Origin of the sequence: Emticicia sp., assembly GCF_043780375.1 — a bacterium.
Classification (GTDB): domain Bacteria; phylum Bacteroidota; class Bacteroidia; order Cytophagales; family Spirosomataceae; genus Emticicia.
The window spans coordinates 1-43907 of sequence record NZ_JAYWCU010000057.1; the positions used below are offsets into that span (position 1 = coordinate 1).

Genomic DNA, 43907 nt, shown 5'->3' on the forward strand with positions numbered 1-43907 from the left:
ATGCGAGAAAGCTTTCGCCCAAAATCATTTGATTTTGTACTAAATCTTTTTACAAGTTTTGGTTATTTTGAAGATAATTATGACAATTTTCGAGCCATAAAAGCTGTTTCCGAAAATTTAAAATTTGGGGGGAAATTAGTGCTTGATTATATGAATAGTGTGAAAGCAGTTAAAAATCTGGTGAAATATTATGAAAAAGAAGTGGATGGAATAAAGTTCGTAATTACGAAAGAAATAGAAAACGGTTTTATTGTGAAAAACATTGATTTCGACTATGAAAATGAGCACTATCATTTCCAAGAGCGAGTGAAAGTACTTAATTTTGAGGATTTTAAATATTATTTCAAAGCCGCAGGAATGACTTGTAAGCTCTGTTTTGGCAGTTATCGCTTAGAACCTTTTGATGTTGAAAATTCTGATAGAATGATTTTTGTAGTTGAAAAGAATTGGCAGTAGTTATCAATGAAATAAACTGATTTCTCCCATATCAATACAATTTTCTAATAAATCAAGATTTGTCTTTTGTAATTTTGGGTGAATAAACTTGCCAGCAACTTCGCAGAGTGGTACTAAAACAAACCGTCGTTTTTGAATAAAAGGATGTGGGATTATCAGATTTTCGGTCGAAATTATTTTATTAGCATAATATAAGATATCAATATCAATAATTCTTGCCCCCCATTTTATCTCTCGCACACGCCCCATTTTTTTCTCAATTGCTAAAATCAAACTTAAAACTTTATCGGGAGTGTATGCTGTTTCAATTTCAATTACTTGATTCAAAAAAGCATTTTGTTCAGTAAGTCCCCAAGCAGCCGTTTCATAAATTCTGGACTGTGAAGTAATTAAGCCCATTTTTTTTTCAACAAATTGTCGAGCAATCGAGAGATTTTCTTCTCGATTGCCTAAGTTAGAACCTAAGCCGAAATAGGCTTTACTAAGTTTCAATTAAGCAATTGTTAAGTTAAAAGAATGAATAGCCTCTGCAATTTTAGGAAGCAAAGAAGGTTTTTTCTCGAAAGCATTACCTATAACAATGACATCGGCACCAGCTTCAAGGGCGGCTTGAGCTTTTTCAACAGAATTAATTCCTCCACCAACAATAATGGGAACTTCTATATTGTCTCGAACCCGACGAATCATTTTGGGTGAAACAGGATACATTGCCCCACTTCCACCGTCTAAATAAATAAGTTTTAGCCCTAACATTTCTCCAGCCATTGCTGTACAAGCTGCCACATCTGGTTTATCATGCGGAATCGGAGTCGTATTACTGATGTATGAAACGGTTGTTTGTCGTCCGCTATCAACCAAAATATAACCTGTTGGCAAAACTTCTAAACCACTTTTTTTCAGTAACGGAGCGGCAATGACGTGCTGACCGATAAGGAAGTCAGGATTTCGTCCAGAAATTAGAGAAAGTAACAAAATTGCATCGGCTGAAGGCTCAATGTGAAGGCTATTTCCTGGAAAAATAATAACGGGAATATTGGTTTTTTGACGAATGGTTTCAATCATTTCGCCCATGATATTTTTCGTAATTAGGCTTCCGCCAACCAAGAAAAAATCAACTTTATTTTCAACACAAACATACAAAAAGTCATCAAAGTTTTCATCCTCAACTTTATCTGGGTCGAGCAAAACAGCCAATGATTTTTTTTGCAATTGCCTGTTAATCAGTATTTTATTAAGAATTTGATTCGGCATTGTTGGTGGATCTGTTTTCCATTAACCCTAATAATTTATCTTTTGCAATAGTCAGTAAAAGCGACATTGCGGCACCTTTCAAGGTAGTCATTAAAACAGAATCTTGTTCGTCTTTCTCTTCCTCAATCACAATTGGGAGAGTGTTGCGTCGTTGTTTTGTAGCGGCGGGTAACAAAAGCTCTGTTATGGCATAAGCAGCCACAATAACCCCACCAATGACAAGGGTATTTTTGCCAATTTTTTTCAAGTCGCCAATCTGCGTTTCGATTGCTCCCAAATATTTATTAATTGACTCCTGCAAAAGCTCTTTGCGTTCGTCACGGCTTCCTTTTGGAGGCACAATCGGTATTTTCGTGGTTCTTTCCTTTGTTGTTTTCACTTTTATCACAGAATTTTAATCAAAAGTATTGAAAAAAGGTAAAAGATGAAAGGTAGATGATTGATTTATGAGTTTATTACAGGAAAATAGAATAATATTATATGAATTTAGTAATTTTGGTTGATTATTTTTAAACGATTAAATGTACTTGCATCAACAAAACGGATTAGCCGCCTTTTAAAATATTTTATCAGTATTATCAAAAACGATTTATTAAATTATGAAAAACCCTCTTTTAACATTACTTCTCTCCTTGCAATTGGGTATTGTACTTCTTTTTGCGTGCAATAAAAAGCAAATAGTTAGCAAATCTACTCACTCATCAACTATTGCACGTAAGGAAATTATAACAGCGGCCGACCAAGTAGCTGCTTATCTACCACTTTTGAAAGGAAAAAGAGTTGGAATGGTAGTAAATCAAACTTCAATTATTGGCAAAAAACCAAGCGTTGATAGCTTATTGAGCTTAGGAGTGAATATTGTAAAGGTGTTTGGTCCCGAACATGGTTTTCGTGGAAATGCCAGCAACGGAGCAAAGGTTAATAATGAAGTTGATACAAAAACAGGTATTCCGATTATTTCGCTTTACGGTAAATATAAAAAGCCAAGCAAAGAGCACTTAGCTGATGTTGATATTATGATTTTTGATATTCAGGATGTTGGGGCGAGATTTTATACTTATATCAATACTTTGTGTCACGTAATGGAGGCTTGTGCCGAAAATGGCAAAGAATTAGTAATTTTGGATAGACCAAACCCTAATGGATTTTGTGTGGATGGCCCAATTTTAGAAGACCATTTACATTCAGGTATTGGTATGTTTCCAATACCAATTTCGCACGGACTTACGATAGCCGAGTTTGCACAAATGATAAACGGTGAAGGTTGGATTCCAAATAAGTTGAAATGTAAACTTCGTATCATAAAGACTGCCAACTATAACCACGAAATGGCTTACGATTTGCCATTTTTCCCCTCGCCTAACCTAAATTCTCAGCAATCTATTTTGCTTTATCCGAGCATCTGTTGGTTTGAAGGTACAATTATAAGCCAAGGTCGTGGAACCTACATTCCGTTTACGGTTTTGGGAGCTCCCGCATTGAAAGGCAAATATGATTTTACTTTTAAGCCTTTAAGTATTCAAGGTATGAGCGAAACGCCTTTGCACCAAAATGAAGATTGTTATGGACTTGATTTAAGGAAATTTGATGCAGCTTCTTTTCACAAAACTAAGCAAATCAACCTTTCTTGGCTAATGGAACTTTACAAAGCGTATCCATACAAAGAGAAGTTTTTTGATATGAGTCAAAGCAAACAAATGGGAAATTTCAACAAATTGGCAGGAACCGAAAGCTTGAAACAACAAATAATTGACGGAAAATCAGAAACAGAAATCCGCAAAAGTTGGGAGCCAGGATTGAGCAATTTTAAGACATTGAGAAAAAAGTATTTATTGTATCCTTAATATCACAAATATTTTAGCGGTACATAAAAGCTTTAAAAACCTCTCCCTTTTTGAATAATTCCTGACTTAAAGGTAATTCCAGAAAAGCATCAGCTTCTACCAAATTGGCTAAATCTCCCGAACCGTGCCCTTCTACTGGTGTTGCCAAAATTTTGCCCGTTGGAGCATACGAAATTTTTACTTGTAAGAAAAAAGTTAGTTCGGGTTTGAACTTAAAATCTTCGGTCAGTTCGCCCATTAATTGATGATTTTCAAGACATTGCGAAACATCCAACCAATTTTTGAAATAACGATTTAAACACATAAATGTCGAAACTGGATTGCCAGGCAGAGCAAAAACCGTTGTTCCGTTGTGTGCTTTTCCAAACCAAAAAGGCTTCCCAGGGCGTTGCGAAACTTTATGAAAAAGTTTTTTAACGCCTTGATTTTCAAGAGCTTGTGGCACAAAATCAAATTTTCCTGCCGAAACACCACCACTCAAAATCAACACATCGAAAGTTTCGATAAATTCAGCAATTTTTTTTTCGATAATTGCTTGATTATCAGGTAATAACACATTTTCTGTTTCGAGTCCCCAGTTTTTGAGCGAAGCCTGTAAAGCAAAACCATTTGATGTTCGGATTTGGTGCGGTAATGGCTTTTCGGTAATCGGCACAATTTCTTCGCCTGTGGAAATAACTACTGCACGGAGTTTTCGTTGAACCAAAATTTCATTTTTACCTATCGTAGCTGCAACGCCAATTTCGGATGGAGAAAGTTTTCGACCTTTTGGCACAATTACCTCGCCTGTTTTTCGGTCTGAACTTTGTGGATGAATATTTTGTCCTTCCCGAAATTCTGAATAATCAGCCACCAATTGCACAGTTTTTCTCGAGATTGATAAATCTTCGTAACGAATAACCATATCTGTATTCAGTGGAATCATTGCTCCCGTCATTACTTCTATGCAATTTTGGGTATTTTGTAAGGTTTTTTGTGGATTTCCTGCGGCCGCTGTTGCTTCAATTTCAAAAGAAGTTTGACCAGCTTTGAGTTGGATAAACTGAATCGCAATGCCGTCCATTGTCACTCTATTGAAAGGTGGAAAATCTCGGTCAGCACATAAATCCTCGGCTAAAATTCGTCCCAAAGCATCATCAATTGATACTTTTTCAGTAGCGATATTGATGGTATTTTCTAAAATTATTCGTTCGGCTTCTTCGACAGTTATCATAAAATATTTTTATTGGGAGTAACAAATTACCAGATTTTTCACGAATTATTTGGCAAAAACTCTCAAAATTCACTTCATTCGTATACTAATCATCAAAATATAGCTTTTTGTGCTAAATTACAATTTTTATAACAATACCACTCTAAATCCTGTAATGCCAAAATCAATTCTCATAAATTGGCTTCTTACGTAATTTTAGGCGACATCCATTACGCCCAGAAAATGATGCTCTGATTTCGGCACAAACCGACAAGGCAATTTCTTCGGGAGTTGCCGCTCCAATATCTAAGCCAACGGGGCTATAAATGCGGGTTTCTTGCTCATTTGTCAATGGAATGCCTTCTTCGGTCATTCGGTCATACATTTTAATAGTACGTTTTTTAGGTCCTAAAAGCCCAATGTATGAAATATTGGTTTTTAACAGCATTTGAAGATTCTGATAATCACTTTCGTAATCATGACACATCGAAATGACTGCCGTGAAAGCATCAATTGTTGGAATATAGTCTTTCGGAACAACTTCATCGGCAAGTTCAAAAAGTGAAGCGTGCATCTTGGCAGGATTACAGATACAAATTACTCGCCAACCTAACTCTTTTGCAGCCCTCACCATCGGATAAATATCATAATTACTGCCAAATACATATAACTGAATGGCAGGAGGAATTACTTCAAGAAACAAGCTTATTTTAGTCCCATTCTGCATAATATACTCTTTTGAAACCGATTTTGTCGTAGCTAATGCTTCTTGAATTTCAGTAAAAAGATTTTCTTTTAATTCTGATAAAGGAAAAATTTCGTCGAAATGAGTTTCATTATCATATCTAAAAACATCGCCTAAGCTTATATTTGCTTGTTCTTTATTTAAACTCGTTATGGTTACAACCAAATTGGGTTTTCGTTGGTCTATGCAACTTTGAAGTTGCCGAACTGCATTGTTTGGTTTTTGTGGGTCGAGTGGAGTAATCAAAACATCAATAATACCGTTGCAGCCAAGTCCAACGCCTATTTGGTAAGGGTCGTCGTCGGTTGTGTCGTAAGTGATAAGCGTAGCTTTGTTTTGCGACATTGCTAAACGAGCTTTTTTCAAAGCATCTCCTTCCAAACAACCACCACTTATTCCGCCAATCCATTCGCCCGATTCCATGACCAACATTCTTGCTCCCGTACGTCTATACGACGAACCTACAACCCTCACTACGGTTGCTAAAGCGGCTTTGGTTTGACTAAAATCTATTTTTTGATAGGCTTCGGTTATTTGCTTAATTTCTTTCATGTATATTCTGTAAAAGGGCATTTTTTAGGGAACTGTTATCAAATATTCTATATTTTAAAACTGATTTCTTGCATCTTCTCCACCATTTTCGCTACGTGACTGATAGCAAAGTCAATATCATTTTCTTCTGTCATTCTTCCTAAACTAAATCTTACTGAACTGTACGCCGAATCATCGTCTAAACCCATTGCTTTCAAAACATAGCTTGGTTCGGTAGAAGCCGAATTACAAGCCGAACCATTAGAAACGGCTATTTCGTTGAGATTCATTAATAATTGTTCGCCGTCGATTTTGCCAAAACTTATATTTGTTGTATTAGGCAAACGGTACGTTATACTTCCATTTATTTTGGTGTTTGGAAGATTTTCTAAAATGCCTTGCTCTAATTTATTTCTTAAATCAGATAGGCGAATAGCTTCTTGATGCATCGTATTTTGGCAAATTTCGGATGCTGCCCCTAAACCTACAATGCCTGCTACATTAAGAGTGCCAGACCTCATGCCTCGTTCGTGTTTTCCACCATCTTGTTGGGCAATGATATTGAGCTTTTTTCGCACGTATAAAGCTCCTACACCTTTTGGTCCATAAATTTTGTGTCCTGAAAAACTCAATAAATCAATGTCATCTTTAAAAACATTAATTGGAACTTTTCCAACCGCTTGTGTTGCATCAGTATGGAATAATATATTGTACTGATGAGCGATTTTTGCTATTTCTTTTATGGGATAAATTATACCAATTTCATTATTAGCCGCCATCACCGAAATCAGAATTGTTTCTTTTCGAATAGCTTTTTCAAGATTTTCTAAAGAAATATTTCCTTCCGAATCAACGTCTAAATAAGTAATATCAGCACCTTTTTTTTCTAAATGCTGGCAAGTATCCAAAACAGCTTTATGCTCTGTTTTTACAGTGATAATATGATTTCCTTTATGTCGAAATGCCTCAAAAGTTCCTTTAATTGCCAGATTGACAGCCTCGGTAGCTCCGCTTGTAAAAATAATTTCCTTCTCACTGGCTGTTAGTAGGGTTGCTACTTGTTGCCGTGCCGTATCTACCGCTTCGGCAGCTCTCCAACCGTAGGCATGTGACCGACTGGCGGCATTACCAAAATGCTCGGTTAAGTAGGGCAATATTGCTTCCAAAACCTTTTTATCAAGAGGTGTGGTTGCATTATAGTCCATGTAGATGGGGTATTTCATTAAGTTTTGTATAAAATAAGCGAGTACTTATCTTGCTTAAGAACCTGTTTAAACTTTTTGTTTCTGACGAAAATAAGCTATTATTTTATCAGTAGATTCGATTTATTTTGTTCGTAGCAGAGCTACATATGGAATAAATTGAAGAAGTATAATGAAAAAAGAGTTTGTTTGCATTCGTAATTAAAAGTTTAAATAGGCTCTAAATCTGTACTCACAAAATTAACACTAAAAATTTACTAAAAATCGTATAGAGTAAACGTATTGGTTAAGATTATGGTTTGGATAAATGAAAAAAGACTTCGTTTTTGTTTTTTGTTTTGAAAAGTTTTAATTTTTTCAAGAAAATCCAAACTTTATTCGGCAAAACAACTAAAATGCAGTATGTTTTTGCGTATTTTGCTTACTCAAAACCATAAATGCTTGCAAAGAAATGCCAAAAAATTCAATTGAATCGGTTTTTACACAAGAGGTTCATAATAAATACCTTGTTTTTAATACACTTTTTTCAAGGCTTCCTTATGATAAAATGACTAAAATTGGTCAGTTAATGCCTTTTTTGCATGATTTATCAGAAACTGGGTTTGAACAAGGAAAAGAACCTAAAGAAATTATTAATAATTTCTTTAGTCAATATACCTCTATCAAAGACGAAAAAGAAAAAATAGACCTATTGTTTCGCTTCATTACTTATATTGAGAGACAAGTAGTTTTGTTTGATAGTATTGAAGATTCGGCTTTCGAAAAACTAACGCCACTCAATGGCAAAGGTACTTTGCAACATACGCTCGAGTTAGCTCAACAACAACATAAGTTGGCTGAAGTAGAAGAAAAGCTAAAAAATTTCAAGGTTCGTATCGTTTTTACTGCTCACCCTACGCAATTTTACCCCAATAGCGTACTTCGTATTATTCAAGATTTGGAAGAATTAATTCCTAAAAACGATATCAATGGTATTGACTCGTTGTTGCAACAATTGGGAAAAACGCCTTTTATCAACGACCAAAAACCAACACCTCTCGAAGAAGCTCAAAGTATTATATTTTATCTCCGCCATGTTTATTATCAAGTAATTGGCGAAATTCATGAAAAACTAAACAGCTATTTTCCAGCTAAAGAACATACTTTTAACCCTGTTTTAGAATTAGGTTTTTGGCCTGGTGGCGACCGTGATGGCAATCCGTTTGTAACAGCAGAAATTTCTAAAAAGGTTGCGATTGAGCTTCGCAGTAGTATTTTGAAGTGTTATTACAATGATTTTAAGGAAATTTGCCGACGTTTGACCTTCAAAGGTATAATGCCATTATTGACCCAAATCAGCAATCGCATTCATGCCAACATGAATGGTTTGAAAAATGATTTAACGCTTTATGAATTGCTTTCATCGCTTTACGAAGTACGAGAACTGCTCATTAACAAGCACAATTCAGTGTTTTTAGATATTTTTGATAGATTTATTCAGCAAGTAAAACTATTTGGATTGCACTTTGCCAGCTTGGATATTCGTCAAGATAGTAGCATCCATGAGATTGTAATGGAGCAAATAAACCAAAAATATGGCATTTCTACAAAAAACTATGCAGATTGGAGCAATGCCGAAAAATTGCATTTCTTAACCGAACAAGAAATCTCAATTAATGAAGATGATTTTGAAGATGCTTTAACGAAAGATACTTTCAAGACCGTTCGAGTGATTCAAGAAATACAAGCAATGAATGGCGAAAAAGCTTGCCATCGTTATATTATTAGTAATTCGACTTCAATATTTTCTGTTTTGGAAGTGCTGGCTTTATTTAGATTCTGTGGTTATAAAGATGCTGACGTAAATGTTGATGTGATGCCATTGTTTGAAACCATCGATGGGCTTGATAGTTCGCAAGCAACAATGACAAGCCTTTATCAGTTGCCTTATTACAAAAAGCACCTTGCCCAACGAAAAAACCAACAAACTATTATGCTCGGTTTTTCGGACGGTACAAAAGACGGCGGCTACGTAAAAGCCAATTGGGAAATTTATCAATCTAAAGAAAAATTGTCTCGTATATCGAAGAAAAACCAAATAGAAGTCATGTTTTTTGATGGTCGTGGCGGCCCACCTGCTCGTGGGGGTGGCAAAACACATCAGTTTTATGCTTCACAAGGGCCAACGATTGCCAATAACGAAATTCAGATTACGATTCAAGGACAAACGATTACGTCAATGTATGGTTCTCGTTCACAAGCGATGTTCAATTTTGAGCAATTGCTTTCGGCCGGAATTATCAATGATGTTTTCCATGACGACAAATCAATTATTGATAAAAAAGAGCGAAATTTGATTGATGATTTAGCAGAAGAGGGTGTGAAAAAATATTTTGAACTAAAAGAACATCCTTTGTTTGTTTCTTATCTTGAAAACAAAAGTCCTTTAAAATATTATGGTTTGACCAATATCGGGAGTCGTCCAAGTAAAAGAAGTTCGGGCAAAAAATTGATGTTATCAGATTTAAGAGCTATTCCGTTTGTAGGGTCGTGGAGTCAGTTGAAACAAAATGTTCCAGGATACTTTGGTTTCGGAACAGCTCTTCAAAAAGTAATCGAAGAGGGAAGATTAGAGGATTTAAAATCGCTTTATGAAAGTTCATTATACTTCAAAACTTTGATGGAAAATAGTATGATGGCCTTGACCAAAACCTATTTTCCGTTGACATATTACATGAAAAATGACCCAGAATATGGCGATTTTTGGAAGATTCTGTATGAAGAATACCTTTTGACCATAGAAACGATGCTCATAGTTTCTGGACAAAGTGAGTTGATGGAATCGGAGAAGTTAGGAAAATTATCAATCAATTATCGTGAAAACATTGTGTTGCCATTGCTTACGATTCAGCAATATGCTTTGCAGAAAATAGAAGAAACAGAAGACGAAAAATTGAGATTAGCCTACGAAAAAATGGTTACTCGTTCGTTGTTTGGAAATATCAACGCCAGTCGGAATTCGGCGTAAATATAAAAGTGTGACACGTTCTTAAAACGTGTCACACTTTTATCATTTGTTAGAAAATTACTTCACAATCGCCACAATATCTTTCACCAACTGCTTATGATTAAAGTCATCTTTAGGCGTGCAGCCAAGACGAACAATCACTAATTTTTTAGATGGGACTATCGCAACAACTTGACTTTCAAACCCAAGGCACATGAAAGCATCCTGCGGAAAGGCTTTGTCTTTGTGGTCAATCCAAAATTGAGCTGCATATTGCCCGTCAGAGTGTGGTGTTTCGGTTGAAGAATATTTTACCCAACCTTCGGGGAGCAATCTTTCATCATTCCAAACACCATCTTGGAGATAAAGTTGTCCAAATTTTGCCCAATCACGCCCAGTTGCATACATAAACGACGAGCCGATATAAGTACCAGAAGCATCGGGTTCAAGCACCGCACTTTTCATGCCTATTTTATGAAACAATCGCAAATGTGGAAATGCCAGATAATCGGCATGGTTCGCGAACTGTCGTCGTATAATTTCCTGCAAAATATTAGTTGTACCACTCGAATAAGACCAGACTTTGTTGGGTTCGGTGTAGGCTTTACTTTGTAAGGCATAAGCTCCTGCACCTTTCTTTCGGAAAAGCATTTGAGTGGCATCACTTGGTGAGCCATAATCTTCTACAAAACTAAGCCCGCTACTCATGCGAAGTAGGTGGTCAATCGTAATCTTTTGGCGATTATCATTTTTCCATTCATTTATTGGAGCAGCTTTTTTTATGTCAATTTTGCCATCTTTCACCATCATTCCTATCATGGCGTTGGTTACGCTTTTGGTCATTGACCAGCCTAAAAGTGGCGTTTGAGCAGTAATGTTTTGAGCATATTTTTCAGCAATTAGTTTACCATCGTGCAGTACAACAATTGCTCGTGAGCGAATAATATGTTCGGCACTTTTTTCATCAAAAGCTGCATTTAAGATTTTATCTAAGGCTACTTTATCAATTTCGGTTGATATACTCAATGAAAGTTTTTCAGTCAAAGTATCTGCCGAAGGAATACTGGGCTGCTTACGAATTTCTTCTTCCGAAAGTTCGTTTACCAAAGTGCAACCTAACCCTTTTCGATAAATAGCTTTTGTTTCGGCAAATCCATAAATATCAGCAGTTACCGTTTGTTTTTCTTTATCAACTATAATGTTAGCAAATGGTACTGCATATAAATCTTCAGACTTGATATTGTCAAGCTCTCGACCCGATACAAACATACATGAGCAAACAGTTTTTGCATCATACGAAGAACCAATGTAGGCGTATTTTATAGCAAAGTTTATAGTATAAGCCACACCTAAAGCAACAATAAGTAATACACCGTAGATGATTTTTTGTTTGTTTGACATGAAATAGATGGTTATGATTGAAAGAAACACCTATTTTTTTATAGGTATATAAGTGGCTATTTATAAAACTGATGATTGAAAATCGAAGAATATTTGGCTCTAATCTTCCAAGATATTACCAATAAAGGTATTTTTGAAAAAGAAAGCCGCCAGTAAAAATACAACCGCCCAATTGAGATAAATGTAGTAAAAATCTTCCACATCTCGATAAACATTATCTTTCACTTTCACTTTTTCTAAACGATTGATTTGCTCAAAAATATTCTTGAGTGTCTGATTATCTGTTGCTCGAAAAAACTGTCCATTACCTTCTATAGCTATTTCTCGAAGGGTATTTTCATCTACTTTCTCAGTTTCGCCATCTCTACCAACAGCTATTGTATAAACTTTTATTCCAAATGATTTTGCCAAATCGGTAGCCGTAAGTGGGTCGAGTATTCCTGCTGTATTATCGCCATCACTCAATAAAATAGCAACCTTACTCTTATTTGGTACTTCTCGCAAGCGATTGATACAAGTAGCTAAAGCACTACCGATGGCAGTTCCAGTAGTTTTTATAAGGTTACTATTGATTTCATTTAAGTATTGATTCAACATTTCGTAATCGGTCGTTAGAGGACAGATAGAGAAAGATTCTCCTGCAAAAACCACTAGACCAATGCGGTCTTGAAAGCGACCTTTGACAAATTCATGTGCAACATTTTTTGCAGCATCTAAGCGATTTGGACTCAAATCGGTTGCCAGCATCGACTCCGAAATGTCGATTGCCAACATGATGTCAATACCTTCTGAAAATTGCTCCTTGCTTTCACGCACTCGCTGAGGACGAGCGAGGGAAAGACATACACATACAATGCCCAGAGAGAATAGCAGAGGCGGAATGAAACGTAAATAGCTTATCCAGCTTGTTTTTAGTTGAGGTCTGGTGAGCGAAAGTCCTAATTTTTGTTGCCCACGGTTATAAAAAAGCCAACGAAGTAAAAATAATAAAGGAACTCCAGCAATACCATAAAGATATAGCCTTTCTGCCCAAACGAATGACCGTAAGGTTTGCCAACTAAGCCATTCTGTTGAAAACCAGTCCCACATTTTTTAGAGTTCTGACGGGGTCGCCCGTGCGATTTTGCGATTTAGAGTTCTGAATTCTGAGTTTTTCCTGAAAATTCAACTCAAAAATTAAGATTTTTGATAGCATTTCTTGCACTTCAATATTTATACAAGAGTTCGGTTTTTTTTCTGAGAAAATGAGTAATTTAGAATCGCACGGGCGAACCCGTCTAAACTCATAACTCAGAATTTAAAACAGCGTTTCTTACGCTGCCATATTTATGTAAAAGTTCGCTTGCTTTTTCATGCGAAATATTGAGTTCGTTCATCACCATTCTTACACCTCTTTCCACTAATTTGAGGTTAGTGAGTTGCATATCTACCATTTTGTTGCCTTTCACTCGACCCAGTTGAATCATTACGGCTGTTGAAATCATATTCAGAACCAATTTTTGAGCAGTTCCTGATTTCATACGTGTGCTTCCTGTAACGAATTCTGGTCCTACAACAGCCTCTACTGGAAATTCTGCTTCGGCAGCTACGGCACTTCCTGCATTACAAACAACGCAACCCGTCAAGATTCTATTTGCACGAGCAGTTTGTAAACCACCAACCACATAAGGTGTTCGACCCGAAGCGGCAATGCCAATAAGCGTATCATTGGTGTTTATGTCATATTCTTGCAAATCTTTCCATGCTTGTTCAATGTCATCTTCGGCATTTTCTACGGCTTTCCTTATGGCTTTGTCGCCACCTGCCATGACTCCTACGACCATTCCGAAAGGTACACCAAATGTTGGTGGACACTCGGAAGCATCAACTACGCCTAAGCGACCACTCGTGCCTGCTCCGATATAGAAAATTCTGCCGCCGTTCTTCATGCGTGGCACAATTTGACTAACTAAAGCCTCGATTTGTGGAATACATTTTTCGACAGCGTAAGGTACGGTTTTATCTTCGTTATTGATGCCTTCGAGCAATGCTCGAACGGACATTTTTTCGAGATTATCGTAGTGAGAAGTCGATTCAGTTGCTAATTTTTCTAAGCCAAGAGACATGGGTTCAATTATAGAATTTACGATTTTAGAATTACGATTAATAATCATAGTAATTCATTTATAATCAAGTACTTACGCTAAAAAAACACAGAAATTTCGTATTAAAATGAGACTGCTTGTTTTGGGAAACAGTCTCATTGAAAGGTCATTATACAAATCAATATTGCTCAGTTCCACCAAAGAAAAATGAACCTTCGATGGCGGCATTTTCGTCAGAATCTGAACCGTGAATTGCATTTTCGCCCATTGATACCGCATATTTTTTACGAATTGTTCCTTCTTCTGCATTTGCTGGATTTGTTGCACCAATCAAAGTACGGAAATCAGCTACGGCATTTTCTTTTTCTAAAATCATTGGAACAATTGTTCCCGAAGACATCATTTCGCACAATTCGCCATAAAAACCTCTTTCTTTGTGTACTTCATAAAATTTACCAGCTTGTGCTGCCGATAATTGTGTTTTTTTCATTGCTACGATTCTGAAACCTGCTGCTTCAATCATCGCCGTGATTCCACCGATGTTATTATCTGCCACTGCGTGTGGCTTAATCATCGTGAATGTTCTGTTGGTTGCCATTTTGCTTTTGTTTTTATTTTTTTTGCAAAACTACTTATTTTTCTTTGAAAGTAAGCATTTGGGCTGGTTTTGTGTTTTGTTAAAGTAAAGATAGATACTTTTGAAATTCTGCTCAAAGAACGAAATATTTTCACACGATTAGACCTGTGTTTGAAATAATTACCATAATTGTTCTAAACCTTAAAAATCATCTTCTTCCTATCAAACCAAACTAAAATCATAAACCAAATCAATAAATAAGTCAATGCTCCTGCCAAAGAAGCGTTTTTGGGTTCGCTAAAAAATGGCAAAATCCAATGGCTATAAAGCCATGAAACCAAACCAGTTTCTGGGTTTTCGAGATTTTCTGGTTGGGTAATTTTTATCATATTCAATACTCGTGGTATAATTCCTGAAAAGAAAAAAACCAGCATCGGGTTTACACCAAAAATGACAAAAGGTTTCGTCCAAACATCAAACCCAAGCACATCAATGATAAGATAAAGCACTCCAAGCACCAAAAGTGCAAGTCCTGCTGCATAAAATACATAAGAACTCGTCCAAAGTGCTTTGTTTATCGGAAAAAAGTCGTTCCAAAGTAAGCCAATCATTACACCCATTACTCCTGCTGATAGTAGATAAACAGTTTTTTTATTTTTTGGGAAGTTGTTAGTCAATAATTTCCCTGTAAAAACGCCTGCTAAGCCAGTTCCAATAGCAGGAAGTGTACTTAAAATACCTTCAGGGTCCCAAGTTTTTGATGTTACCCAAAGATGACCCGGTAATAAATAATTATCGAGCCAAGCGGCAAGATTTGTGCCTTTTTCAAAGTTAGCTGCCCCCACATTTGGCACAGGAACGAGCGTCATCAATGCCCAATAACCAAACAAACAAGCCAAACCTATAATAATTTGTACAGTCGTATTAGTTGTGGCATAAATAATAGAAACGATTAAATATACCACCGCAATTCGCTGCAAAACCCCAGGAATTCGGACTGAACTGAATTCCTCAAAGCCACCAAAACACAGAATCATCATCAAAGTAAATAGTCCAACGGCTACGTATAATTGTTTCTTACGGTCATACTCGCCTAATAATAAGACAGTTATAATGGCAGTGAAAAGCAAACGAATGAACATTAAAGGAATGCCTTCGAGCGAACCAAGATGTATTTTTGAAAAGAAATTGAGTGATAAACCCAATAAAAAAATTCGTAAAGCACGAGTCAGAATTTTCTCGAGAACCGATTGGTCAAACTTTTTCACTGGCATCGAAAGCACCGTAGAAATGCCAACAATGAATAAGAAAAATGGAAAAACCAAGTCGGTAGGCGTGCAACCGTGCCATTCGGCGTGTTCGAGTGGGGCGTAAATAGCTCCCCAGTCCCCAGGATTATTTACGATGGTCATGAGCATGATGGTCATGCCTCTAAAAACGTCAAGTGAAGTAAGGCGTTCTTTCATTAAAGTTTAGGGTTTGTTGATTGCTGCTGCAAGATAATCAATCCACTTGATTTTGTTGTAATTCGGCAATCAAATCAAATTCTTCGGCGAGTTTATGACTTAACCTTTCAAAAATTGAATAGAATTTCTGGTATTTTTGATGATTTACTTGATTTGGTTGATAGATTTTAGAAGATTGAATCGTTTTGGCAGCTTCTTCCAGCGAACCAAAAACACCCATTTCGGTCAAAGCTAACATAGCCGCTCCAACATTGGCACTGTCGTGGTTGTCATTGACATTTACTTGTTTTCCAAACATATCCGAAATGATTTGTGACCAAAGCGGAAGTGTCGCAAATGTGCCATTGACATACAAATTATCAATTTTTCGGTAAGTTTGAAGCAGTTTCCCGATGCTATAAATTTCGAACAAAATTCCTTCGATGGTTGCTCGCACAAAGTGTTGTTGCTCATGCGTAATGTTTATACCAAAATAAACGCCACGGGCATTGGCATTCCAAAGTGGAGCTCTTTCGCCTAATAAATAAGGTAAAAAAAGCAACCCATTTGCTCCTGCCGACACTTGGGCGGCATCTTTGAACAAATCATAGATGCTGTCTTCAAAATCAAGACCATTATTGAAATTGCCAAATTGTCGAGCAAACCACTCGAAAGCAACACCTCCATTATTAGTCGGACCACCCGAAATATAACGCCCTTTGTCGAGGAGATAATTAAAAAAACGTTGCTTTTCGTCTTGCAAAACCTCATTTCCTGCTACTCTTACTGCACCACTTGATGTTATTGAAATCGTTGCTTGCCCTTCTCCAACAACACCCGAACCCAGTGTTGCTAAACAACCATCGCTGCTACCAATAATCAATTTAGTTTTGTCCGAAAGTCGCAGCGATTTTGCCAAAGCAGGCCTAAGTCTCAGGTCAGAATTAAAAATAGAAGTGGGTTCGGAAAGATGTTCGCTCGAAATTCCAGCAAAATTCAAAGATTTTTGTTCCCACTTCAATTCATGGATATTGAAAAGCCCCGTTGCCGAAGCCAAGCTATAATCAATCAAATAATCGCCTGTGAATTGATGTAAAATGTATTCTTTCAGCGAAATAAATTTGCTGGTTTTAGCAAATCGTTCGGGGTCATGATTTTTAATCCATGTGATTTTTGCCAAAGGCGACATCGGGTGAATGGGCGTACCTGTAGCCCGATAAATTTCAACGCCCAAAGCTGAGCTTTTTAGTTCAGTTGCTTCTTTAATTGCCCGATTATCTGCCCAAATAATAGCATTGCCCAAAGGCACACCATTTTTATCAACAGGTAAAACGCTGTGCATCGATGAGCTAAAAGTGATTGACAAAACCTTGTTTTTTTTCATAAAAACAGGGTCGTTGAGCAAACCTTTCAGCACAAATAGCACCGTGATAAAAACCTGTTCGGGGTCTTGTTCGCTGATGTCTGGTTGGGCATGAAAAGTTGGATATGTGCCTTTTCGGGCAGCTACTTGCTTGCCTTTTAGGTCAAAAGCGATAACTCGTACCGCAGTTGTTTCGATGTCGATTGTGATGATTGTTTCCATATACTTAATGATAGAATGAATGAGCGAATGATAGAATGTTAAATGAATGACTATCGTTTAAAAATATTCACTCATTCATTCATTCATTCATTCATTCATTTTTCCTGTAATGCCCAGGTGTATAGCCAGTTAATTTTTTAAATGTTGTTGAAAAATGTTGTGATGAATAGAAACCCGTGTCTAAAGCAATATCGGTTAAGCTAATAGTTGATGATTTTAGGAGACGAATGGCTTCTGAAATTCTTAAATTTATCAAATAGTTGAGCGGCGAAAAACCCGAATAGGATTTTACTTTTTCGGTAAAAGCGGTTGTTCCAAGTCCCATAATGACTGCCATTTCTTCTACTGTCCACGGATAAGCAAGGTTTCCACGTAAAATCTGGTCTAACTTTTGGAAAGTCTGAGGGAAATCTCGTCGTTGGTTATCTTGCTTGCTGAGTTGTCGGGCGGTTGTAATCAGTAACTCATCAAGCAAATGATTAATACGAGTTTTGAAGCCTAATTCATTGGTAAATAGCTCATTTTCAATCTTTTGCAGAATTTCGCCTAATTGTTTGAAGTTTTGTAAAATAGGCTTTTTACTCAACAAAAAAAGTTTACCAATCAATCGTTGTTCGGATTCTGAGATACTACTCCATTCTCCCAAAATTAACTCTCCTTCCTCCGAAAAAAATCGAGGATTGATAGTAACTGAAGCCACGACACCGGCATCCCACATTTCTTTCAAACCACCAAAATTTTGTTTCGGAAAAATCAAAACGGCGTCATTAGGATAAACCGTAATCGCTTGATTATCAATAATCCACTCGAATTTTCCTTCCAAAACAAACATAATTTTCAAACCTATGCTTTCTTTCAAAGGCATAGAGTTAGGCTGCACTTGCTGAATTTTCTTGCGAAAAAATTCGACCAAGTGCGGAAATGCCTGCATTTCAGGCGATTTGCCTTTATGTAAAGAAAAATGGTTCATTTAACTGTGCTGAGTTCAGCTTCGCAATTAGTTTTTGAATTTTACTGCAGTATAGAGTTGCAAACTCGCCATAGCATATTGATGTTTTTTTTAATTTCTGTAAAAATATTGCAATTTTTTCATGTAATCATTATAAAATTCACCGCCGTAAGCATTTGGAAGTTTTTAAATCATTTGTTTTAGAGATTTGCTATTCAGAAATAAACCTATCATTATTACTCATGAAAAAACAATTCCTCTTATTTATGCTGTTGATGCCCTTGTCTGCGGCAATTTATGCACAAAAAATTTCAGGTAAAGTGTCCTCTGTCAAAGATGGTTCGATGCTTCCAGGAGTTTCTGTACAGGTGAAAGGTACAAATACTGGTACAAATACCAGTGGTGACGGCACTTTTAGTGTAAACGCTTCTTCCGATGCCACTTTGGTTTTTAGTTTTATTGGTTTCAAAAATCAAGAAATTAAAGTTGGAAATCAATCAATTATCAATGTTTCGCTTGACGAAGGTGCCCAAAATCTGGAAGAAGTAGTGGTAACTGCTTTGGGTATTAAGAAAGAAGCGAAAAAATTGGGTTATGCTACCACAACAGTTGGTAAAGAGCAATTGACCGAAAACCGTACACCAAACTTTGCCAATGCCCTACAAGGTAAAATTGCAGGTGTAAATATTTCGGGTTTAGGAACTGGACCAGCAGGAACTTCAAAAATTAGAATCAGAGGACAATCTTCAATTTCTGGTCAAAATAACCCTTTGATTGTTGTCAATGGTGTACCAATTGATAATACAAACTTTGGCACAAATCCTGGCAATGCAGGAGCCGATAATTCGATTGCGGTCCGTGGTGGCGGAAATACATCAGATGGCGGCGATGGTTTATCATCAATCAACCCTGATGATATTGAAAGTATGACGGTTTTGAAAGGTGCAACCGCCGCTGCTTTGTATGGCTCTCGTGCAAAAGATGGTGTAATTATGATTACGACCAAATCGAGGGGCGATAATAAAGGCATTGGCGTAACATTCAATACAAACTTTACTAACGAAACACCTTTAGATTTTACAGATTATCAATACGAGTATGGACAAGGCGAAAACGGCATTCGACCAACTTTACCGAATCCAACTTCTGGTCAATGGTCGTTTGGAGAGAAATTTGCTCCTGGCATGACTCAGGTTTTGTTTGATGGTGTAAGCGTTCCTTATGAGCCTCAATTTGACCGAATTCGTAAATTTTACCGTAATGGACAAAACTTCACAAATACCATTTCATTGGCAACTTCAGGAGAAAAGGGAGGTATGAATCTTTCTTTTGCTAATATGGATAGCAAAGGAATTGTTCCGAATAATACCTACAATCGCAAAACTATCAATTTTGGTTTTTCTTATGATTTATCAAAAAAACTGAGTTTTGCAGGAAATATCAATTATTCCAACGAGTTCAATAATAACCCGCCAAACGTTGCCAATCAAGATAACTCAATTCCTACGGTTCTATCAAATTTAGCCAATTCAATGCCTCTGAGCTTAATGGATGAAAAGAAATATAATGCTGCAGGAAATGAATTTATCTATTCAAGATTTATGAATCGTACCAATCCTTATTGGGTTTTGGCAGAGCAATTTCAAAGAATTCGTCGTGATAGGATATTCGGCAATGTTTCTGTAAAATATAATATTACGCCGTGGTTGTACATTCAAGGTCGAGTAGGACAAGATTATTGGTCGCGTGACCAAGAGTTTAATAATTTTCCAACGGGTCATGCTTCATTAGCTGCTGCACCTGCGGGCTTTGTCAATGGAGCGTTTACGCAAGAAGCTCGGAGATTTAGAGAAACCAATGCCGATGTTTTGATTGCAGCAACAAAAACCTTTGGAAATTTTGGCATTGATTTGAATGTCGGAGGCAATCAAATGTATCGCCGTTCGGATTTAAACTCGGTTTTTGTGCAAGATTTTGTTGTGAGAGGCTTATACACAGTAATGAATGGACGAGTGAAAGACCCGATTTATGGTTTGTCAGAAAGAGCCGTAAATTCGATTTATGGGTCGAGTGAGTTTTCATTTAAAAACTTTTTGTTTGTAAACGTTACAGCCCGAAACGACTGGTTTTCAACACTTTCGCCCGAAAATCGTAGTATTATTTACCCTTCGGTCTCGGCAAGTTATGTTTTCTCTCAATCATTTGAAAATATGCCAAGTTGGTTGAATTTCGGAAAACTAAGAGTGGCTTATGCCGAAGTAGGTAGCGATACCGACGTTTCGCCTTATTCAAATAATCTTTTCTATGGCATCAACGCCAATTTATTTGGTGGGCAGCCAGTGGGTGGCTCTTCAGGAAACACCTTGCCAAATGCTAATCTTAGACCTATGAGAGCCACCGAAGCCGAAGCAGGTTTGGAATTAAAGCTACTCAATAATCGTATAGGGTTAGATTTTGCTGTTTATCAAAAAATAACAACTGACCAAATCGTTTCGGCTCAAATTTCTGATGCTTCGGGATTTGTAAGTACCCTAATAAATAGTGGAAAAAGCCGCACCAATGGTGCTGAAATGTTATTGAGTTTAGTACCAATCAAAATATCTGGTTTTCAATGGGATTTGACATTCAATGCTTCTTACAACAAAACAAAAGTATTAAGTCTTCTAACAGATACACCTGGAGAAAGAATTACAGTTGGTACGCATGTTTTTAATGGTGAGCTTCGACAGGTAGTTGGTCAGGAAATGGGACAAATCTATGGTTTTGGATACAGACGTGATGCACAAGGAAGGCAAATTTTTGGTGCAAATGGTATTCCACTCCGTACTACAGACTTGATTTCGTATGGCAGTGCTTTACCAAAATGGGTAGGGGGTATCAATAATGCTTTCAGTTATAAAGGGATTACGCTTTCTGCCTTAATTGATTTTAAATTAGGAAATATGATGCTTTCGGGCTCTAATTTTAACTTATATCGTCATGGTTTGCACAAAAATACGCTTGGAGGTCGTGCAGAAGGTGGGGTTGTAGGCGTTGGGGTTAATGAAAAAGGCGAAAACAACACCGCAAAAGCCAATGTACAAGATTATTGGTCGGTAGTTCGCTCATTGGCATTGGTTGAGCCAGTTATTTATAATGGTGGCTACTGGAAACTACGTCAGATTACGGCAGGCTACGACCTATCGAAGTTTATTCCAAAAAATGCCCCAATCAAAGGAGCAAAGCTTAGTTTAGTAGCAAACAATGTTTTATTACTCAAAAAATGGGTAGATAATATTGACCCAGAATCTTTCGGCTACTCGTCTGACAACCTTGTGGGCATGGAATCTCACGGTTTGCCAACTACCCGTAGCGTGGGATTTAATTTAAATGTTAAATTTTAATTGTGATTGATTGAATAGGTGATTGTGTAACTATAAGCACAAATCGCTAAACCACTCAATTGCTCAATCACTAAATTTTAAAATACAATGAAAAAAACACTCATATATAGTTTTTCAGTCGCTTTGATGCTTTTTGTAAGTAGCTGCGACAAAGGTTTCGACGAGCTAAATGTCAATAAAATTGCCGCAACGGCTGTAAACCCTGTCTTTATTCTTAATAATGCTACGTCTAATGCTTCTTATACGACAGGTTCTATTTTTTATGAAATAGGCATTGTTCAGCAAATGGTTACACCCAATTCGGGCGTTTTGACAGGTGCAAATTTTAACCAAGATAACCGAGACAATACGGTGCAAAACTGGCAAAAATATTATCGTACAGTTATCAGAAATACCCAAGATGTTATTGACCAAACCAAAGCATTGCCCACCCGTAGCAATTTGTATAACATGGCAAGAATTTTACAGGCGTATGCTTTTATGGTTACAACAGATTCGTATGGTGATATACCATATCTTGATGCAGGAAAAGGCTATACTGAACAAGTTGTTTTGCCAAAATACGATATGCAACAGTCAATTTATGCAGGAATTATTAAAGAACTCACCGAAGCAAGTGCCGCTTTAGATGCCTCAAAAACAGTAGAATTAGCTGATATTTTGTACGGTGGAAATGTGGCTCTTTGGAAAAAATTTGGTAATTCATTACTACTTCGTGCAGGAATGAGATTGAGTAAAGTTGATGCTGCCCAAGCCCAACAAATAGTAGCCAAAGCCGCCCAAAGTGCTTTGATGGAAGTAAATGCCGACAATGCACTCATCAAACATGATGCAAACTATGTGAGCGGTGTTGGCAATTTATTGAATTCAACCGAATCGGCGAATGTTTATTTAGCAGCACCCTTTGCCGATTATCTCAAAAAAACCAATGACCCTCGCCTTAAATCTATTGCAGTGCGTTATGTTGGGGCAGGTTCGGGTTCGGAGCAAGTGGCTTCCAGATCAACAACCGACCCAGTAATGCAAATCGGAATGCCTATGGGCTACGATAATTCGTCTATTAGCTCTACTTTTAAAGATGTAGGTTTCAAGACATTTTATGAATATAGCCAAGTAGATAGAACCCGAATGGCAAAAAATACGGCTCCTACATTTTTGGTGACGGCCGCTCAAACACAACTTTTGTTGGCAGAAGCTGCTCAAAAAGGTTGGATAACTGGCACAACTGCCGAAGCGTATTTCAATAAAGGAGTAAGGCTTCACATGGAGCAATTGACCTTCTTTGATGCCAATGCTGCCGTTGCTCCTGCTGCCATTACAACATACATAACTGAAAATTCTTTTAAAGCAGCAACTGCCTTAGAACAAATAAATACACAATATTGGATTGCCTCTTTCTTGAACGGGCCAGAAGCATTTGCTAATTTTCGCCGAAGTGGTTTCCCAGTGCTTACACCAAATCCTTTCCCTGGAAAAGGCATCAAAGGCACTTTTATTCGTCGGTTGACTTACCCAAACTCCGAAATTTCGGTCAATAGTATTAACGTGAAAGAAGCGATTGGTCGCCAAGGTGCTGACGATTTAGACACTAAAGTTTGGTGGGATAAATAAAAGGTTCTAAAATCCCGTCAGTAATAACATTAGAAAGAAGCGATTGATAAGAAAAATCATGAGTAATTAAATCAATAGGAAATTACTTAATCATGTAAATCGTTTTAATCGTGTAAAATTATTGATGGGGTTTTGTATTTTTACGACCACAATCAAAAAATACATAAAATAAAAATAAATTATGCAAATTGGAATCGTAGGACTTGGTAAAATGGGCTATAATTTAGCTCTAAATTTAAGAAATAATGGATATGAAGTAATCGCACAAGATGTAAATGTAGAATTAGTAGATACAATTGGCGAGGAAGGCGGCGTATTAGGAGCATATTCTTTAGAAAATCTTTGTAGCAAACTAAAAGGCAGAAAAGTAATTTGGCTAATGGTGCCATCTGGAGAAATTGTTGATAATGTCATTGAAGAGTTGATAGAATCTCTCAAACCCAATGACATCATTATTGACGGAGGAAATTCAAATTTCAAAGATTCAGTAAGGCGATATAATATGCTAAAAACCAAGCAAATAGAGTTTTTAGATTGTGGAACAAGCGGCGGAATAAGCGGAGCTTTGAATGGTGCTTGTACTATGATTGGCGGTGATAAATCAACTTTTGATTACGTCGAAAAAGTATTCAAAGACATTTCGCTTGAAAATGGCTATTTATATACTGGAGAAGCAGGAAGTGGTCATTTCGTAAAAATGGTTCATAACGGCATCGAATACGGCATGATGCAAGCCATTGCTGAAGGTTTTGAGCTTTTTGAAAAATCAAATTATGACCTTGATTTTGAAGCAGTTGCAAAAATGTTTAATCATGGGTCGGTTGTGAGAGGATGGTTAATGGAATTGACCGAAAATGCTTTCCGAAAAGATGCAAAACTCGATGCCATCAAGGGAATCATGCACTCGTCGGGTGAAGGAAAATGGACACTCGAAACAGCTCTCGACATGGGGGTTGCAACCCCCGTCATTGCTCTTTCATTGATGATGCGTTATCGCTCACAACAAACCGATACTTTTTCAGGAAAAGTAGTAGCCGCTCTACGAAACGAGTTTGGCGGACATGCTGTGGAGAAGAACTAAGAGATTGGTGATTTAGCGAATGATTTTTACTGGTATAATCACTCATTCACTAAATCACTCATTCACTAAACCACCAATCATTCACTAAAACAACTCTTCAAAATTGTATTTCACAGGTATTGATATTGGTACAACAAGTACTAAAGCCGTTGTCTTTGATATTTCAGGCAAAGTTTTGGCTCAAAAAAGCGTAACTTATGATATGTTTCATCCAAAGCTAAATTGGAGCGAACAAAATCCCGATGAAATTTATGCAGCCGTAATCGAATGTTTATCTTTTTTAGATAAACGTTCACTCTTGGAAATTCTAAGTTTTTCATCAGCCATGCACAGTATTATGGCGGTTGATGTGTCGGGAAAACCAATGACCAACCTAATGGTTTGGGCAGATAACCGAGCAATAGAAATAGCCAATAACTTGAAAAATAGTGAGTTAGGACACGAAATTTATGAAAGAACAGGTACGCCAATTCACCCATTTTCTTTTTTATGTAAAATACTTTGGTTAAAAGAAAACGAACCGGAAATCTTTGGAAAAGCCCATAAATTCATTGGAATAAAAGAATACATTTGGCAAAAAATCTTTGGTCATTATGAAATAGATGTGTCGCTCGCCTCGGCAACTGGTATGATGAATATTAAAGAATTGTGTTGGGATAAAAAAGCCTTAGAACTTGTTGGAATTGGTGAAGACAAACTGCCAAAAATTGTTCCCACAAATTTTTCAAGAACAGCCATTTTTCAAGAACAGCCAGTTAATTATTTTATTGGAGCAGCCGATGGGCCGCTTGCCAATTTGGGAACAAATGCAATGGGCAAAAGCAAGCTGGCTTTTACGATGGGAACAAGTGGTGCGGTAAGAATTTGCGTTGATGAGTCTTATTCAGACCCTCAGATGCGAACGTTCAACTACTTGCTTTCTGAAAACCAACATATTATTGGAGGTGCAACAAATAATGGTGCGGTGGTGATACAATGGTTAAAAGAACAAATATTACAAACAGCCGAATCTACCGAAAAATTAATAGAAAATGCTGAAAAAGTGCCAGCAGGGGCAGAAAAACTATTGTTTTTACCTTATATTTTGGGAGAAAGAGCCCCTGTTTGGAATGCCAATGCAAAGGGTGTTTTTTTTGGACTAAGCATCAATCACACTCAAGCACACCTAACTCGTGCCGTGATGGAAGGCTTGATTTTAAACCTCTACTCGGTTGGCAAAGTGCTGATGGAAAAATTTCCTGTTGATAAAGTTTGTGCAAGTGGAGGTTTTGCAAAAAGTGACTTTTGGCTGCAACTCGTGGCTGATATCTTTCAGAAAAAAGTAGTCGTTTCCGAAAATATTGAAGGTTCGGCGTGGGGAGCAGTTTTGATTGCAATGAATGCTATGAATATTATACCACAATTGTCAGAACAAAAAGGAGGAAAAGTTTTCTATCCAAATTTAGATAATATCCATATATATTCAGACTTACATGAAAAATTTGAGCGTTTGTATGGAAAATTGAAAGATGAGTTTTAACTTGGTCGGACATTACCCTCAAAACTATGAAAATAAATCTCAATAAATTCAAATTTAATGGTGAAAATTCAACTACATCCGTCATAACACAAAATGCTGATAATCAACTAAGTACAGAGCCTAAACAAGCAGATAATCGAAGAGATTTTATCAAGAAAGCTTCTTTGGGTGGTTTAAGTTTAAGCTTATTATTTGACGATAAGCCTGAGCAAGAAGTGGAGTTTATTACACAAAAAGTAAAGCGTGCAGGCAAACCCTCTGATTTAAAAATTACTGATATAAGGGTCGCTGTCATTACAGGATTTCCAATCGCTTGTCCGATTTTAAGAATTGACACCAATCAAGGGATTTCTGGATATGGCGAAGTCCGTAGCGGAGTGAGTACAGAATATGGTGTTTTTCTGAAAAGCCAACTTTTGGGTAAAAATCCGTGTGAAGTGGAAAAAATATTCAAATCAATCAAACAATTTGATGGACAAAACCATGCTATAGGCGGCATAGAAATGGCTCTTTGGGATTTAGCAGGAAAAGCCTATGGAGTTCCTGCTTATCAAATGTTAGGTGGGAAATTTCGTGACCAAATTCGTATTTATGGAAATATACCCAAAGTAAAAGACCCGATTGATTTTCCCAAAAAAATAAAAAATATTTTGGATTCAGGACTTACTTTCTTGAAAATGGATTTAGGAATTGAGTTTTTAGCCAACATTTCTGGGGCCTTAATTAATGCCGATGCTTGGAATGCAAATAACATGAAATATCCTTTTTTAAGGACACAAATTACCGATAAAGGTTTAGAAATTGTAGCCAATCACGTAGGCAAAGTACGTGAAACGATTGGTTATGACATGCCACTTGCTATCAATCATTTTGGATATTTTGATGTAAATACAGCCATTTGCTTAGGAAAAGTAGTCGATAAGTATCAATTAGCTTGGCTTGAAGATTTAGTTCCATGGCAATTTACGGAGCAGTGGAAGCAAATTTCAGATGCTATTGACACGCCAACGATTACGGGTAAAGGCATTTATTTGAAAGAAGAATTTATCAAATTGATTAATGCTCGTGCCGTTGATATGATACATCCAGACTTGGTAAGTACGGGTGGTTTGTTAGAAACCAAGAAAATCGGAGATTACGCCCAAGAACATGGCGTTTCCATGGCAATGCACTTTGCAGGAACTCCATTTTCGTTTATGGCAAACATTCATTGTGCCGCAGCAACCGAAAACTTTGTGGCATTAGAGCATCACGAAATGGCTATTCCGTGGTGGAAAGATTTGTTTACTGGCGAAAAACCAATTTTTGACAAAGGTTTTGTAAAAGTTCCTGAGAAACCAGGTTTAGGCTTAGAGTTGAACGAAGCTGCTGTAAAAGAACACTTGAAAAAAGGCGAACTTTACTTCGCTCCAACCGAAGAATGGAACAAAATTGATTCGTGGGATAGAGATTTGAGTTGATAATAATAGCCTCAAACTACATTTTTAACTGTAATTTGGGGCTATTATTTTATTGATTATCATCGAACCGCCGAAGCGGTGCTTTATATTTTTCAATTTTCATTTATATGTTCATCTACTATTGCTTCTACTTTTTTCTTAATTCTTGACATTACGGTGTCTTGTGAAAAAATAAAAATAGCAAGTATAATAAAGTAGAAAACAAACATTATTGCATAACCAGCCCACGAACTCTTGAGTAAACTATTTATTCCAACAGCAATCAAAATACTCAAAAATATCAGAGTAACAATACCCAAAATAAAAGTAAAGAGAGCATGAACCGCTTTCACGGCAATACTTTCGATTTTATCTTGGACTCCCAATTTGGCAAGTTCGAATTTTGCTTCAATGAGCTTGACGATGTTTTCTCGTAACTCACCAATTTTCAAAAAATCAGACATATCGTCTTTTAGATTCATACAATACTTTTATACGTACGCAAGGTAGAAAAAACGTGGCAAGCTACAAAATAATTAGTCCACAGTATAAACGATTTTAATTCATTTAATACTGTGGACTGAAAACTGCCAACTGTGGACTTTCTTACTCTTCTCCACCAAATCTTCCGCCGCCAATCAAATTTCCAAAGAAAAGAGCATTCAAAAATAATTTGTTTGTACCATACCAAAATGCTCTAAAATTTGGGTTTTCTGACATAGCAATTACTCTTCCAGCACCAACATTTAAAGCAATTACGGCAGGAGAGTTTTTAATCAATTTTTCATTTTTTGGATGAACATAACCTGCTAATAAAGGGTTTGCCGTGAAAATCAAAGGTGTATTGTATGGATTTTTGGTATCTTCCATGAAAATATTATTGTCTTTAAACAACGCCAGTTTGTCTTGTTTGTAACCAAAACAAAGCGGGTGCGAAGGGTCGATTTTTGCTTCAAAAATAGTTCCTGCGGTTTCTAATGCACCTGTATAACGCTCTTGTTGCGTATAAGGTCTTTTTTCGCCATTTCCATCATTATTTGGTTTTTCTTTGATGGTAATATTAGCAATTTTCTTTGTCGAAACCCATTCAACTGCATCAGTCATGGCAACCAAAATTCCGCCGCCTTGCACAAAACGCTTAATTTTTTCGTCCGAAAGATTATTATAATTTCCGCCTGCCAATACAATGTGAGTATATTTTTCTAAACTTGTGCGATTAGCAGTTTCAATATCGGCAATTGTCAAAGGAATATTGATTCTTGTGTCGAGCAAATGCCAAATTTCACCCGCATCAGTTGATTGTACGCCTGTTCCGCCTAACATTAAGACTTTTGGCAAACGCACTTTTCTGAATTTTTCGCTTCCCAAGTCAATTCCTGCGGGAGTTAAACCCGTTTGTGTAGCATAAAAATCAATACCGTCTCTTTCAGCCAGTGTTTGTAGTAAAGCCGAAGGGTCAGTGCCATTGCTAAAAATTTGAATTGTGCCGTAATCAAAGGTTTTTTCTTTTCCTTCTACAATTGCGGTCAATGGCTCAACGGCAACTTTCAAATTATAGCCTTTTTTCAATAATTCATAAGCGGCACGTGGAGCATAGTAGCTATTCCACTCAAAGAAATAAGCGTACGGGCTTTTGCCATATACTTTTCCTTTCGGGAAATCATTGGTTTCTACTTTGCTACCTAACGAAATGACCGTTTTTGCTTCAATTGTTGGCACATTCATACAATATTGAAGCGACCAAGCCGAAATATCATAAAATAAGCTGTCTTCAAATTTAGTACGTTTTTCAAACATTGACTTTATGAGGCGATGTTGCGGTTGATTCATCGGAACAACAAAAGAAGATTCCTTGCTAAATGACGTTCCATCTTGCGTTTCATCTTTCGACAAACGATAAACATCAATCTGATTTCTTTTCAACATATTCACCATTTCCCAAGTTTTCACGACATCGTTTCCACCACCAAAAACATAGCTTTTTACGGCATCAGTAGAGGTTTCTTTATAAAAACTTCTCATGTGTTCCAACAATTCTACTCGCATTTCACGACCCGCACGAAGTGTTGATAAAGTAGCGGTAAATTGATTTTTGACAGTAAACGGAAAACTTAAAAGACCATTGGTCGTTTCTTGTAAATGTCCACGAGAAGAGGCTTGTTCAAACAAAATACCTATCGAACCATTCACATCGGGTAGCGTTGAGCCTTTTCCGTAATAAAAATCGTCGTAGTTTTCTTGTGTATAATATGCCGACCCAATTTTATCAAGTCCAGCGGCTTGGTATTTGCCAAATTTTATAGTTAAATCTATATTTCTCTTAGGTGTAAGTGGGTGTGTTCGTGAAGGAATTCCTGGCTGAAAAAAGAAACTCGAATTGCTGCCCATTTCGTGATGGTCGGTCAAAATATTTGGTCGCCAGTCATAAAACTTCGTCAAACGACCTTTACTTTCGGGCATTTGTTGGTAAAGCCAATCACGGTTCATGTCGAACCAATAATGATTCGAGCGTCCGCCAGGCCAAGTTTCGCTAAATTCTCGACTATTAATATCGCTCACCAAATTATTGCTGCGGTTAATATTTACCCAAGTCGCAAAACGATTGCCACCATCGGCATTAATTGTTGGGTCAATTAAAATAATAGTTTCGTTTAAAAGCGAATCAATTCCAGCACCTTGTGCCGCAGCCAAATAATAGGCCGACATCAAATTTGAGTTCGTTCCACTCGCTTCATTTCCATGCACCGAATAGCCCATCCAAACAACAATTGGCATTTTTTGTAAATCCAAACTGCCCGATTGTGAAGGATTTACGAGTTTTTGATGTTCGGCTTTGATTTGGTCAATACGTGCATGATTTTGTGGAGAAGTTACCGTAACAAGCAATAATTCACGATTTTCAAAGGTTTTGGCGTACGTTTCTACTTTGAAACGGTCGGAAAGGCGAGCCAATTCTTTCATGTAAGTAAGTGTCTCATAAGGAGTTACGTGTTGCTCACCAACCTGATAACCCAGAAATTTCTGTGGCGTTGGAATTTTGGCATCGTAGGTAATATTTTGGGGTAAATAATAGCTGTCAGCAACTTGACTAAATGCCTGACTGGCAACTATTTGAAGGAGTAAAAAGTAAAAAATAGAGGTTTTTTTCATGTCGAGAAGTTTTTTTTAACAAATAAATGTAGAAAAACCTGTAAAACAAAAAGCCTCCGACAAAGAGGCTTTTTTTATAGACAAAATGATTTTTTATGATTTTTTGTTGACTTTACTACGATCCTCAATATCAAGGATATAAATGGTTATCACTTCGTCATCAATCGTATATAATGCCCTATGTTTTCCACCCTAATTCTGCATTGCTTTGTCTTTCAAGTTTATCATCATGGCAGTTCTTTTACCTTTTGAATTGACTACAAAGCTGATATTATCTTGTATGTTTCTTGCTTTTGTGTTCATTAGGTACAATGAATCGTAGGAATAAATCAATCCAAATTTAGTACAAAAACTACAAAACAAAAGTTTTTTTATAGACAAAAAAACCATCCACCTTGGCAAAAAGCTGCTTTCACAGGCTTTTTCAAGGATGTGTTTTTATAATAGACTTTTCCTTTAAACTTAATTAGCAGCTTTCAGTTTTGCTTCAATTGTTTGTTGCGTGTGCGGTACTGCTCTCAAACGTTCTTTCGGAATGAGCTTACCAGTATCACGGCAAACGCCATAAGTGCCATTTTTGATGCGAATCAGGGCTGCTTCCAATTGCTGAGCAAACTTCTGCAAACGTCCTGCCGACTGACTTAACTGTTCTTTTTCACTTACGTCAGCACCATCTTCCATGAGTTTAGTGCTATTGGCAAAAAAATCAGTTCCGTTATCGTTTTTACGACTTAGGGTTTCTCTGATGAAATTCAACTCAATGCGAGTTGCATCCAATTTTTTGGTAATAATTACCTCAAACTCCCTTAACTCATCTTCTGAATATCGGGTTCTCTCTTCAACTGCGGCCATAAGTATAATGCAGTAAATGTTAAATTCATAGAATTTTTCAAAAATCCCACAAATATAGTATTTTGATATGCTGAAACAATACCGCAACAAGAAATCTTGATAATGTTGAAAAAAAATTTATTTAAAGGTAATTTTGTAAAAACAGTAATTTATTTGGTTATGTAGAAAAAACCAAACATAGCATTGGGTATATCAACCAAATTAAATACTAATATTTTCTCCTAAAATTTAACGATTTTAAGAATTAATTTCTTTTTTCTAAGTTTGCATCGTGAAAAGACATTCACGAGCAAAATATTATTCTGTTTATGACATATATAGAACCTGCTCCAATCAAGGATAAAGAGAATCCTTTGGAGTCTATGATGCAAAGGTTTGACGCAGCGGTGAAGATTTTGGGAATTAGTGAAGAAATGTATTATATCTTGAAAGTTCCTGCTCGTCAAGTAACTGTTGGCTTACCCGTAACAATGGATAATGGTCAAATCAAAGTTTTTGAAGGCTACCGAGTTATTCATTCAACGATTTTAGGCCCAAGTAAAGGTGGTATTCGTTTCGACCCAGCCGTTAATATTGATGAAGTCCGTGCTTTAGCTGCTTGGATGACATGGAAATGTGCTGTTGTGGATATTCCTTATGGCGGAGCAAAGGGCGGAATCGCCTGTAATCCAAGAGAAATGTCGGCAGGTGAAATGGAGCGTTTGATGCGTGCCTACACCATTTCTATGCTTGATATTTTTGGTCCAGATAAAGACATTCCTGCACCCGATATGGGTACTGGTCCACGTGAAATGGCGTGGCTGATGGACGAGTATTCAAAAGCCAAAGGAATGACCGTCAATGCAGTCGTAACTGGTAAGCCATTAGTTTTGGGAGGCTCATTGGGGCGTACCGAAGCAACGGGAAGGGGTGTAATGGTTTCGGCTTTAGCTGGAATGGAAAAACTACGCTTAAATCCTTACCGAGCTACGGCGGCTGTACAAGGTTTTGGAAATGTTGGCTCATTTGCTGCCAAACTTTTGCAGGAGAAAGGTGTAACAATTTGCGGTTTGAGCGATATTTCGGGAGCATATTATAATGCAAGAGGCATTGATATTGAAAAAACAATGGCTTATCGAAATGCAAATAATGGCACTTTGGATGGTTTTAAAGAAGCCGATTTGATTACGAACGAAGAGCTATTGGCTCTCAATGTTGATGTATTAGTGCCAGCAGCAAAAGAAGATGTAATTACGCATGAAAATGCTGCTAATATTCAAGCTAAATTGATTGTTGAAGGTGCAAATGGGCCGACATCGGCAAGTGCCGACGATATTATTAATAGCAAAGGTATTATGGTTGTGCCTGATATTTTGGCAAATGCGGGTGGCGTAACGGTTTCATACTTTGAATGGGTGCAAAACCGCATTGGTTATAAATGGACACTTGATAGAATCAACCGCCGTTCAGACCGCATGATGAAAGATGCTTTCGACCACGTATTTGAGACTTCACAAAAACACGGAGTTTCACTACGTTTGGCAGCTTATATTGTAGCTATCGACAAAGTGGCAAGCACCTATAAGTTTAGAGGTGGTTATGGTTGATGTATTATAAAACTGGCAAGGTCTGAAAAGACGGGGTCGCCCAGACCTTGCCAGTTTTGAATTCTGTAAAATAAAAGATATTTTTTCGGTTTTTTGAATCTTCAAACTCAGTCTGTACGTAGTTTTGCATAAAATTTAAAATTCAGATGAAAAATATTTTAATTATAGCTTCAGTACTACTTATTAATATGTCTTGCTCAAATATGGAGCGTTTGGATACTACCCAAATAAAAGACGAAATGGAGGGCTACAAAATCAAGCGTGTTTCTCCCACCCAAATTACGTACCAAGTAGAAACTTTAGGAAGCGAAATATCGCAGGCTTTGACCAAAGATTTTGAGAAACAAATGAAAGGAATCTCAAAAGCTCGTGGTGAGGAAATATGCCAATTGAAAGATATTAGTCTAATTGATTCATTATCAAAGGCTTATGGCTTGAAAATACGTCTTTTAGGTCAGCCTGATATTGGGAGTAATAATAGTTTGTATGTAAAAGAAAAAGAAGTTTTGGAGGCTTATGCCGATAATGCTTCAAAAAAACTTTCGATGAGTGATAATATTCAAAAAATTGGAGATTCTTTATTTGTTTATACTTCGCCTATTCCTGCCAACAAAGGCGTTGGAAAATTATGTTTCAGCGATGATTCTGGCTTTGCTATTTGGAGTATTATTATAAAAAAATCGGAAGTGGTAAAGTCTATTGATACAAGGAAATTGAAGGTGAAGTAGCCTTTTTTTGTTTTTTTGGCACAAGATTTGACTTATTCAAATAAATTCTTGTAGCTTTGCGTTCCTAAAAAATGAAAAGAATCTCTTACATATCACGTGCTTTTGGACTTTTGATGTTCACAATGGTGATGCTGACGAGCGTTTTCGGCAAGCAGCTACCACAAAAACATCATGAACCTACCAAATCAAAGCAAGAGAAATCGACCAAAAAACAACAGCCAACAAACCAAAGCTTTGTTAGCGAGCTGTCGCTGGAGGTAGTTGTACCCAGCCATGCGTTCAACTTCGGAGAAAACCCCTTCGTTTTACCTACTCCGCAAGTTATTTATTTAATCATTGAGTCTTCGGCAAAAGTTTATACAAAACCACTTTTCCGTCTTTCATATTTTGAAAATCTCTACGAGCATTTTATTGCTCCCAATGCCCCATAATTCTTTCACTCTGAAAGGATAAAAACCTTCTTTATTTATACTCAAATTTTCAGAATCATGAAATATTATGGTTCTACGTATAATTTTTTCAATCAATTTATTACAAACATTTCCCTAAAATGAGAAACAAAGGTGGTATTGTCGCCCTATTGGTGGCGTTTTTAGCAATTAGTGTTTACTTTCTGGCACGTACTTGGAAAGCAAACGATATTAGAAAAGATGCAGAGGCTTATGCAACAGATAAATCTGGTAAAATAGACTATAGCAAAAAACAACGTTATTTAGACTCTCTCTGGAAACAACCAGTTTTTCTTGGAACAACAACCGAAGACCTTACTAAGCAAGAATTAGGCTTAGGGCTTGACCTTCAAGGTGGTATGAGTGTAATTTTGGAAGTTTCACCTACCGAAATCGTACGTGCTTTGGCTGGCTCACGTGACCCAAAAGTAGCAACTGCTATTGCAAATGCTCAAGATAGAGCAGTGACAAGTAGCACAAATTTTGTTGATTTATTTGCAGAGGAATTCAAGAAAACCGCTCCAGATTTGAAGTTGGCAAGTGTTTTCTCGAATAGCTCAAATCGTGGTACTTTGAGTTTAGAATCAACAGATAATCAAGTTATTAACTATATCAAAAAAGAAGTTGATGGAGCGTTTGACCGTGCGTTTCGTATTATTCAAACTCGTGTAGATAAATTTGGTGTGGCTAATCCTAACTTGCAACGTTTGTCAGGAACTAACCGTATTCAAGTCGAATTACCAGGCGTGGATAATCCACAACGTGTGCGTAAATTGCTTTCGGGTGCTGCAAAATTAGAATTCTGCGAAGTTTATACGATGCAAGAAATCGCTCCATCATTTGATGGTTTGTCAGCAATTTTATTACAAATGGATGCTGAAAGTAAATTAAAAGAAACAGATTTAAGCAAAATCGCAGGGAAAGGCAATAATGTAGCAACCGCTACGAAAGATACGTCAAAAAATACTTTGGCAGCTCAATTGGCAGGCGGAAACAAAACAGATACTTCAAAGAAAGATTCGGCTGGCTTGGCACAACGTCAAACAAATGCATTTAGTAATTTATTTATCGGAACAGGTTATGGCGTGGCAGTCCGTATTAAAGATACGTCACGTGTAAACCAAATCATGCACCGTGCAGATGTGCAAGCACTTTTTCCATCAAACGCAAGTTATTTGTATGATGTAAAACCTCGTGCAAACGGCACAAACGTAAATGAGGAAATTGTTGATTTGTATTTCGTGAAAGATTTGGGCAAAGCACCTTTAGAGGGCGATGTTGTTACAAATGCAACACAAGATTATGACGAACGAGGAAAAGCAGCCGTAGAAATGCAAATGAATGCAGAAGGTGCAAGAAAATGGAAAGCTTTGACTGGTGCAAACATCGGTCGTCCGATTGCTATTATTCTTGATAATTTTGTATATTCTGCACCAAACGTTAATGGCGAAATCGGTGGTGGACGCTCAAGCATTTCAGGTAATTTTACAGTTACAGAAGCCCTTGACTTAGCAAACGTTTTAAAAGCTGGTAAACTCCCTGCCCCAACAAATATTATTTCAGAATATACCGTTGGTGCAACCGTTGGTTCGGAAGCTGCCCGTGCAGGTATTCTTTCATCAATTATTGGGGTATTGTTTGTATTGGTTTTCGTAATGATTTATTATAACAAAGCTGGTTTAATTGCAAATATCGCCCTTATTGTAAACTTATTCTTGCTTTTGGGAGTAATGGCATCGTTTGGTGCAACGCTTACTTTGCCAGGTATTGCAGGTTTGGTACTATCGGTCGGTATGTCGGTTGATGCGAACGTTTTGATTTATGAACGTATTAAAGAAGAGTTGCTTTTAGGAAAAACATTCCCAGTCGCAGTGCGTGATGGTTTTCAAAACGCAATGTCATCAATCATTGACTCAAACGTAACCACCTTAATTACAGGTGCGGTCTTGTTTATATTTGGTTCGGGCTTGATTCTGGGCTTTGCAACTACGTTATTGATTGGTATTTTCACATCATTATTCTCGGCGATTTTTGTTTCAAGATTATTGTTTGAATATTATATCAAAAAAGGAAAAACAGTTACTTTCTTCACGAAATTTACTGAAAAATTATTCAAAGATTCAAACATTGATTTCGTTTCTAAGCGTAAATTATATTATACTATTTCAAGTGCAATTATCATTGCGGGTATTGTATCTATTTATTTCAAAGGCTTTGGTTTGGGGGTAGATTTCTTAGGTGGCCGTACATACATTGCCAAATTTGAAAAAACTGCCAATACCGAAGACATAAGCAAAGCCTTGAAAGTAACTTTTGAAGGAAAAGCAGTTGAAGTAAAAACTTTCGGAGGCTTCGACCAAGTGAAAATTACAACGCCTTATAAAATTGAAAATACCAATCCAGATTTTGAAAAACAATTATATGGACAGGTGCAAGCTGCGGTAGCAAATGTAAATGGTAACAAAGGAACTTTGTCTGAGGATACATCGAAAGTAGGTCCAACCATTGCAAATGATGCTATTGGAGGAGCAGTGAAGGCTATTTTACTTTCAATAATATTGGTATTTGCTTACATCGTCTTCCGTTTCCGACGTTTGGCATTTGGTTATGGGGCATTGGTTGCTTTATTCCATGATGTGGCAATTATTCTCGGCATTTTCTCAATTTTCAGAGGTATATTACCTTTCTCTCTTGATGTTGACCAAGCATTTGTCGGTGCAGTTCTGACCATTATGGGTTATTCGATGAATGATACGGTTGTTGTATTTGACCGTGTACGTGAATATTTGACCGAAAAGCGTGGTGTGAAAGAAGATATTCCAACGGTTATCAACAATGCCTTGAATGCAACGCTTAGTCGTACAGCAGTAACGGGTTTCTCGACTTTGGTAGTGCTTTTAGTCTTATTGATTTTTGGTGGAGAAACCATTCGTGGTTTCGTATTTGCCATGTTTATTGGTGTAATTGTTGGAACATATTCATCATTATTCGTAGCAACACCAATCGTTGTTGATTCAATGCAACGTGATTTGAAAAACGAAGAGGCAAAATTGGCTCTTGTGCCAGTTGTACCGACCGAAGAAGTAATAAAGAAAGGCAAAAAATCATAATTATAGCCTTTTCTACATATAAAAATGCCTCTTGCTTAATTGTAAGAGGCATTTTTGTTTAAAACCAATGATTCTGTTGTCCGATTTTTACGGCATCAAATCTTGTATGAACTTGGAGTTTTTCGTAGATATGCTCAATGTGTTTTCTTACAGTTTTGGCACTTATAAACAACTTATCACCAATTTGTTGATAAGTGATGCCTTCGGCAATTTTTTCTAAAATTTCAAACTCACGTTTTGATAAATTAAAAACCTCTGGCGAAGAAACGGATTCGATATTTTGAACAACGGTTTCACCAACAACTACTTGCTGACGTAACATTTGAAGAGTTTTTAAGGCAATTGTCGGCGACATTGGGGCTCCACCTTCAATAGCTTCTTCTATTGCAGCTACAATTCTTGATGGTTTTTCGTCTTTCATCAAATAACCCGATGCTCCAGCCTTGATAGCTTCAAAAATCTTATCATCACGGTCAAAAACAGTTACCATAATAATTTTTATGTCAGGAAACTTCGTTTTTATAATGCGAGTTGCTTCTATACCGTCCATTTCGGGCATTTCGATATCCATCAAAATTACTTCTGGGTGTTCTGTTCCTGCCAACGAAACTGCATCTTGTCCATTCATCGCTTTGAAGACAATCGTAACTTCCTCAAAATTTGAAAGATTTTGAGAAATACTTCGCAACAAATTAATGTTGTCATCTACGATTGCAATTCTGATTGGCATATATTTGATTTATAACTTACGATTTCATACTTCGGATATTAGTGCCTCAGAGAAGTCTGGTTCAAAATTCAATATTTTATATTGGAGATTCAATACGATTAATAGCGTATTTTTAATTTATACACTCACCTCTATTTTTGTTCCTTCTCCAAGTTTTGATTGTATCTCTAATTTTCCGTCCATTTCGTTTACACGCTTTTGCATATTTAATAAACCAAAATGAGGCTCTGCCTTTTTACTTTCAACATCAAATCCGATTCCATTATCAATAATACTAAGCATGATTTGCTTTTCAAATATTTTTACATTGATAGAAATATGGCTTGCTTGTGCATATTTTATAGCATTATTGAGGGCTTCTTGAATAATTCGAAAAAGATTTAGTATTTGCGATGAGTTAAGGTTTCTATCGTTTTCATCAAAATTTACCGAAATTTGACAGGTTTCGGACTGGTAAAATTTATGAATATATTGCTGCACCCTCGCCCGAAACTCGGCCAATGAAAAAGTTTCTTGATGTGTTGCCCAGATGGTATCTCTTAAACTTTGAATGGCTTCTCGCACAAATTCATTGACAGTTTCGACTTTTTCGGGTGTAAGTTTTTGCTTTTCGGCAAGAAAACCGATATTATCTAAGTTCGATGCAATAACTGAAAGCTGCGAACCAACATTGTCGTGCAAATCACGAGAAATATTTTCTCGTTCGTGGAGTAGCTTGAGCTTTCCTTCATAAACAAGCCTTTGTTGTTGTTCTTTTTCATCCCGCAATTTTTTATACCTTATACCCAAACCAATAGATAAAACCAAAATTTCAAAAAGAAAAAGCATCATTATTCCTTCGATTTCTAATAACCAGTGATTAGGTATCATATCAAAGTTTCTAAAAGTTGAAATAATAGATAAAATCACTAGTGGCGTAACCCCGATAAGGTATATACTGCTTGCTAATACTTCGATTTTGTTGATTATATTGTAAAAAACTAAATAAAAACTGAATAAAACAGGAAACAAAAAAGCAACGGTGTATAGAAATGAGAGATAAAACGCCAAGGTAGGGTAGTTTGAACCAAACTTTTTTTCAACACACAAAAGCAGAATCGCAATAAGATTAAGCGTAATAGAGAGTTTAAAAAGAGAGTTTAAAATGAAAGAAAACCGAAAGTTAGGAAATAAGTATTCTTTGATAAATAATAGGATAAATGTAATTTCAAGATTGAGAAACATCTGCCGAACGTGGGTTCCTGTAATGCCAAGAAAACCATTTTGATAATACTGTAAAAACAGCCCTTTATTCATGAAATTAAAAAATAGGGCTGCCAATACATACAAAGCGTAATAGAGATAAGTACGCTGTCGTAAAGCCACAAAAAGGATTAAACCAAGAATGAAGGCAAATACTAAGATTCCGCCATAACCACCCCAAAAAAACTTCTGATTAATTTCATTTTCATAGAATTGACCTTCGTCCCAGACTTTGATTGGAACTGTCAAAGCCCTAATGTGGAGATAAACCCTTAGATAAAATATTTGCTTACTTTGAGGAGCAATATCAATTGGAAAAATAGGATTATAATGCTTTATAAGTCGTTTTTCATAAGGTGTTTGCCAGCTAATTGTCGGAGATTTATAAGTCAATTTTCCATCTTCAACCACAAAAAAAGTTACCTCATCTAAATACGCATTACCTACCTCTACCAATTTTCTTAGTGTTTTAGGGCTTTCATTGTTTACCGAAACCCTAAACCAATAGGGAGCTGCGTCTGTTCCAAAACTCTGAACAGTATTGGTAATCATCGTAAACCCAGTTGTTTTCTTCAGTAAACTATCTACCGTAAAATTAGCATTAGCATCTCGCAAATACCAAATTGACGGATTTGCTTCCTTTTGAGCTATAATAGCTTGATAATTAAATAGATAGAGTAGAAATATGATAAAAAATATTTTCATATTGAAAGGTAACCAAAATACGCTATTTGTCGTATTGAAGCTTGGCGGTGAATTTATGAATTTTGTTGCATCAATTAATCAAAATCTTAAAAATCATGAAAAAAATCATTTTTATTGCTTTCATTTCATTACTAATCGCTTGCAAGCCTCCCGTAGGCGATATTGGTCCACAGGGTGTGGCTGGTGCCGCTGGTGCAAAAGGAGATAATGGAGATGTCGGAGAAAAAGGCACGTTCAGTGCCATCGTGTCTGACTGGAAAGAGATTATTCCTTCAAAATGGCAAAGAAATGGCTCTGACCTTTCGTTTTATGCCCTTTTTGAAGAACCAAAACTAACCTCAAATATTGCCAACAAAGGCTTGGTTTTAGGTTTTTATCGTACACTTCCCGAAGATGAGAGCAGCGTTATTCTGCCAGTTCCTGACGAAACCGCCAATTATTCGCTTGGTATTTCGGCTATTTCAGCCAATACATTCAACTACGTTTGGTTTGTTTTAGATTTTAGAAATCTCGCCGTAAAAAACCCAAATCTTGAAGATTGGAACATCAAAGTCAGGTACATATTAGTGCCTCCAGCAAGCACAGGAAGGTTACAAAATGTTGATTGGAAAAACTATAATGAAGTTAAAAAAGCACTAAACATAAAAGACTAAAAATGAAAAATACAATCAAATTTCTACAAATTGGACTAATAAGTGGCTTGCTTTTCTTGGCAGCATGCACAGGCGAAAAAGGAACAGTTGGCCCACAAGGAACAGCAGGAGCTGTTGGTGCAGCCGGCGAAAAAGGCAGTGCAGGTGCAGCAGGCGATTTTACAAAAGTTCTTACAGGAAATGTTATCATAAAAGGTGCCACTTGGACTGCCCAAACAATAGACGTAGCTGATGACGGCTATTATGTAATAATTCCTGAAAAACAAATAACGAAAGCCATTCTCGACAAAGGAATAGTGATGGTATATTATACTTTTTCTGGCATAAGTACACCGATGCCTTATTTGTTTGGTGCGGGCAAGTTTTTACACCTGGCTTATTTAGAAAAAGGCGAGGGAAGAATCAGAATTGACCTTCAACCTGCTATTTATTTAAGCAAACTTATCAAACCAAGCACTGATTATAGTTTTCGTTGGGTGATTGCCACAGGAAGCACGGGCGGGCGAATGAGCAACATCAACTGGAATGATTATAATGATGTAAAAACAAAATTAGGTTTGAAAGATTAACTATAAACAACTGATAATAAAGCAATTGACTAATAAAAATATTTAGAAAACATGAAAAAACAAATGATACTTAGCAGCATCTTTTTCTTGATGCTCACGCTGATTGCTTGCAAAAAAGGCGAGCAAGGCGAGATCGGACCGGCAGGTTCGGCAGGAACAAAAGGTGCTAAAGGAATAACTGGTGATAAAGGAATCGCTGATGCCAAGGGCATGGTTTCGTCAAATTGGATTGACGTAAAAGGCATAGATTGGCGTGCTGCTACTAATGCAAATTCGTATTTTGTGGCATACACAAGCCCCGGTCTTACGGCAGATATTATTAGTAAAGGCGTGCTTTATGTTTTTATGAGAACAGAGGCTGATATTAATACAGTTTCGGCTTTACCATTTGTAAGTGCTTCTACGGGTCGTAGGTATTATACCTTAGTAGGCTTGTCGAATAATATTCCTTCAATTCAATTTTATCAAAACGTAACGCCGCCAAGTAGTACATTTTCTACAAGTACCAATGTTTCGTTTCGCTTTGTGGTTGTGCCAGCTTCAGGTGCAAGAATGGCGAGTATTGACTGGACAAATTACGAAGAAGTTAAAAAAGAACTCAACTGGGTAGATTAACCATAAAAACTAATAAAAAACAATGAAAAATATAAAATATACTACCATTTTCTTCTTTCTGATACTTTTGGCGTGTCAAGAAGAAACACCTCAATTGCCTGAAAAAGTAGCGATTTCGACTGAAAAAGAGATGATTTCAAGTCATTTTTCTATGAAAACTTTTAGTCCTCGAAAAAAAATTGAAAAAAGTAAGGTAAATAAAAACTTAGATTTTTCGGCATATTTACAGAATAGCGAAAACTTAATTCCTCCGCCTTTTGCGAGAGAAAACTCGGTGGCAGCAGCAGAAAAGGGCTGTGCAAAAATCAAAAAAGTTATCAACAGATACCCCGACTTTGGCTATGACGAAACCGCCACCATAACATATAGAGCAGTCAATTTGATTGATTATATTGATTATGAATATTCGGACGACCCTTCTTATAATGGGCGTATGACGTTTGCATATTCGACTAATGGTCAAACACTTACGATTAGTTTTACACCTAAGACAGGGACTGTTAGAGCTGACAAAGACATCGTAAAACTCAATGCAAAAGGCTATGCAGTAGAATGGCTACATGACTTGACTAATTTTAGATATGAAAACCCCTATACCGAAAAAATCGAATATAACGCACAAGGTTTCCCAACAAGATTTACAGAAATTTATGAAGGAAAAATCATCACTGATGACGTAGTAAAATACACCAAAGAAATTAATTTTGAAACCGTTACTGATGCTATTTCGGGCGATGTGGTAAGCTATACTTATGACCTCACAAAAAAATCACTTTTAGCACTTACAGGTAGTCCATTTTGGTCAGATATTGCCAGATTTTACGGCGAAAATAATACCAATTATATGACAGGAGTAGTTGTAAAAGACAAAGCAGGTAAGATTACCTTCACTGTAAATATAGAAAGAACTTACTCAGCAGATGGCACTCCAAAAACCATTACTCGTAAAGAAGATGGCAAAGTTGTAGTGATTTATGATGTTCAATCGCTTGATTGCAAAAATTATACCTACTCAGCACCTCGCACGTGGAAATAAAATAATAAAGGAATTTGGAAGTGTTTGCTCTAAACAGCAAACATTTTCAAATTAATCTTTAAAACCCCAACGTAAGTTGCCGCCCAATCATTTCATCGGCAAACTGAAGATTTGTAAAGGAAATGCCCATGAGCCTAACACCTTTGGGCATTGGCAGCAAATGATTGAGCATTTCGTAAGCAACTTTTGTAAAAAAACTTTTCTCAATAACCGTTAATTGAGAAGTCCGACTTCGAGTTAGGCTTTCAAAATCTGCAAATTTTATTTTCAGCGTAATACTTTTACCATAAGCATTGGCACGTTCCATGCGTCGCCAAAGTTGCTCAATGATGTCGTCAAGTTCACGATACAGTTCATCTGGTTCAAAAATATCATGATTAAAGGTATTTTCCACACCAATAGATTTTCTAATACTATCAGGATTTACAGGGCGATTATCAACGCCACGAGCAATATCAAAGTAGTATTTTCCTACTTTTCCGAAATGTTTTGTCAGGAAATCAACACTTTTTTCTCGTAAATCTTTTCCAGTGAAAATGCTCATTTTGTGCATTTTCTCGGCAGTTACTCGCCCAATGCCGTGAAACTTACTAATTTCGAGTATTTCAACAAAAGCTTGGGCTTGAGCGGGTTTTATTACAAAAAGCCCATCTGGTTTTCGATAATCAGAAGCTATTTTTGCTAAAAATTTATTAATCGAAACTCCGGCCGAGGCAGTTAGCATGGTTTTTTCTTTGATTCGGGTTTTTATTTCTTGGGCAATTTCGGTAGCAATTGTCATTTCTTTCAAATTTTCGGTTACGTCCAAATAGGCTTCATCGAGCGAAAGAGGTTCAACTAAAGGAGTATATTCTAAAAAAATTTCTCGAATTTCGTTAGAAACTTGCTTATAAACTTCAAAACGAGGTTTTACAAAAATCAAATTCGGGCATTTTTGTTTCGCAATACGAGACGACATCGCCGAGCGAACTCCAAATTTCCGAGCTTCATAACTTGCCGCCGCCACTACGCCACGTTCGCTACTTCCGCCAACGGCAACAGGTTTTCCTCGTAATTCTACAAAATTACGTTGTTCGACCGACGCAAAAAAAGCGTCCATATCAATAGACATTTTTAACATATTTTTTCTTTGATTAGTATAATTTTCTGACAATCCAGTCTAAAATTATACATTGAACAAGCTGTAAACATCAAATTTTCT

Annotated in this window: 34 protein-coding genes and 1 pseudogene; 16 read left to right on the forward strand and 19 right to left on the reverse strand. The window is 36.9% G+C overall.

Annotation, left to right across the window (positions count from 1 at the left end; all coding sequences use genetic code 11):
- A pseudogene (locus ACH2CJ_RS03880) lies at positions 1-456 on the forward strand (SAM-dependent methyltransferase); the annotation flags it as partial.
- A gap of 3 nt (positions 457-459) precedes the next feature.
- Here the strand turns inward: ACH2CJ_RS03880 and folK are convergent.
- The 3 genes from folK to ACH2CJ_RS03895 are packed head-to-tail and all read right to left on the reverse strand — an operon-like array spanning position 460 to position 2086.
- A complete protein-coding gene (folK, locus tag ACH2CJ_RS03885; RefSeq protein ID WP_394990883.1) occupies positions 460-948 on the reverse strand; it encodes a 2-amino-4-hydroxy-6-hydroxymethyldihydropteridine diphosphokinase in 489 nt (162 codons plus the stop codon).
- Positions 949-1707: a geranylgeranylglyceryl/heptaprenylglyceryl phosphate synthase gene (locus ACH2CJ_RS03890; protein ID WP_394990885.1), complete on the reverse strand. Its 759-nt coding sequence runs from the start codon at positions 1705-1707 to the stop codon at positions 949-951.
- Positions 1688-2086 carry a hypothetical protein gene (locus tag ACH2CJ_RS03895; protein ID WP_394990886.1) on the reverse strand — a complete coding sequence of 133 codons (399 nt, stop codon included), beginning with the start codon at positions 2084-2086 and terminating at the stop codon, positions 1688-1690. Before ACH2CJ_RS03895 ends, ACH2CJ_RS03890 begins: the two co-directional genes overlap by 20 nt.
- Before the next feature lie 220 nt (positions 2087-2306).
- Here ACH2CJ_RS03895 and ACH2CJ_RS03900 point away from each other — a divergent pair, with 220 nt between their 5' ends.
- Positions 2307-3551, forward strand: a complete 1245-nt coding sequence (locus tag ACH2CJ_RS03900; protein ID WP_394990888.1) for an exo-beta-N-acetylmuramidase NamZ domain-containing protein — start codon at positions 2307-2309, stop codon at positions 3549-3551.
- A gap of 13 nt (positions 3552-3564) precedes the next feature.
- Here the strand turns inward: ACH2CJ_RS03900 and ACH2CJ_RS03905 are convergent, their stop codons facing one another.
- The 3 genes from ACH2CJ_RS03905 to ACH2CJ_RS03915 all read right to left on the reverse strand — a co-directional run bounded on the left by ACH2CJ_RS03905 (position 3565) and on the right by ACH2CJ_RS03915 (position 7242).
- Complete coding sequence (locus tag ACH2CJ_RS03905) at positions 3565-4764, reverse strand: molybdopterin molybdotransferase MoeA (protein WP_394990890.1); 1200 nt, start codon at positions 4762-4764, stop codon at positions 3565-3567.
- A gap of 163 nt (positions 4765-4927) precedes the next feature.
- Positions 4928-6061, reverse strand: a complete 1134-nt coding sequence (locus tag ACH2CJ_RS03910; RefSeq protein WP_394990891.1) for an XdhC family protein — start codon at positions 6059-6061, stop codon at positions 4928-4930.
- A gap of 26 nt (positions 6062-6087) precedes the next feature.
- Positions 6088-7242 carry an IscS subfamily cysteine desulfurase gene (locus ACH2CJ_RS03915; protein ID WP_394990893.1) on the reverse strand — a complete coding sequence of 385 codons (1155 nt, stop codon included), beginning with the start codon at positions 7240-7242 and terminating at the stop codon, positions 6088-6090.
- Positions 7243-7672: 430 nt separating this feature from the next.
- On the opposite strand from ACH2CJ_RS03915, the gene ACH2CJ_RS03920 reads away from it, so the two are divergent.
- The gene (locus tag ACH2CJ_RS03920) at positions 7673-10228 is read left to right on the forward strand and encodes a phosphoenolpyruvate carboxylase (RefSeq protein ID WP_394990895.1); all 2556 of its coding nucleotides are present in this window, start codon (positions 7673-7675) and stop codon (positions 10226-10228) included.
- Between the two features lie 57 nt (positions 10229-10285).
- On the opposite strand, the gene ACH2CJ_RS03925 is transcribed toward ACH2CJ_RS03920, so the two are convergent.
- The 7 genes from ACH2CJ_RS03925 to ACH2CJ_RS03955 form a co-directional block, all read right to left on the reverse strand.
- Positions 10286-11608 carry a serine hydrolase domain-containing protein gene (locus tag ACH2CJ_RS03925; RefSeq protein ID WP_394990897.1) on the reverse strand — a complete coding sequence of 441 codons (1323 nt, stop codon included), beginning with the start codon at positions 11606-11608 and terminating at the stop codon, positions 10286-10288.
- A 99-nt stretch (positions 11609-11707) separates the two neighbouring features.
- Positions 11708-12697: a vWA domain-containing protein gene (locus ACH2CJ_RS03930; RefSeq protein ID WP_394990898.1), complete on the reverse strand. Its 990-nt coding sequence runs from the start codon at positions 12695-12697 to the stop codon at positions 11708-11710.
- Positions 12698-12891: 194 nt separating this feature from the next.
- The gene (gene murQ, locus ACH2CJ_RS03935) at positions 12892-13713 is read right to left on the reverse strand and encodes an N-acetylmuramic acid 6-phosphate etherase (RefSeq protein WP_394990899.1); all 822 of its coding nucleotides are present in this window, start codon (positions 13711-13713) and stop codon (positions 12892-12894) included.
- 157 nt (positions 13714-13870) lie between these two features.
- A complete protein-coding gene (locus ACH2CJ_RS03940; protein ID WP_394990900.1) occupies positions 13871-14290 on the reverse strand; it encodes a nucleoside-diphosphate kinase in 420 nt (139 codons plus the stop codon).
- Between the two features lie 173 nt (positions 14291-14463).
- Positions 14464-15735 carry an acyltransferase family protein gene (locus ACH2CJ_RS03945; RefSeq protein WP_394990902.1) on the reverse strand — a complete coding sequence of 424 codons (1272 nt, stop codon included), beginning with the start codon at positions 15733-15735 and terminating at the stop codon, positions 14464-14466.
- 37 nt (positions 15736-15772) lie between these two features.
- Positions 15773-17299 carry a gluconokinase gene (locus ACH2CJ_RS03950; RefSeq protein ID WP_394990903.1) on the reverse strand — a complete coding sequence of 509 codons (1527 nt, stop codon included), beginning with the start codon at positions 17297-17299 and terminating at the stop codon, positions 15773-15775.
- A 91-nt stretch (positions 17300-17390) separates the two neighbouring features.
- Positions 17391-18269, reverse strand: coding sequence for a helix-turn-helix domain-containing protein (locus tag ACH2CJ_RS03955; RefSeq protein ID WP_394990905.1), 879 nt, complete (start codon positions 18267-18269; stop codon positions 17391-17393).
- 221 nt (positions 18270-18490) lie between these two features.
- Here ACH2CJ_RS03955 and ACH2CJ_RS03960 point away from each other — a divergent pair, with 221 nt between their 5' ends.
- The 5 genes from ACH2CJ_RS03960 to ACH2CJ_RS03980 all read left to right on the forward strand — a co-directional run bounded on the left by ACH2CJ_RS03960 (position 18491) and on the right by ACH2CJ_RS03980 (position 27302).
- Positions 18491-21631 carry a SusC/RagA family TonB-linked outer membrane protein gene (locus tag ACH2CJ_RS03960; RefSeq protein WP_394990907.1) on the forward strand — a complete coding sequence of 1047 codons (3141 nt, stop codon included), beginning with the start codon at positions 18491-18493 and terminating at the stop codon, positions 21629-21631.
- A gap of 87 nt (positions 21632-21718) precedes the next feature.
- Positions 21719-23242 (forward strand): SusD/RagB family nutrient-binding outer membrane lipoprotein, encoded by a 1524-nt coding sequence (locus ACH2CJ_RS03965; protein WP_394990909.1) that lies wholly within the window; start codon positions 21719-21721, stop codon positions 23240-23242.
- A 181-nt stretch (positions 23243-23423) separates the two neighbouring features.
- Positions 23424-24323, forward strand: coding sequence for a phosphogluconate dehydrogenase (NAD(+)-dependent, decarboxylating) (gnd, locus tag ACH2CJ_RS03970; protein WP_394990910.1), 900 nt, complete (start codon positions 23424-23426; stop codon positions 24321-24323).
- 103 nt (positions 24324-24426) lie between these two features.
- The gene (locus ACH2CJ_RS03975) at positions 24427-25842 is read left to right on the forward strand and encodes a gluconokinase (RefSeq protein ID WP_394990911.1); all 1416 of its coding nucleotides are present in this window, start codon (positions 24427-24429) and stop codon (positions 25840-25842) included.
- A 26-nt stretch (positions 25843-25868) separates the two neighbouring features.
- Entirely contained in the window at positions 25869-27302 is a 1434-nt protein-coding gene (locus ACH2CJ_RS03980) for a mandelate racemase/muconate lactonizing enzyme family protein (RefSeq protein WP_394990913.1), read from the forward strand.
- A gap of 92 nt (positions 27303-27394) precedes the next feature.
- On the opposite strand, the gene ACH2CJ_RS03985 is transcribed toward ACH2CJ_RS03980, so the two are convergent.
- The 3 genes from ACH2CJ_RS03985 to ACH2CJ_RS03995 form a co-directional block, all read right to left on the reverse strand.
- Positions 27395-27763 carry a phage holin family protein gene (locus ACH2CJ_RS03985; RefSeq protein ID WP_394990915.1) on the reverse strand — a complete coding sequence of 123 codons (369 nt, stop codon included), beginning with the start codon at positions 27761-27763 and terminating at the stop codon, positions 27395-27397.
- A 124-nt stretch (positions 27764-27887) separates the two neighbouring features.
- On the reverse strand, positions 27888-30431 hold the full coding sequence (locus ACH2CJ_RS03990) for a M14 family zinc carboxypeptidase (protein ID WP_394990917.1): 2544 nt from the start codon (positions 30429-30431) through the stop codon (positions 27888-27890).
- Between the two features lie 462 nt (positions 30432-30893).
- A complete protein-coding gene (locus ACH2CJ_RS03995) occupies positions 30894-31283 on the reverse strand; it encodes a TraR/DksA family transcriptional regulator (RefSeq protein ID WP_394990919.1) in 390 nt (129 codons plus the stop codon).
- Positions 31284-31591: 308 nt separating this feature from the next.
- Here ACH2CJ_RS03995 and ACH2CJ_RS04000 point away from each other — a divergent pair, with 308 nt between their 5' ends.
- From ACH2CJ_RS04000 to secDF, 4 genes are all read left to right on the forward strand, one after another.
- Positions 31592-32869, forward strand: coding sequence for a Glu/Leu/Phe/Val dehydrogenase (locus ACH2CJ_RS04000; RefSeq protein ID WP_394990920.1), 1278 nt, complete (start codon positions 31592-31594; stop codon positions 32867-32869).
- Positions 32870-33015: 146 nt separating this feature from the next.
- Positions 33016-33597, forward strand: a complete 582-nt coding sequence (locus ACH2CJ_RS04005) for a hypothetical protein (RefSeq protein ID WP_394990922.1) — start codon at positions 33016-33018, stop codon at positions 33595-33597.
- A gap of 71 nt (positions 33598-33668) precedes the next feature.
- Positions 33669-34028, forward strand: a complete 360-nt coding sequence (locus ACH2CJ_RS04010; RefSeq protein WP_394990924.1) for a hypothetical protein — start codon at positions 33669-33671, stop codon at positions 34026-34028.
- 119 nt (positions 34029-34147) lie between these two features.
- Positions 34148-37156, forward strand: coding sequence for a protein translocase subunit SecDF (gene secDF / locus ACH2CJ_RS04015; RefSeq protein WP_394990926.1), 3009 nt, complete (start codon positions 34148-34150; stop codon positions 37154-37156).
- A 58-nt stretch (positions 37157-37214) separates the two neighbouring features.
- On the opposite strand, the gene ACH2CJ_RS04020 is transcribed toward secDF, so the two are convergent.
- Together ACH2CJ_RS04020 and ACH2CJ_RS04025 are read right to left on the reverse strand one after the other, a co-directional pair.
- Complete coding sequence (locus tag ACH2CJ_RS04020) at positions 37215-37886, reverse strand: response regulator (RefSeq protein ID WP_394990928.1); 672 nt, start codon at positions 37884-37886, stop codon at positions 37215-37217.
- Between the two features lie 117 nt (positions 37887-38003).
- A complete protein-coding gene (locus ACH2CJ_RS04025; protein WP_394990929.1) occupies positions 38004-39833 on the reverse strand; it encodes a 7TM-DISM domain-containing protein in 1830 nt (609 codons plus the stop codon).
- A gap of 95 nt (positions 39834-39928) precedes the next feature.
- Between ACH2CJ_RS04025 and ACH2CJ_RS04030 the strand changes: the two genes are divergently transcribed.
- Genes ACH2CJ_RS04030 through ACH2CJ_RS04045 form a run of 4 tightly spaced genes read left to right on the forward strand, consistent with a single transcriptional unit; the run spans position 39929 to position 42706 of the window.
- Positions 39929-40486, forward strand: a complete 558-nt coding sequence (locus tag ACH2CJ_RS04030; RefSeq protein ID WP_394990931.1) for a hypothetical protein — start codon at positions 39929-39931, stop codon at positions 40484-40486.
- Positions 40487-40488: 2 nt separating this feature from the next.
- Positions 40489-41055, forward strand: a complete 567-nt coding sequence (locus ACH2CJ_RS04035) for a hypothetical protein (protein WP_394990933.1) — start codon at positions 40489-40491, stop codon at positions 41053-41055.
- A 51-nt stretch (positions 41056-41106) separates the two neighbouring features.
- A complete protein-coding gene (locus tag ACH2CJ_RS04040) occupies positions 41107-41670 on the forward strand; it encodes a hypothetical protein (RefSeq protein WP_394990935.1) in 564 nt (187 codons plus the stop codon).
- A 22-nt stretch (positions 41671-41692) separates the two neighbouring features.
- Positions 41693-42706 (forward strand): hypothetical protein, encoded by a 1014-nt coding sequence (locus ACH2CJ_RS04045; protein WP_394990937.1) that lies wholly within the window; start codon positions 41693-41695, stop codon positions 42704-42706.
- Between the two features lie 58 nt (positions 42707-42764).
- Here ACH2CJ_RS04045 and dinB read toward each other — a convergent pair whose 3' ends face one another.
- Positions 42765-43826, reverse strand: coding sequence for a DNA polymerase IV (gene dinB, locus ACH2CJ_RS04050; protein ID WP_394990939.1), 1062 nt, complete (start codon positions 43824-43826; stop codon positions 42765-42767).
- Positions 43827-43907 lie beyond the last annotated feature (81 nt).

What these genes read in the sequence shown, in the direction of transcription:
- ACH2CJ_RS04000 (WP_394990920.1), top strand. Translation starts at nt 31,592, where the DNA reads ATGACATATATAGAACCTGCTCCAATCAAGGATAAAGAGAATCCTTTG.
- ACH2CJ_RS03905 (WP_394990890.1), bottom strand. Translation starts at nt 4,764, where the DNA reads ATGATAACTGTCGAAGAAGCCGAACGAATAATTTTAGAAAATACCATC.
- ACH2CJ_RS03900 (WP_394990888.1), top strand. Translation starts at nt 2,307, where the DNA reads ATGAAAAACCCTCTTTTAACATTACTTCTCTCCTTGCAATTGGGTATT.
- ACH2CJ_RS03985 (WP_394990915.1), bottom strand. Translation starts at nt 27,763, where the DNA reads ATGAATCTAAAAGACGATATGTCTGATTTTTTGAAAATTGGTGAGTTA.
- dinB (WP_394990939.1), bottom strand. Translation starts at nt 43,826, where the DNA reads ATGTTAAAAATGTCTATTGATATGGACGCTTTTTTTGCGTCGGTCGAA.
- ACH2CJ_RS04020 (WP_394990928.1), bottom strand. Translation starts at nt 37,886, where the DNA reads ATGCCAATCAGAATTGCAATCGTAGATGACAACATTAATTTGTTGCGA.
- secDF (WP_394990926.1), top strand. Translation starts at nt 34,148, where the DNA reads ATGAGAAACAAAGGTGGTATTGTCGCCCTATTGGTGGCGTTTTTAGCA.
- ACH2CJ_RS04035 (WP_394990933.1), top strand. Translation starts at nt 40,489, where the DNA reads ATGAAAAATACAATCAAATTTCTACAAATTGGACTAATAAGTGGCTTG.
- ACH2CJ_RS03995 (WP_394990919.1), bottom strand. Translation starts at nt 31,283, where the DNA reads ATGGCCGCAGTTGAAGAGAGAACCCGATATTCAGAAGATGAGTTAAGG.
- ACH2CJ_RS03955 (WP_394990905.1), bottom strand. Translation starts at nt 18,269, where the DNA reads ATGAACCATTTTTCTTTACATAAAGGCAAATCGCCTGAAATGCAGGCA.
- ACH2CJ_RS04040 (WP_394990935.1), top strand. Translation starts at nt 41,107, where the DNA reads ATGAAAAAACAAATGATACTTAGCAGCATCTTTTTCTTGATGCTCACG.
- ACH2CJ_RS03980 (WP_394990913.1), top strand. Translation starts at nt 25,869, where the DNA reads ATGAAAATAAATCTCAATAAATTCAAATTTAATGGTGAAAATTCAACT.
- gnd (WP_394990910.1), top strand. Translation starts at nt 23,424, where the DNA reads ATGCAAATTGGAATCGTAGGACTTGGTAAAATGGGCTATAATTTAGCT.
- ACH2CJ_RS03965 (WP_394990909.1), top strand. Translation starts at nt 21,719, where the DNA reads ATGAAAAAAACACTCATATATAGTTTTTCAGTCGCTTTGATGCTTTTT.
- ACH2CJ_RS03910 (WP_394990891.1), bottom strand. Translation starts at nt 6,061, where the DNA reads ATGCCCTTTTACAGAATATACATGAAAGAAATTAAGCAAATAACCGAA.
- ACH2CJ_RS04045 (WP_394990937.1), top strand. Translation starts at nt 41,693, where the DNA reads ATGAAAAATATAAAATATACTACCATTTTCTTCTTTCTGATACTTTTG.
- ACH2CJ_RS03915 (WP_394990893.1), bottom strand. Translation starts at nt 7,242, where the DNA reads ATGAAATACCCCATCTACATGGACTATAATGCAACCACACCTCTTGAT.
- ACH2CJ_RS03930 (WP_394990898.1), bottom strand. Translation starts at nt 12,697, where the DNA reads ATGTGGGACTGGTTTTCAACAGAATGGCTTAGTTGGCAAACCTTACGG.
- ACH2CJ_RS03925 (WP_394990897.1), bottom strand. Translation starts at nt 11,608, where the DNA reads ATGTCAAACAAACAAAAAATCATCTACGGTGTATTACTTATTGTTGCT.
- ACH2CJ_RS04030 (WP_394990931.1), top strand. Translation starts at nt 39,929, where the DNA reads ATGAAAAAAATCATTTTTATTGCTTTCATTTCATTACTAATCGCTTGC.
- ACH2CJ_RS03940 (WP_394990900.1), bottom strand. Translation starts at nt 14,290, where the DNA reads ATGGCAACCAACAGAACATTCACGATGATTAAGCCACACGCAGTGGCA.
- murQ (WP_394990899.1), bottom strand. Translation starts at nt 13,713, where the DNA reads ATGTCTCTTGGCTTAGAAAAATTAGCAACTGAATCGACTTCTCACTAC.
- ACH2CJ_RS03960 (WP_394990907.1), top strand. Translation starts at nt 18,491, where the DNA reads ATGAAAAAACAATTCCTCTTATTTATGCTGTTGATGCCCTTGTCTGCG.
- ACH2CJ_RS04005 (WP_394990922.1), top strand. Translation starts at nt 33,016, where the DNA reads ATGAAAAATATTTTAATTATAGCTTCAGTACTACTTATTAATATGTCT.
- ACH2CJ_RS03890 (WP_394990885.1), bottom strand. Translation starts at nt 1,707, where the DNA reads ATGCCGAATCAAATTCTTAATAAAATACTGATTAACAGGCAATTGCAA.
- ACH2CJ_RS04025 (WP_394990929.1), bottom strand. Translation starts at nt 39,833, where the DNA reads ATGAAAATATTTTTTATCATATTTCTACTCTATCTATTTAATTATCAA.
- ACH2CJ_RS03950 (WP_394990903.1), bottom strand. Translation starts at nt 17,299, where the DNA reads ATGGAAACAATCATCACAATCGACATCGAAACAACTGCGGTACGAGTT.
- ACH2CJ_RS03990 (WP_394990917.1), bottom strand. Translation starts at nt 30,431, where the DNA reads ATGAAAAAAACCTCTATTTTTTACTTTTTACTCCTTCAAATAGTTGCC.
- ACH2CJ_RS03945 (WP_394990902.1), bottom strand. Translation starts at nt 15,735, where the DNA reads ATGAAAGAACGCCTTACTTCACTTGACGTTTTTAGAGGCATGACCATC.
- ACH2CJ_RS03920 (WP_394990895.1), top strand. Translation starts at nt 7,673, where the DNA reads ATGCCAAAAAATTCAATTGAATCGGTTTTTACACAAGAGGTTCATAAT.
- ACH2CJ_RS04010 (WP_394990924.1), top strand. Translation starts at nt 33,669, where the DNA reads ATGAAAAGAATCTCTTACATATCACGTGCTTTTGGACTTTTGATGTTC.